Origin of the sequence: Variovorax sp. JS1663 (assembly GCF_002157355.1) — a bacterium.
In the GTDB taxonomy this organism is placed as follows: Bacteria; Pseudomonadota; Gammaproteobacteria; order Burkholderiales; family Burkholderiaceae_C; genus Variovorax.
Genome location: NZ_LYMK01000003.1, coordinates 169,411 through 225,350, shown reverse-complemented (window position 1 = coordinate 225,350; position 55,940 = coordinate 169,411). Strand labels below are relative to the sequence as shown.

53 protein-coding genes and 1 pseudogene (2 of these 54 only partly in view) are annotated in these 55,940 nt (G+C 66.5%); 29 read left to right on the top strand and 25 right to left on the bottom strand.

What is annotated here, in order from left to right:
- Together A8M77_RS04765 and A8M77_RS04760 are read right to left on the bottom strand one after the other, a co-directional pair.
- Window positions 1-307, bottom strand: the 5' portion of a protein-coding gene (locus A8M77_RS04765; protein ID WP_086920396.1) for a response regulator. The gene continues 365 nt to the left of window position 1, outside the view; the window shows 307 of its 672 coding nt (coding positions 1-307); it begins with the start codon at window positions 305-307; its stop codon lies beyond the left edge, outside the window.
- A gap of 63 nt (window positions 308-370) precedes the next feature.
- Complete coding sequence (locus A8M77_RS04760) at window positions 371-856, bottom strand: MarR family winged helix-turn-helix transcriptional regulator (RefSeq protein WP_086920395.1); 486 nt, start codon at window positions 854-856, stop codon at window positions 371-373.
- Window positions 857-1,004: 148 nt separating this feature from the next.
- Here A8M77_RS04760 and recA point away from each other — a divergent pair, with 148 nt between their 5' ends.
- Window positions 1,005-2,072 (top strand): recombinase RecA, encoded by a 1,068-nt coding sequence (gene recA / locus A8M77_RS04755; protein WP_086920394.1) that lies wholly within the window; start codon window positions 1,005-1,007, stop codon window positions 2,070-2,072.
- Window positions 2,073-2,082: 10 nt separating this feature from the next.
- Complete coding sequence (gene recX, locus A8M77_RS04750) at window positions 2,083-2,532, top strand: recombination regulator RecX (RefSeq protein ID WP_086920393.1); 450 nt, start codon at window positions 2,083-2,085, stop codon at window positions 2,530-2,532.
- A gap of 2 nt (window positions 2,533-2,534) precedes the next feature.
- Here recX and argC read toward each other — a convergent pair whose 3' ends face one another.
- Window positions 2,535-3,458, bottom strand: coding sequence for an N-acetyl-gamma-glutamyl-phosphate reductase (gene argC, locus A8M77_RS04745; protein WP_086920392.1), 924 nt, complete (start codon window positions 3,456-3,458; stop codon window positions 2,535-2,537).
- A gap of 192 nt (window positions 3,459-3,650) precedes the next feature.
- Here argC and sucC point away from each other — a divergent pair, with 192 nt between their 5' ends.
- The 14 genes and pseudogenes from sucC to A8M77_RS04675 all read left to right on the top strand — a co-directional run bounded on the left by sucC (window position 3,651) and on the right by A8M77_RS04675 (window position 16,991).
- Entirely contained in the window at window positions 3,651-4,817 is a 1,167-nt protein-coding gene (gene sucC / locus A8M77_RS04740) for an ADP-forming succinate--CoA ligase subunit beta (RefSeq protein ID WP_086920391.1), read from the top strand.
- A gap of 11 nt (window positions 4,818-4,828) precedes the next feature.
- Window positions 4,829-5,722, top strand: a complete 894-nt coding sequence (sucD, locus tag A8M77_RS04735; protein ID WP_086920390.1) for a succinate--CoA ligase subunit alpha — start codon at window positions 4,829-4,831, stop codon at window positions 5,720-5,722.
- Window positions 5,723-5,811: 89 nt separating this feature from the next.
- Window positions 5,812-6,497, top strand: a pseudogene (locus A8M77_RS04730) (TerC family protein).
- A gap of 32 nt (window positions 6,498-6,529) precedes the next feature.
- Window positions 6,530-7,339, top strand: a complete 810-nt coding sequence (locus A8M77_RS04725; protein WP_086920389.1) for a Stp1/IreP family PP2C-type Ser/Thr phosphatase — start codon at window positions 6,530-6,532, stop codon at window positions 7,337-7,339.
- Between the two features lie 66 nt (window positions 7,340-7,405).
- A complete protein-coding gene (locus A8M77_RS04720) occupies window positions 7,406-8,056 on the top strand; it encodes an FHA domain-containing protein (protein WP_086920388.1) in 651 nt (216 codons plus the stop codon).
- A 35-nt stretch (window positions 8,057-8,091) separates the two neighbouring features.
- Window positions 8,092-10,362 carry a CHASE2 domain-containing protein gene (locus A8M77_RS04715; protein WP_086920387.1) on the top strand — a complete coding sequence of 757 codons (2,271 nt, stop codon included), beginning with the start codon at window positions 8,092-8,094 and terminating at the stop codon, window positions 10,360-10,362.
- A 27-nt stretch (window positions 10,363-10,389) separates the two neighbouring features.
- Window positions 10,390-11,196: an MBL fold metallo-hydrolase gene (locus A8M77_RS04710; RefSeq protein ID WP_086920386.1), complete on the top strand. Its 807-nt coding sequence runs from the start codon at window positions 10,390-10,392 to the stop codon at window positions 11,194-11,196.
- A 203-nt stretch (window positions 11,197-11,399) separates the two neighbouring features.
- Window positions 11,400-11,909 (top strand): pilin, encoded by a 510-nt coding sequence (locus A8M77_RS04705; RefSeq protein WP_086920385.1) that lies wholly within the window; start codon window positions 11,400-11,402, stop codon window positions 11,907-11,909.
- A gap of 76 nt (window positions 11,910-11,985) precedes the next feature.
- Complete coding sequence (locus A8M77_RS04700; protein WP_086920384.1) at window positions 11,986-12,210, top strand: acyl carrier protein; 225 nt, start codon at window positions 11,986-11,988, stop codon at window positions 12,208-12,210.
- 126 nt (window positions 12,211-12,336) lie between these two features.
- A complete protein-coding gene (locus A8M77_RS04695) occupies window positions 12,337-13,254 on the top strand; it encodes a ketoacyl-ACP synthase III (protein WP_238136712.1) in 918 nt (305 codons plus the stop codon).
- Between the two features lie 4 nt (window positions 13,255-13,258).
- On the top strand, window positions 13,259-14,017 hold the full coding sequence (locus A8M77_RS04690; RefSeq protein ID WP_086920382.1) for an SDR family NAD(P)-dependent oxidoreductase: 759 nt from the start codon (window positions 13,259-13,261) through the stop codon (window positions 14,015-14,017).
- Window positions 14,017-14,670 carry an acetyltransferase gene (locus tag A8M77_RS04685; RefSeq protein WP_238136711.1) on the top strand — a complete coding sequence of 218 codons (654 nt, stop codon included), beginning with the start codon at window positions 14,017-14,019 and terminating at the stop codon, window positions 14,668-14,670. Before A8M77_RS04690 ends, A8M77_RS04685 begins: the two co-directional genes overlap by 1 nt.
- Before the next feature lie 27 nt (window positions 14,671-14,697).
- The gene (locus tag A8M77_RS04680) at window positions 14,698-15,855 is read left to right on the top strand and encodes an FkbM family methyltransferase (RefSeq protein ID WP_202820603.1); all 1,158 of its coding nucleotides are present in this window, start codon (window positions 14,698-14,700) and stop codon (window positions 15,853-15,855) included.
- Window positions 15,855-16,991: an aromatic ring-hydroxylating oxygenase subunit alpha gene (locus tag A8M77_RS04675; RefSeq protein WP_086920381.1), complete on the top strand. Its 1,137-nt coding sequence runs from the start codon at window positions 15,855-15,857 to the stop codon at window positions 16,989-16,991. The genes A8M77_RS04680 and A8M77_RS04675 overlap by 1 nt, the downstream gene beginning before the upstream one ends.
- Before the next feature lie 47 nt (window positions 16,992-17,038).
- Here the strand turns inward: A8M77_RS04675 and A8M77_RS04670 are convergent, their stop codons facing one another.
- The 9 genes from A8M77_RS04670 to A8M77_RS04630 form a co-directional block, all read right to left on the bottom strand.
- Complete coding sequence (locus tag A8M77_RS04670) at window positions 17,039-18,145, bottom strand: DegT/DnrJ/EryC1/StrS family aminotransferase (protein WP_086920380.1); 1,107 nt, start codon at window positions 18,143-18,145, stop codon at window positions 17,039-17,041.
- On the bottom strand, window positions 18,142-20,121 hold the full coding sequence (locus tag A8M77_RS04665; RefSeq protein ID WP_086920379.1) for an O-linked N-acetylglucosamine transferase, SPINDLY family protein: 1,980 nt from the start codon (window positions 20,119-20,121) through the stop codon (window positions 18,142-18,144). The genes A8M77_RS04670 and A8M77_RS04665 overlap by 4 nt, the downstream gene beginning before the upstream one ends.
- A gap of 7 nt (window positions 20,122-20,128) precedes the next feature.
- Entirely contained in the window at window positions 20,129-20,440 is a 312-nt protein-coding gene (locus A8M77_RS04660) for a hypothetical protein (protein WP_086920378.1), read from the bottom strand.
- Window positions 20,441-20,569: 129 nt separating this feature from the next.
- Window positions 20,570-24,748: a PilC/PilY family type IV pilus protein gene (locus tag A8M77_RS04655; protein WP_086920377.1), complete on the bottom strand. Its 4,179-nt coding sequence runs from the start codon at window positions 24,746-24,748 to the stop codon at window positions 20,570-20,572.
- Between the two features lie 17 nt (window positions 24,749-24,765).
- On the bottom strand, window positions 24,766-25,380 hold the full coding sequence (locus A8M77_RS04650; protein WP_143694547.1) for a hypothetical protein: 615 nt from the start codon (window positions 25,378-25,380) through the stop codon (window positions 24,766-24,768).
- Between the two features lie 2 nt (window positions 25,381-25,382).
- On the bottom strand, window positions 25,383-26,588 hold the full coding sequence (locus tag A8M77_RS04645) for a PilW family protein (protein ID WP_158100886.1): 1,206 nt from the start codon (window positions 26,586-26,588) through the stop codon (window positions 25,383-25,385).
- Entirely contained in the window at window positions 26,585-26,995 is a 411-nt protein-coding gene (gene pilV, locus A8M77_RS04640; protein ID WP_086920374.1) for a type IV pilus modification protein PilV, read from the bottom strand. Before pilV ends, A8M77_RS04645 begins: the two co-directional genes overlap by 4 nt.
- Window positions 26,996-26,997: 2 nt before the next feature.
- On the bottom strand, window positions 26,998-27,600 hold the full coding sequence (locus A8M77_RS04635) for a pilus assembly FimT family protein (protein ID WP_086920373.1): 603 nt from the start codon (window positions 27,598-27,600) through the stop codon (window positions 26,998-27,000).
- Complete coding sequence (locus A8M77_RS04630; RefSeq protein WP_272947422.1) at window positions 27,594-28,049, bottom strand: type IV pilin protein; 456 nt, start codon at window positions 28,047-28,049, stop codon at window positions 27,594-27,596. Before A8M77_RS04630 ends, A8M77_RS04635 begins: the two co-directional genes overlap by 7 nt.
- Window positions 28,050-28,090: 41 nt before the next feature.
- On the opposite strand from A8M77_RS04630, the gene A8M77_RS04625 reads away from it, so the two are divergent.
- The gene (locus A8M77_RS04625; RefSeq protein ID WP_337590006.1) at window positions 28,091-29,875 is read left to right on the top strand and encodes a PglL family O-oligosaccharyltransferase; all 1,785 of its coding nucleotides are present in this window, start codon (window positions 28,091-28,093) and stop codon (window positions 29,873-29,875) included.
- Window positions 29,876-29,883: 8 nt separating this feature from the next.
- On the opposite strand, the gene moaC is transcribed toward A8M77_RS04625, so the two are convergent.
- Window positions 29,884-30,384, bottom strand: a complete 501-nt coding sequence (gene moaC / locus A8M77_RS04620) for a cyclic pyranopterin monophosphate synthase MoaC (RefSeq protein ID WP_086920371.1) — start codon at window positions 30,382-30,384, stop codon at window positions 29,884-29,886.
- 56 nt (window positions 30,385-30,440) lie between these two features.
- Here moaC and A8M77_RS04615 point away from each other — a divergent pair, with 56 nt between their 5' ends.
- Complete coding sequence (locus A8M77_RS04615; RefSeq protein ID WP_086920440.1) at window positions 30,441-32,000, top strand: M48 family metalloprotease; 1,560 nt, start codon at window positions 30,441-30,443, stop codon at window positions 31,998-32,000.
- Window positions 32,001-32,012: 12 nt separating this feature from the next.
- On the opposite strand, the gene A8M77_RS04610 is transcribed toward A8M77_RS04615, so the two are convergent.
- From A8M77_RS04610 to A8M77_RS04600, 3 genes are read right to left on the bottom strand one after another with little or no spacing between them, the layout of a single operon-like run.
- Window positions 32,013-32,366: a phage holin family protein gene (locus tag A8M77_RS04610; protein ID WP_086920370.1), complete on the bottom strand. Its 354-nt coding sequence runs from the start codon at window positions 32,364-32,366 to the stop codon at window positions 32,013-32,015.
- Window positions 32,367-32,390: 24 nt separating this feature from the next.
- Window positions 32,391-32,855 carry a hypothetical protein gene (locus A8M77_RS04605; RefSeq protein ID WP_086920369.1) on the bottom strand — a complete coding sequence of 155 codons (465 nt, stop codon included), beginning with the start codon at window positions 32,853-32,855 and terminating at the stop codon, window positions 32,391-32,393.
- Window positions 32,856-32,905: 50 nt separating this feature from the next.
- Window positions 32,906-33,643 (bottom strand): TerC family protein, encoded by a 738-nt coding sequence (locus A8M77_RS04600; RefSeq protein ID WP_086920368.1) that lies wholly within the window; start codon window positions 33,641-33,643, stop codon window positions 32,906-32,908.
- A 417-nt stretch (window positions 33,644-34,060) separates the two neighbouring features.
- Between A8M77_RS04600 and A8M77_RS04595 the strand changes: the two genes are divergently transcribed.
- Window positions 34,061-34,525 (top strand): DUF3717 domain-containing protein, encoded by a 465-nt coding sequence (locus A8M77_RS04595; protein ID WP_086920367.1) that lies wholly within the window; start codon window positions 34,061-34,063, stop codon window positions 34,523-34,525.
- 13 nt (window positions 34,526-34,538) lie between these two features.
- Window positions 34,539-34,847, top strand: a complete 309-nt coding sequence (locus A8M77_RS04590) for a putative signal transducing protein (protein ID WP_086920366.1) — start codon at window positions 34,539-34,541, stop codon at window positions 34,845-34,847.
- 14 nt (window positions 34,848-34,861) lie between these two features.
- On the opposite strand, the gene A8M77_RS04585 is transcribed toward A8M77_RS04590, so the two are convergent.
- Genes A8M77_RS04585 through A8M77_RS04570 form a run of 4 tightly spaced genes read right to left on the bottom strand, consistent with a single transcriptional unit; the run spans window position 34,862 to window position 39,145 of the window.
- Window positions 34,862-35,422 carry a YaeQ family protein gene (locus A8M77_RS04585; RefSeq protein ID WP_086920365.1) on the bottom strand — a complete coding sequence of 187 codons (561 nt, stop codon included), beginning with the start codon at window positions 35,420-35,422 and terminating at the stop codon, window positions 34,862-34,864.
- A 47-nt stretch (window positions 35,423-35,469) separates the two neighbouring features.
- Complete coding sequence (gene purB / locus A8M77_RS04580) at window positions 35,470-36,858, bottom strand: adenylosuccinate lyase (protein ID WP_086920364.1); 1,389 nt, start codon at window positions 36,856-36,858, stop codon at window positions 35,470-35,472.
- A gap of 36 nt (window positions 36,859-36,894) precedes the next feature.
- Complete coding sequence (locus A8M77_RS04575; RefSeq protein WP_086920363.1) at window positions 36,895-37,953, bottom strand: M48 family metallopeptidase; 1,059 nt, start codon at window positions 37,951-37,953, stop codon at window positions 36,895-36,897.
- A gap of 31 nt (window positions 37,954-37,984) precedes the next feature.
- Window positions 37,985-39,145, bottom strand: a complete 1,161-nt coding sequence (locus A8M77_RS04570) for a YjgN family protein (protein WP_158100884.1) — start codon at window positions 39,143-39,145, stop codon at window positions 37,985-37,987.
- Window positions 39,146-39,252: 107 nt separating this feature from the next.
- On the opposite strand from A8M77_RS04570, the gene A8M77_RS04565 reads away from it, so the two are divergent.
- Complete coding sequence (locus tag A8M77_RS04565; RefSeq protein ID WP_086920361.1) at window positions 39,253-39,864, top strand: glutathione S-transferase N-terminal domain-containing protein; 612 nt, start codon at window positions 39,253-39,255, stop codon at window positions 39,862-39,864.
- Between the two features lie 262 nt (window positions 39,865-40,126).
- On the opposite strand, the gene A8M77_RS04560 is transcribed toward A8M77_RS04565, so the two are convergent.
- Window positions 40,127-40,723, bottom strand: a complete 597-nt coding sequence (locus tag A8M77_RS04560) for a glutathione peroxidase (RefSeq protein ID WP_086920360.1) — start codon at window positions 40,721-40,723, stop codon at window positions 40,127-40,129.
- 129 nt (window positions 40,724-40,852) lie between these two features.
- Here A8M77_RS04560 and A8M77_RS04555 point away from each other — a divergent pair, with 129 nt between their 5' ends.
- Window positions 40,853-41,710: a ferritin gene (locus A8M77_RS04555; protein WP_086920359.1), complete on the top strand. Its 858-nt coding sequence runs from the start codon at window positions 40,853-40,855 to the stop codon at window positions 41,708-41,710.
- A gap of 52 nt (window positions 41,711-41,762) precedes the next feature.
- On the top strand, window positions 41,763-42,704 hold the full coding sequence (locus tag A8M77_RS04550) for an RNA polymerase sigma-70 factor (RefSeq protein WP_086920358.1): 942 nt from the start codon (window positions 41,763-41,765) through the stop codon (window positions 42,702-42,704).
- A gap of 6 nt (window positions 42,705-42,710) precedes the next feature.
- Here A8M77_RS04550 and A8M77_RS04545 read toward each other — a convergent pair whose 3' ends face one another.
- On the bottom strand, window positions 42,711-43,787 hold the full coding sequence (locus A8M77_RS04545) for a septal ring lytic transglycosylase RlpA family protein (RefSeq protein WP_086920357.1): 1,077 nt from the start codon (window positions 43,785-43,787) through the stop codon (window positions 42,711-42,713).
- Entirely contained in the window at window positions 43,780-46,566 is a 2,787-nt protein-coding gene (glnE, locus tag A8M77_RS04540) for a bifunctional [glutamate--ammonia ligase]-adenylyl-L-tyrosine phosphorylase/[glutamate--ammonia-ligase] adenylyltransferase (RefSeq protein ID WP_086920356.1), read from the bottom strand. The genes A8M77_RS04545 and glnE overlap by 8 nt, the downstream gene beginning before the upstream one ends.
- A gap of 25 nt (window positions 46,567-46,591) precedes the next feature.
- On the opposite strand from glnE, the gene A8M77_RS04535 reads away from it, so the two are divergent.
- From A8M77_RS04535 to A8M77_RS04515, 5 genes are all read left to right on the top strand, one after another.
- Window positions 46,592-50,716 carry a YhdP family protein gene (locus A8M77_RS04535; protein WP_086920355.1) on the top strand — a complete coding sequence of 1,375 codons (4,125 nt, stop codon included), beginning with the start codon at window positions 46,592-46,594 and terminating at the stop codon, window positions 50,714-50,716.
- 34 nt (window positions 50,717-50,750) lie between these two features.
- A complete protein-coding gene (locus tag A8M77_RS04530; protein ID WP_086920354.1) occupies window positions 50,751-51,566 on the top strand; it encodes a carbon-nitrogen hydrolase family protein in 816 nt (271 codons plus the stop codon).
- A gap of 71 nt (window positions 51,567-51,637) precedes the next feature.
- Entirely contained in the window at window positions 51,638-53,644 is a 2,007-nt protein-coding gene (locus A8M77_RS04525) for a two-component system sensor histidine kinase NtrB (RefSeq protein WP_443270259.1), read from the top strand.
- A 164-nt stretch (window positions 53,645-53,808) separates the two neighbouring features.
- Window positions 53,809-54,435 (top strand): response regulator transcription factor, encoded by a 627-nt coding sequence (locus A8M77_RS04520; protein ID WP_086920353.1) that lies wholly within the window; start codon window positions 53,809-53,811, stop codon window positions 54,433-54,435.
- Window positions 54,436-54,471: 36 nt separating this feature from the next.
- A complete protein-coding gene (locus A8M77_RS04515; RefSeq protein WP_143694546.1) occupies window positions 54,472-54,858 on the top strand; it encodes a hypothetical protein in 387 nt (128 codons plus the stop codon).
- Here A8M77_RS04515 and A8M77_RS04510 read toward each other — a convergent pair.
- Both A8M77_RS04510 and A8M77_RS36400 read right to left on the bottom strand, forming a co-directional pair.
- Entirely contained in the window at window positions 54,831-55,484 is a 654-nt protein-coding gene (locus A8M77_RS04510) for an OmpA family protein (RefSeq protein WP_086920351.1), read from the bottom strand. The genes A8M77_RS04515 and A8M77_RS04510 overlap by 28 nt on opposite strands.
- 40 nt (window positions 55,485-55,524) lie before the next feature.
- Window positions 55,525-55,680 carry a hypothetical protein gene (locus A8M77_RS36400; protein WP_192871546.1) on the bottom strand — a complete coding sequence of 52 codons (156 nt, stop codon included), beginning with the start codon at window positions 55,678-55,680 and terminating at the stop codon, window positions 55,525-55,527.
- Between A8M77_RS36400 and mltA the strand changes: the two genes are divergently transcribed.
- Window positions 55,679-55,940, top strand: the 5' end (the start) of a protein-coding gene (gene mltA / locus A8M77_RS04505; RefSeq protein WP_086920350.1) for a murein transglycosylase A. It continues 881 nt past the right edge of the window; 262 of the gene's 1,143 nt are visible here — the first part of the coding sequence; its start codon is at window positions 55,679-55,681; its stop codon lies off the right edge, out of view. The genes A8M77_RS36400 and mltA overlap by 2 nt on opposite strands.

Genomic DNA, 55,940 nt, shown 5'->3' with positions numbered 1-55,940 from the left:
GCTTGGCCATGTAGTCGTCGGCGCCGTAGTCCAGGCCTTTGACCCGCTCCTCCACGCTGTCGGCCGCGGTCAGCACCAGCACCGGCAGCTGCGAGCCGCGGGCGCGCAGACGCTTGAGGATCTCCAGGCCGTGCATGTTGGGCAGGCCCAGGTCGAGGATCAGGAGGTCGAACTCGCTGTTGGTCATCAGTGCGGCGTCGGCCTGCGAACCGGTGGCCACATGGTCCACCGCCGAGCCCGAGGTGCGCAGGCTGCGCAGCAGCGCATCGGCCAGCACCTGGTCGTCTTCCGCTATCAGTATTCGCATGCCGCGTCTCCAGACATGGCGGGCTTGCGCGGGCCGCCGGGCCGTCTCCCTCAATCGACGATTCTAGGCCGCCGCATAGGCTTCGAGCCCGATGGAAACCACGGTGGCGACCTCGTCGCCGACGCTGGCGCGGAACTCGCGCTCGGCCTGCGCTACCGCCTTGCGGAAGGCCTCCAGCCAGGCCAGGCCGTCGGCGGTGAACATCACCTGCCGGGCGCGGGCGTCGCGGTCATCGGGGCCGCGCGTCACCAGGCCCCAGGCCTCGCACTGGTCGACCAGCTTGCCCATGGCCTGCTTGGTCATGCCGGCGCGCTCGGCCAGCTCGGTCAGGCGCGAACCCTGGCGCGAGAGGTGGCGGGTGATGTGGATGTGGGCGGCGCTGACCTGCGCGCGCGCAGCGAGGTTGGACAGCGCCAGCGGCACGTCGGCATCGTGCGCCATCAGCTGCAGCACGCGCTCGTCGAAGCGGCGCATGGCATGGCCCAGCAGGCGGCCCAGATGGGTCTGGCGCCAGGCGTCGGGGTCGATCGGAAAAGCGGTGTCACTCATCCTTCTAAATAGTAAGCCAAGCTGATCAAAAAATGAGTCTATGGGATTGAATCAACCCCTACACTACTGTTCAAGCATCCAGGCTGTTGTTAAAAGCAGGCCAGATGAAATCCTCAACAACCCATTGATCTTCAAGGAGATTTCCACAATGGACGCAGTCGTCAAGGGCTCCAGCATCGCCGGCGCCAACACCGAAAAGGCCAAAGCCCTGCAGGCCGCCCTGGCCCAGATCGAGAAGCAGTTCGGCAAGGGCACGATCATGCGGCTGGGGGAGGGCGAGGCGCTGGAGGACATCCAGGTGGTTTCCACCGGCTCGCTGGGTCTGGACATCGCCCTCGGCGTCGGTGGCCTGCCGCGCGGCCGCGTGATCGAGATCTACGGTCCTGAATCCTCGGGCAAGACCACGCTCACGCTGCAGGTCATCGCCGAGATGCAGCGCCAGGCCGGCACCTGCGCCTTCGTCGATGCCGAGCACGCGCTGGACGTGCAGTACGCCCAGAAGCTGGGCGTGAACCTGTCCGACCTGCTGATCAGCCAGCCCGACACCGGCGAGCAGGCCCTGGAAATCGTCGATTCGCTGGTTCGCTCCGGCGCGGTCGACCTGATCGTGGTCGACTCGGTCGCCGCGCTCACGCCCAAGGCCGAAATCGAGGGCGAGATGGGCGATTCGCTGCCCGGCCTGCAGGCCCGCCTGATGAGCCAGGCGCTGCGCAAGCTCACCGCCACCATCAAGAAGACCAACTGCATGGTCATCTTCATCAACCAGATCCGCATGAAGATCGGCGTGATGTTCGGCTCGCCCGAGACCACCACCGGCGGCAACGCGCTGAAGTTCTACGCCTCGGTGCGCCTGGACATCCGCCGCATCGGCACCATCAAGAAGGGCGACGAGGCGATCGGCAACGAGACCAAGGTCAAGGTGGTGAAGAACAAGGTCTCTCCGCCCTTCAAGACGGCCGAGTTCGACATCCTGTTCGGCGAGGGCATCAGCCGCGAGGGCGAGATCATCGACATGGGCGTGAACGCCAAGATCCTCGACAAGTCGGGCGCCTGGTATGCCTACAACGGCGAGAAGATCGGACAGGGCCGGGACAACGCGCGCGAGTTCCTGCGCGAGAACACGGCGCTGGCGCGCGAGATCGAGAACAAGGTGCGCGAGTCGCTGGGCATTCCGACGTTGCCCGAGGCGGGCGAGGCGGCCGCCGCCGAGAAGTGATCTGTGGGCGATGGTCTCCGGCGCGCCTTCACTGAAGGGCCGGGCCCTGCGCCTGCTCAGCCAGCGCGAGCACTCGCGCAGCGAGCTCGAGCGCAAGCTGGCCCGCTACGAGGAAGAGCCCGGCAGCCTGGCTCGCGCACTTGACGAACTGGCCGCCAAGAACTTCATCAGCGAGGCGAGGGTGGTGCAATCGGTGCTGCACCAGCGCGCGGCGCGCCATGGCGCGGCGCGGGTACGGCAGGAGCTGTTGCACAAGGGCATCGCGCCCGAACGCGTGGCCGAGGCCGTGGCCAGTCTGGCGGCGAGCGAACTCGAGCGGGCGCGTGAAGTCTGGCGCCGGCGCTTCGGCACGCCGCCACAGGACGCGGGAGAGCGGGCGAAACAGGTGCGCTTCATGCTGGCGCGTGGCTTCGCCAGCAACGTCGTCGCCCGGGTGCTGCGCGACGACGTCGATGAATGAGCCTACAGGCCCAGCATCAGCTTCAGGTTCTGCACCGCCGCGCCGCTGGCGCCCTTGCCCAGGTTGTCCAGGCGGGCGATGACCACCGCGTGGCGATGGTCCTCGTTCGGGAACACGCGGATCTCGAGGTTGTTGGTGTCGTTGAGGGCGAGGGCATCGAGCTTGCCGTCCTCGGTGGGCGGCAGCACCTTCACGAACTGCTCCGGCGTATTGCTCTTCGCGTAGTGCACCGCCAGTGCTTCCTGCAGGTCGCGGGCCCCGGGGCGGCCGGGCAGGTCGTCCAGGTGCAGCGGCAACTGCACCAGCATGCCCTGCTTGAAGTTGCCCACTGAAGGGATGAACACGGGCCGGCGGGTGAGGCCGGTGTACTTCATGATCTCGGGGATGTGCTTGTGCTTCAGGCCCAGGGCGTAGGTCTCGAACAGCGGCGCCTGACCGCTCTCGTAGGCCTCGATCATGGTGCGGCCGCCGCCCGAGTAGCCGCTGACGGAGGGCAGGGCGATGGGATGGTCGGCCGGCAGCAGCCCGGCGTCGATCAGCGGGCGGACGATGGCGATGGCGCCGGTGGCATAGCAGCCGGGATTGGCCACCCGCGCGGCCTTGGCGACGGCGTCCTTCTGGCCGGCGACCAGCTCGGGGAAGCCGAACACCCAGCCATCGGCCGTGCGATGGGCCGTCGAGGCGTCGATGATCTTGGGGCGGTGGCCTTCGAGCTGGTCGATCAGCGCCACCGATTCGCGCGCCGCATCGTCGTGCAGGCAGAGCACCACCAGGTCGACCCCGGCCATCAATTCGCGCTTGGCGTTCACGTCCTTTCGCAGCTCGGGGTCGATGCTCACGAGTTCGACCTGCGGCATCTTCTGCAGCCGTTCGCGAATCTGGAGACCAGTGGTGCCGGCTTCGCCGTCGATGAAAACCTTGGGCATGGTGGGCGCCTCGGATTGCCGGGGGAGGGCGTTAAGTAGAAACTACGTAGTGGCCGCAGGAACGGGTTACCGTTGGTGCGGCGCACCATGATACAGTTCCCGGCTGTCCTCCGCCCGGCCCGTCCGAGCGCCGTGGCCCGAGGACAACACGAAATCTCCCGTTTCCAACCTCGTTCCCCGAGAGACACCCTCATGAAGATTCACGAGTACCAAGGCAAGGAAATTCTTGCCAAGTTCGGTGTGCCTGTGCCGCGAGGCATCCCGGCATACACGGTTCAGGAGGCGGTCGAGGCCGCCCAGAAACTCGGCGGCCCCGTGTGGGTGGTCAAGGCGCAGATCCACGCGGGCGGCCGCGGCAAGGGTGGCGGCGTGAAGGTCGCCAAGAGCATCGACGACGTCAAGAAGCTGGCCGGCGAGATCCTCGGCATGCAGCTCAAGACGCACCAGACCGGCCCCGAGGGCCAGAAGGTCCGCCGCCTCTACATCGAGGACGGCGCCGACATCCAGAAGGAATACTACGTCTCGGCCGTGACCGACCGCGCGACGCAGAAGGTGGCCTTCATCGCCTCCAGCGAAGGCGGCATGGACATCGAGGAAGTGGCGCACAAGACGCCCGAGAAGATCATCACCGTCTACGCCGATCCCAAGGATGGGCTGACCGACGCCCAGGCCAAGCAGATCGCCGATGGCATCGGCATCCCGGCCGATTCGACCGCCCAGGCGGTGGACGTCTTCAAGAAGATCTACGCCTGCTACATGGAGACCGATGCGTCCCTGGTGGAGATCAACCCGCTCAACCGCGACGGCAAGGGCAACATCATCGCCCTGGACGCCAAGTTCAATTTCGATTCGAACGCGCTGTACCGCCATCCCGAGATCGTGGCCCTGCGCGACCTCGACGAGGAAGATCCGGCGGAAATCGAGGCCAGCAAGTTCGACCTGGCCTACATCAGCCTCGACGGCGACATCGGCTGCCTGGTGAACGGCGCCGGCCTCGCGATGGCCACAATGGACACGATCAAGCTGTTCGGCGGCGAGCCGGCCAACTTTCTCGACGTGGGCGGCGGCGCCACCCCCGAGAAGGTGACCGAGGCCTTCAAGATCATGCTGAAGAACAAGAACGTGAAGGCCATCCTGGTCAACATCTTCGGCGGCATCATGAAGTGCGACACCATCGCGACCGGCGTGATCGCGGCCTGCAAGGCGGTCAATTTGCAGGTCCCGCTGGTGGTGCGCATGAAGGGCACCAACGAAGCCGAGGGCAAGAAGCTGCTGGCCGAATCCGGCCTGCCGATCATCAGCGCGGACACCATGGCGGAGGCGGCCCAGAAGGTCGTCGCGGCAGTGAAGAAAGCCTAAGGAACATCGTCATGTCGATCTACATCAACAAAGACACCAAAGTCATCACGCAGGGCATCACCGGCAAGACCGGGCAGTTCCACACCGAGAAGTGCCAGGAATACGCGAACGGCAAGAACTGTTTCGTGGCCGGCGTGAACCCGAAGAAGGCCGGCGAGTCGATCTTCAACATCCCGATCTTCGGCTCCGTGAAGGAAGCCGCCCAGCAGACCGGCGCCACCGTCTCCGTGATCTACGTGCCGCCGGCCGGCGCTGCGGCCGCCATCTGGGAAGCCGCCGAGGCCGACTTGGACATGGCGATCTGCATCACCGAGGGCATCCCGGTGCGGGACATGCTCGAGGTGCGCAACAAGATGAAGGCCAAGGTCGCCGCCGGCGGCAAGGAAACGCTGCTGCTCGGCCCCAACTGCCCCGGCTTGATCACGCCCGACGAGATCAAGATCGGCATCATGCCCGGCCACATCCACCGCAAGGGTCGCATCGGCGTGGTCAGCCGCTCCGGCACGCTGACCTATGAAGCCGTGGCTCAGCTCACCGAGATCGGCCTGGGCCAGTCGAGCGCCGTGGGCATCGGCGGCGACCCGATCAACGGGCTGAAGCACATCGACGTGATGAAGGCCTTCAACGACGACCCCGACACCGATGCCGTGATCATGATCGGCGAGATCGGCGGCCCGGACGAAGCCGACGCCGCGCGCTGGTGCAAGACGAACATGAAGAAGCCGGTGGTCGGCTTCATCGCCGGCGTGACGGCGCCTCCCGGCAAGCGCATGGGCCACGCGGGCGCGCTGATCTCCGGCGGCGCCGACACGGCTGAAGCCAAGCTCGCCATCATGGAAGAGTGCGGCTTCAAGATCACGCGCAACTTCTCGGAGCTCGGCAAACTGCTGAAGGCGCAGATCTAGGCCGTCCTCCTCGCAAGCCACACAAGAAGAAAAGCGCTCGCAATTCACGTTGCGGGCGCTTTTTCAATACATAACAGTGGAAGAGAGACATCGATTATTTGCAAACTGCCGATTTCTGGATCGGGCTCGTCAAGATTGTCTGGATCAACATCATTCTTTCCGGGGGCAACGCGGTGGTGATCGCGATGGCTGCCCGGTCGCTGCCGCCGGAGCAGCAGAAGACGGCCGTGCTGCTCGGCTCGGGCGCCGCCGTGGTGTTGCGGATCGTGCTGACCGTCGTCGCCGCCAAGCTGCTGGCCTTGCCCTACACCTGCAGATCCTGGGCGGTGCGCTGCTGCTGTGGATCGGCGTGCAACTGCTCGGTGAGGAAGAGGACGACGACGGCGAGGACAAGCAGTACGGCAGCATGCTCGCCGCCGTGCGCACCATTCTGCTGGCCGACCTGGTGATGAGCCTGGACAATGTGATTGCGGTCGCCGCCGCGGCGCAGGGCAGCATGGTGCTGCTGGTCCTGGGCCTGGCCATCAGCATTCCACTGGTGATTTTCGGCAGCACCCTGATGATCAAGCTCATGGAGCGCTTCCCCATCATCGTCATGCTCGGCGCCGCCCTGATCGGCTGGGTCGGCGGCGAGACCATCGTCAGCGATGTCGGCCTGCGCGACGCGCTGGCCGCCATGCCCTGGCTGCACTATGCCGGCGCCGCGGCCGGTGCTGCCTTGGTTGTCGCCGTCGGCAAGTGGCAGCAGAGGCGGGCTGCCGCGGCCGTGCAATGATCGCGGCCGCTGATTCTCAACTGAACTGATTCATGTCCCACCCAGGCGCCCCCGTCCTCCCTGATACCGGCTCGCTCACCTGGGATTTCGCCGCGCTGACCGATCCTGGCCGGGTGCGCGCCAACAACGAGGACACCATTTCCTACGACCCGGCACTGGGCCTGGTGCTGCTGGCCGACGGCATGGGTGGCTACAACGGCGGCGAGGTGGCCAGCGGCATGGCCATCGCACTGCTGCAGGCCAGCTTCGGCCGCTGGCTTGCCCATGCGGGGCCGGCGGCCAACCCGCGTGCCGTGCGCCGCGCTCTCCAGGCCGGTACTGACGAGGCCAACGCCGCCATCCTGGAGGCAGGTGTGGCCAACCTGCAACTGCAGGGCATGGGCACCACGCTTGTGCTGGCCGCCTTCGGACCGCAACGTGTGATCGTGGGCCATATCGGCGATTCCCGCTGCTACCGGTTGCGCCAGGACAAGCTGGAACTGCTCACGCGGGACCACTCCCTCCTGCAGGAACAACTGGACGCCGGTGCCATCACGCCCGAGCAGGCCAGCCTGTCGCCGCATCGCAACTTGGTGACCCGGGCGCTGGGGATCGAGCGGCATGTCGAACTCGAAATGCACGAGCACGGCGTGAAGACAGGCGACCTTTTCCTGCTATGTTCCGATGGCCTGAGCGAAATGGTGCCCGACGGGCAGCTTTTCACGATATTGTTACAAGATACGGGGCTATCTGAAAAAGCAACACTTTTGGTTGCAGCTGCGAACGAGAATGGCGGTAAGGACAATATTTCGGTTGTCCTTGCCCGTGCCGGCTCGAGCGACGCGCCACAGGCTTCCGGATAGCCGGCTCGGGCAAGCATCGGTGGAGGTGACCGCCGTGACACAACAAATGAGATCCAGGAGTCGGCCATGCCGAAAATGATCGTTTCGATCGACGGTGTCGTCATCAAGGAAGTGGCCCTCGCCAAGGACCGCACGACGCTGGGCCGGCGGCCGTACAACGACATCGTGATCGACAATCTCGCGATCAGTGGCGAGCACGCCGTGTTGCACATGATCGGCGGCGATGTCTACCTGGAAGACCTCAACAGCACCAACGGCACCTACGTCAACGGGCGCGCCGTCAAGAAGCAGGCCCTCGAGCACAACGACGTCATCGAAGTCGGCAAGTACAAGATCCGCTATCTGGTGGGAGGCGCCCAGGCAGAAGGCGCCGGCCCGGTTGCCGTCGTCGCGTCGGCGCCTTCGGGGCCGATTCCGCTGTCTTCCGCGCCCACCGTTCACACGCCGTTGGGCGGCAATGCCGGTGTGGCTGTCATCCGCGTGCTTTCCGGCAGCGGCGCGGGGCGCGAGCTCTCCCTGCAGAAAGTCGTCACCACCATCGGCAAGCCCGGCGTCGCCGTGGCGGCCGTCACCCGGCGCCTGCATGGCTACGTGGTGGCGCCGATCGACGGCGGCACCGCCCTCAATGGCGAGCCGCTGGGCAATGAAGCCGTCGCCTTGCAGGACGGCGACGTGCTCGAACTCGGCGGCACCCGGATGCAGTTCGTCGCCAACTGAGTGGCTGCAGCAGGACGACGCACCTGCCGGCCGGGATGAACGGACTGCGGCGGCACGGCGCTCGCATCGCCATCACCTTGCTACCGGTGCTTTTCGCGCTGTTGCATGCGGCGGACGTCTGGCGCTCGCCCCTGCTGGTCCGGCTGGACCAGTTCATTTACGACGCCCGGCTGCGTGCGACCATGCCCGGTACCCTCGATCCCCGCATCGTGATCGTCGACATCGACGAGGCCAGTCTGCAGCAGTTCGGCCAGTGGCCCTGGAGCCGCGACAAGCTGGCGCGCCTGACGGACGAGCTGATGGGCCGGCAACAGGCTTCGGTGCTGGGCTTCGATGTGCTGTTCGCGGAGGCCGACAGCAGTTCCGGACTCCCTGTACTTCGCCAGTTGGCCGCCGGCCCGTGGCATGACGATCCGAAGTTCGGCGCGGAGGTCGAGCGCCTCGCGCCGAGCCTGGACCACGATGCCCTGTTCGCGAAGGCGCTCGACGGGCGGCGCGTGGCGCTCGGCTACTACTTCACGCAGACGGACGAGCCGCGCGCCAAGGGTGTTCTCCCGAAGCCGGTGCTGCCGCTGCAGGCGTTGCCGGCCGGGCACGATCTGGCGACGCGGTGGAACGGTTTTGGCGCCAACATCCCGCAGCTGGCGGCGGCCGCGCCCGAAGCCGGTTTCTTCAATGTCGTCCTCGCTCCGAGCGAGGATGGCGTGGTGCGTTCCGTGCCACTGATCGCGCGCTACGAGGGTGGTGCGGCGCAGCCGGGCTACTACGAATCGCTGGCATTGGTGGCGCACCGGCTCATCGAAGGCGCGGCGCCTTCCCTGGTGCCGGTGCTCGCGCCAGCTGGGTCGCAAGGAGATCCAGGCGTGCTGGAGGCACTGGTGCTTGGTGGAACCAACACCAGCCTGCGGGTGCGCGTCGACCCGAGTGGCAGCATGCCGGTGCCCTTTCGCGGCCCGGGCGGTCCGCTCGGCGGCTCCTTTCGTTATGTGTCGGCGGGCCGGGTGCTCGATGGCGCACTGGGGCCCGGCGAACTCCGGGGTAAGGTCGTGCTGATCGGGGCCACGGCGCCCGGCCTGCAGGATCTGCGCGCCACGCCTGTGGGTGCCGTCTTTCCTGGCGTGGAAGTGCACGCCAACATCATCTCCGGCCTGCTGGACCGGCGCTTGCTCGCAATGCCCGACTATGCGGCAGGCTACGAGTGCGTCACGGTGGGGGTTGCCGGTCTGCTGCTCGCCTTCGGCCTCTCACTGCTGTCGGCGCCCCGCGCCGCATTGCTCGCGGTGTTGACGGGGGGCGGGTTGGTCGCCTTGAACACCTGGCTCTACCTCGCTGCCGGTCTGGTGCTGCCGCTGGCGACCGCGCTGGCGTCGGTCCTGCTCGCCTTTGCCTTCAACATGAGCTGGGGCTACTTCATCGAGGCGCGCGCCAGCCGCAACCTGGCCAGTCTCTTCGGCACCTACGTGCCGCCGCAACTGGTCGACGAGATGCGCGCCGACCCCCGCCGCTACAGCATGCGCGCCCAGAGCAAGGAACTCACCGTGATGTTCTGCGACATGCGTGGCTTCACACGGATGTCGGAGCAGATGGCGCCTGCCGAGCTGCAAGCCTTCCTGAACGCCGTCTTCAGCCGCCTGACCGGGATCATCAGCGAGCACCGCGGCACCGTCGACAAGTACATGGGCGACTGCGTGATGGCCTTCTGGGGTGCCCCGGTCGACATTGCCGACCATGCGGCGCTGGCGGTCGAAGCGGCGCTGCAGATGGCCGCGGCCGTGCACGAGATCAACGAGACCCACCGGGCCAGCGGCAGGCCGGAGATCAGCGTGGGCATCGGCCTCAACACGGGCCTCATGAGCGTGGGCGACATGGGCTCCGCCGTGCGCCGCAGCTATACCGTGGTCGGCGACGCGGTCAATCTCGCCTCCCGGCTGGAGGGCCTGAGTGGGCACTATGGTGTCGAGATTGTTGCCAGCGTTACCACCCGCGCTGCCGCGCCGGGTTACGTCTGGCAGGAACTGGACCTGGTCCGGGTCAAGGGCAAGGCGCTCGCGGTGCGCATCTTCACCCCGCTCCTGCGCGCGCGCGACGCGGTTCAGGCGCCGGACGAGGCGCTCGAGCGCTGGGGCCTTACACTCGCGGCCTACCGGGCGCAGGACTGGCGGCAAGCGCAGGACCTGCTCGCGCCGCTGTTGGCTGTGGATGCCAAAAAAGTCCTTTACCGTCTATATGCCGAACGTTTAGCCTCGCTGTCGTTGCAGCCCAAGACACCCGACTGGGACGGCGCAACCCAATTCGAAAGCAAATAGCACTCACACAGACAAGGGCTCACGCAAATGCAGGTGCGCGTGTTGGGGTGCTCGGGCGCCATCGCAAAGGACTGCCGAACGACATCGTTCCTGGTCGACAGCGACCTGCTGGTCGATGCGGGCACCGGCGTCGGCGATCTGAGCCTGGACGAGATGAGCGCCATCGACGATGTGCTACTCACCCATTCCCACCTGGACCACGTCGCCGCGCTGCCCCTGATGCTGGACGCGGTGGCCAGCCGGCGCGACAGGCCGCTGCGGGTGCATGCGCTGCGGGCCACGATCGAGGCGCTGCGGGCGCATGTGTTCAACAACGTGATCTGGCCCGACTTCGCGAGCATTCCGAGCCTGGAGGCGCCCTTCGTGACCTTTCACGACATCGTGATCGGGCAGGAGTTGCAACTGGGCACGCGGGCGCTGAAGCACATCGAGGTTCTGCCGGCCGTTCACACCGTACCCGCCTGCGGCTTCGCCGTCCGTTGCGCCCAGGGCGGGCCGCATTGGGTTTTCAGCGGGGATACGGAGAGGAATCCAGCGTTCTGGCAGCGAGTGAATGAGCTCGACGTGGCGATGCTGGTGATCGAGACGGCCTTCAGCAACCGGGAACAGAGCCTGGCCCGGCGCAGCTTGCATCTGTCGCCGGCGACCTTGGCGGATGAACTGGCGCATATCGCGCCGGCTAGGGAATACCCGATCTACATCACCCATACCAAGCCTGCCGAAACAGAAGAGATCATGAGCCAGATCGCCGCGCTGGCGGATGGGCTGCAGATGCAGGGGGGGAGGGCGTGGGATATCCGGTGGATGGAGGCGGCGGGAGTGCTACGGGTCTGACTCAGAGTGCCTGCGGTTGACAAATTTGTCAGCGCATCGGTCGGGCTCGCAACCAGCAATGTCACCCGCTGTAACTGGTTCGTGAACTTTTGGGCAGGTTTCCGGCGTGACGGGCAGCAGGCACGGGATGGCACAGATGCTGCGGATGATTGAGCGCACCGGGGGCCTTCCTCGGGCCCTCTTCAACCAACCGGAGTCTTTGAATGAACCGTCGTTCCATCGCACGTAACGTGCAAAAGGGTTTCACTCTTATCGAACTGATGATCGTTGTGGCGATCATCGGCATTCTGGCCGCTGTGGCGTTGCCGGCGTATCAGGACTATGTTGTGCGCTCGCGTGTGACCGAGGGTCTTGCGCTTGCGAGCGGTGCAAAGACTGCTGTTGCGGAAAATGCTGCGCAGGGCGCAGGTCTTGCAAATGGCTACGTCCTTCCTACGGCCACCCCCAACGTTTCGAGCCTGGCTGTAAATGAGACAACCGGTGCTATTACCATCACGTACACAGCTGCTGCTGGTAATGGCACGGTCACGCTGACGCCTACTTCGGGCGGCGCTGCTTTGTCCGGCACTGCCGGCACTGCGCCCACGACGGCCACTCCTGGCTCGGGCGGTTCTTCGGTTGTTCCGACCGGTGGTTCTATCACTTGGCAGTGCCGTCCTGGTGCTACCAGCCCGATGCCTGTGAAGTTCCTGCCGGCATCTTGCCGCCCGTAAGCTTCGGGAGTGAGCATGTAAGCCGCCCGCAAGGGCGGCTTTGTTTTTGAGTCCAGATGCACAACGATTCGAGTCTATGAAAACCATTGCGCAATTCATCGACGATTTTCTGATAGCTGTCGATTTCCAGGAGCCTGTGAAAGTCACACCTGATACTGAACTGCGCAGCCTGCCGGAGTGGGATTCTCTGGCGGCTCTTGGCGTGATCGTCATGTTCGATGTCGACTACGGCAAAACCATTGTCGGTGACGACATCAAGAATTGCGTCACCATCACCGACCTCTACAAGCTGCTGGGATAGCTCGCCATGGGTCTCTCGACGCTCCGGAACGTCCGCTTCGCAGGCATGAGCACCTGCATGCCCAAGCGGGTTCTCTCGAATCTGGAAGATTGTCCACCCAGCAAGCGTTCGGAACGCGAGCGGTTGGTGCGGAACATTGGAATCCAGAATCGGCGGATCTCTCCCGCTTGGCAATGCTTTTCGGACCTTGCCTTCGACGCCACCGAAAAGCTGCTGGCCGATCTCGAGTGGAGCCGTGACGAGATCGATGCACTGGTCGTCGTCACCCAATCGCCTGACTACCTCATTCCCTCCACGGCCATCATCCTGCAGGACCGGTTGAAGCTCTCGCAGGCCACCATCGCCTACGACGTGAACCTGGGTTGCTCGGGCTACCCCTTCGGCATTCACCTGCTCGGAAGCATGATCGCCGCAGGCACCATCAAGAAGGCCCTGCTGCTGGTGGGTGACAAGTCAGCCAGCGACAACGACCCGCTGTTTTCCGATGCGGGCACCGCGACAGCCCTGGAATACGATCCGAACGCCACGCCGATGTATTTCGATCTGAACAGCGACGGCAGCGGATACAAAGCCATCATCAAGCCCGTGGGAGGGCATCGCGAGCCCTACGCCTTCCACCACAGCATCCCCACGAAGGACGCCGACGGCGATCTGCACTGGCCGGATGGGCTGATCCTGGACGGCCCCGCTGTCCTGAGCTTCTCGACCCAACGCGTTCCGCCATCGGTCACCCGCGCGCTCGAATACGCCGGCCTCGACAGGGAACAGGTCGATCACTTCGTTTTCCACCAGGCCAACCGGATGATCAACGAGACCATCCGCAAGAAGCTGGGCCTGCCGCCGGAAAAAGTACCTTCGACGCTGCAGGACTTCGGCAACACCAGCGGCGCTTCCTTGCCCGTCACCATGACGGTGTGCCTCAGTGAGAAGCTGTCCGGCGGCAGGAGCAAGGTGCTTCTCAGCGGCTTCGGCATCGGCCTCTCGTGGGGCGTCTGCATCCTCGACATCGAGAATGCAAGATTTCCGGCGCTGATCGAATCCTGATTCCATGGATGCCCCCACTCCGTTTTCTCTGACCGACCGGCGCATTCTTGTCACGGGCGCCACATCCGGCCTCGGGCACGCCATCGCGCTGGCCTGCGCCCGCATGGGCGCGGAAGTCATTGGCGCAGGGCGTGACGAAGAGCGCCTGCAGCGAACGCTGAAAGAGCTTGAGCAGGTATCGTCCAGGCCGCACCGCATGGTGCGTACCGACCTGACGCAGGCCGCGGATCGCGATGCATTGGTCGCCTCGCTGGGCGCACCCGTTCACGGCGTGGTCCACAGCGCGGGCATTTCCCGGCTGTCGCCGGTTCGCATGCTGACCCAGCAGCACCTTCAGGAGGTGCAGGCCATCAATGTCGATGCGCCGATGCTCCTCACCCAGTCGCTGCTCAAACGCAACCTGGTCGCGCCCGATGGCTCGATCGTTTTCATCGCCTCGATAGCGGCGCACATCGGCGTCGCAGGCGTTGCCGCCTATTCCGGCACCAAGGCGGCGCTCATCGCGATGATGCGTTGCCTGGCGATGGAGGTGGTGAAGCGCCGCATCCGTGCCAACTGCCTCTCGCCAGCTCTGGTCGAGACCCCCTTGCTGGACGCGACCGCGACGATGGTCGGGTCCATGGAAGACGAGCGGAAGAACTACCCGCTGGGATTCGGCAAGCCCGAAGATGTGGCCAACGCGGCCGTGTTCCTGTTGTCCGACGCCAGCCGCTGGATCACCGGAACGACCATCGTCATGGATGGCGGGTTGACGATCAGCTGATGGCCCTCATGGAAGACGCACGCCGCCAACTCCTGATCGTCGGTGCCGGCGGCTTCGGGCGCGAGGTGCTCAGCTACATCGAGGACGACAACCCGCTCTTTCGCGTCAAGGGTTTTCTCGACAGCCGGGCCGGTGCGCTCGACGCGACGCCACGCAGCGTGGGCATCGTGGGCGACCCCCTCACCTATCAACCGCTCGAAGACGAAGTTTTCATGGCCGCCCTGGGTGAACCCCAGATGCGCTTCAAGTACACGGCGGTCCTGCGCGACGAGCATCACGCCGACTTCGCGACCGTCGTGCATCCGCGCGCCAACGTCAGCCGGCATGCGAACCTTCGGCATGGCTGCATCATCGGGCCCAGCGTCGGCATCTCGGTGGATACCTACATCGGCGAGTTCAGCTGCATCCAGGAATACACGGTGATCGGGCACGACGCACGCGTCGGGAACTGGTGCCAGATCAACAGCCATTGCACGATCTCCGGCGGTGCGCGCATCGGCGACTTCGTGACCATCCATCCCAACTGTGTCGTCACCAGCCGGGCCGTGATTGGCGAAGGCGCGGTCGTCGGCCCCGGCAGCGTGGTGATGGGGCGGATTCCGCCAGGGATCACGGTGCTGGGCAACCCTGCGCGACGCTTCAGCTTTCGATGAAGCCGGCATTTCTCTGGAACGATCTCCATGACTCTCCGCACATCCTTGCTGAACTCGTTCGGACGAAAACAGGCACCGGCTGAGCCGGCGCAGCTGCGCGACCGTTCATTGATCGCGTTTGCGCCCCGATCTACGCTCGGCCTCATGCATCTGCAGAATCTCGTCGCGCAGGGCGCAAGGTTCGTGCTTGCCGTGGACGACTATTGCCGCGATCAAACCATCGAAGGCATTCCCGTCGCGACCGCAGCGGAGTTCCTTCGGTGCAAGAATCAATACGCCGACGCCGCTGCCGTCGACTTTTCTCAGACGCCATACACCCAGGCGTACTACGCGCAGCTGGCCAGATCGGCTGGATGCGAGTTTCGCGATCTGCTCCAGGTGCTGGCCTGCTTCGATGCCCCATCCGTCTACCAGTCGATGGCCCTCTATCGCGAGCGGACGCATGCGCGCGCGGACGACTGGTTGAAGCTGGCGGATCGGCTTGCGGACGATCAGAGCCGCGAAACCTTGTACGGCGTGCTGCTTCAGCGCCTGGAACAGGACCGCCGCTGGATCAGCGATGTGCGGATCGGCGGGCGGGACGAGTATTTCGGCGTGGCGTCGGAGACCGGTACTTTCAGCATGGGGCAGCGTGAGCACTTCGTGGATTGCGGCGCCCATCGTGGAACCGTCATCCAGAAGCTGCTGGCCGTGACCGGGTGGCAGTACGGCAGCATCCACGCCTTCGAGCCGGACATCGAGAACTTCGCGGCCCTCGAGACCCTGACACCTTGGCCGTTGGCAAATTTTCGGGCGCACCAACGTGCCGTGTCCGATCGGCCGGAAACCTTGCGCTTTCACCAGACCGGCACGATGGGCAGTTGCATCTCCGAAGCCGGAACGTCCACCACTCACTGTGTGAAGCTCGATGACGTGGTTGAAAAGGCCAGTTTCATCAAGCTCGATGTCGAAGGCTACGAGGCGCGGGCGCTGCGTGGCGCCAGCCGGTTGTTGCGCGAGCAAAGGCCTCGGCTGGCAGTTGCGTCATACCACTACGCGGAGGATCTGCTGGATATCGCTCAGGTCATTGACGAACACGCGCCGGACTACAGTTTCTATCTGCGCCATCACTTCGGCTACTTCTACGACACCATCCTCTATGCGACGCCGCGTCGGGATTGGCGGCCGCTGGCTGAGGCCTCCTGATGGTCTCTGTCAGCGTGCATGCGGATGCGGCGACCGGGCTGATCGCGCCTTCGCAATATGTCGATCCAGGCCACCATGCTGCAGAGCTCGATGGACTTTTCGCGCGGACCTGGGTGTTCGTTGGCCTGCGACTGGAACTGCAAGGCATTTCTCACCGCGGCGTCAATGTCGGCAACAAGAAACTGCTGGTGCAATGCGACGGCGAGGGGCGGCCACGCGCGTTCCTGAACGTGTGCTCTCACCGGCAGGCACAACTGTGTGAGCCGGGCACGCACAGTGGGCCCGTCCGCTGTCCGTACCATGGTTGGGTGTACGACCGTGAGGGTGTGCCGGTAGGCATTCCTCAGAAGCAAGCGTTTCCTCAGGTGGTGGCTGCGCCTCAGCGGTTCAGGCTGACCGAGTACGCCTGCGAGACCGCAGGGCAGTTCATCTTCGTTCGCCTTGCAGCGCAAGGCCCCAACCTGGCCGAGTACTTGGGCAGCCAGTTCGATTTTCTTGTGCGAGCAAGCGAAGGCATGGCCAGCATCCAGGATGAATTCCGGCAAGATGTCCCGGCCAATTGGAAGGTGGCCATTGAAAACTCCCTGGAGGGATACCACGTTCCCGCGGTCCATTCGCGCACCTTCATGCAGACCGATGGCATGGACCGTGCCGAAGCTGCGCCTCGGTTCTTCTTCGAGGATCGCTTGCACAGCCACCTGGAGCATGCGGCTGCGCCGGACTGGATCACCCGTTTCGCGCGCATGGAGTCGAAGATCGGAAAGTGGCCGTGGCGCTTCGAGCACTACACCCATCACCTCATCTTTCCCAACCTGACGGTGACCTCCTTCATGGGCTACAGCTTCCACATCCAGTGCTTCGAGCCCACCGTGGTAGACCGCACCACCGTGCATTCACGCACTGTCGGCGTCGAGTTCGTCGGGGCCACTCCCGCGGGCGTGAAGATGATGGAACACATCTACGGCGACGGCCACGCCTTTACTCGCAAGGTCTTCGAAGAGGACGGCGAGATCTGCCGCAAAGTGCAGGCCGGATTGCAATGCGCCGTGCGTCCGGGGGTACTCGCGCAGGGGCTCGAGGATCGTGTCAAACACTTCCAGCAAGCCTATGCACGGGCGGTGCACGCGTTGCAGTGAGAACCGCGACAGAACTGCGGCGCAGCGCGGGCTGAAGCGGACTACTCCTACACGTCTCGCACGACGTCGACGATGCGGCGCTGATCGTCGAGCGTGAGGGTCGGGTAGATCGGCAGACACAGGACGCGCTGCGCAGCCAGCTTGGCGGCCGGCAGGTTGTCTGCGCGAGCCGAGGTCATCTCCCGATACATGGGGAAGTCCGCAATCAGCGGATAGAAGTAGCGACGGGCATAGATGCCCTCGTTGCGGAACTTCTGATAGAGCATGTCGCGGCTGATCGGGTAGTCCGGCTCCACCAGAATAGGAAAGTAGGCGCAGTTGACCGTGTGGTCCGGCTGTCCTTCCAGACAACGGATCCCCGCGATGTCACGCAACTCGCTCCTGTAGAACCCATCGACGCGCCGACGCTCGGTGAGTGCCTGCTCGATGTGGCGAAGCTGAAGCATCCCGAACGCTGCGTTGATCTCGCTCATCTTGCCGTTGATGCCCGGCGCGACGACCGTTGTCTCGTCGACGAACCCGAAGTTCTTCAGGTGATCGATGTGCTGCTTGGTTCGCGCATCGGGACACACAATCGCGCCACCCTCGAAGGTCGTGAAGACCTTGGTGGCATGAAAGCTCAGGACGGACAGATCGCCATGTCGCAGCACGCTGCCGAAAGCGTCCCGCACACCGAAGGCATGCGCCGCGTCGTAGATCACCTTGAGGTTGTACTTGTCGGCGATCTCCTGTATGGCTTCCACATCGCATGGATGGCCGTAGCAATGCACTGGCATGATGGCCGTCGTGCGCGAGGTGATGGCTGCCTCGATCTTGCGGGGGTCGAGGTTCAGCGTTCGTGCGTCGATGTCGACGAAGACGGGCTGGATCCGGTTCCAGAGCAGCGAGTGAGCGGTTGCAACGAAGGAATAGGGTGTGGTGATGACTTCGCCGTCGATGCGAAGTGCCTGCAGCGCCGTCACCAAGCCAAGGGTGCCATTCGAGAACAGCGACAGATGCTTGACACCCAGGTACTCGCACAGCGCTTGTTCAAACTGCTGGTGGAAGGCACCGCCGTTCGTCAGGATCCGGCTCGACCAGATTTCCTCCAGGTAGGGGATGAATTCCTCCAGAGGTGGAAGCTGGGGCCGGGTGACAAAAATCGAATCGCTCATGGGCCCGCCAATCGGTGCTGCGGCAGGGCCACTGACGGGCCATCGCAATAGTCTGCCCAGCATTGCCGCAAGCCTTGTTCCAGTGCCAGGGTCACGTCCCGTGCGAGGTTGTTCGTCAAGACCTCGACCCTTTGCCGCAGCGAGGTACGAACGGAGCTCAGTGCGTCGGCCTCGCCGGAGAAGCGAATGGCCTTGGCCACGTATTCATCGACCGTCGATGCACAAAACGCGTCCAATCCCAAGCCGCGCATGACCGAAGCTCCGACATTCGACAAAGCCGTATCGCCTTGGACGGCCAGCACCGGTACACCCATCCACACGGAGTGAAAGGTGGTCGTGCCGCCGTTGTACGGAAAGGTGTCCAGCGCGAGATCGATCTGGTGATGAAGCGAAAGGTAATCCCGCAAGCAAACCTTGGGTTGAAACACGATCCTCGATTCGCCGATGCCGTGCGCGTCGAACTTTGCAAGCAGTGCTTCGCGAAGCGCCAGGCTCGCATGGCCGACCATCAGCCGCGACGCGGGTGCCGTCCGGAGAATCTCGGCCCACGCTTCAATCACCGGATCGGCAATCTTGGAAGGATTGTTGAGGCAACCGAAGGTGAATGGATACCCTTCCAATGCGGGCTGTCCACCGACGTCCGGGCTGTTCGGCGCCGGGCTGAAGGTGCCGCTCGAAGGAAGGCGCAGAAGCTTCTCGGAATGAAATGCCTCGCTGCTGCCGGTCGGATCCAGGGATTCCTCGGTGATCCTGAAATCAATGGCGCTCAGCCCCGTCGTGGCTTGATAGCCCAACCAAGTCATCTGGATGGGGGCAGGTCTTCGTGCGAACGCGAGTAGGCGATTGTGGCCGGTATGTCCAGAGAGATCGATGAGTATGTCGATCGCGTCCGAGCGAATCCTGTCGGCCAACTCGTCATCTGAAAGGGTACTGCAGGGAACCCATCGATCAGACAGGCGCCTGATCCGCTCGCTAACTTCGTCCTGCACAGGGTACGTGTAGTAGCAATGGATCTCGAATCCAGAGCGATCGTGGCTTCTAAGGATGGGCTCAATGAAGTACGCGAGCGAGTGGTTGCGAAAGTCCCCTGAAACGTAGCCGACTCTCAATCTTCTGCTCTTGTCGAAATCGTTCTCATGTGCGCGCCAATGCTGCTTGAGAGGCGCTTCGAAACGTCTCGAAAATTCGAGATGCGCTTCGAACTTTTCCACTCTGGAGACGTTTGGGCTGTACTGCGTACTCAGAAGGTAGTTGCTCAGGAATTGCGGAACGTCCGGGGCCAATTCCACCGCCCGCTTGGCCATCTCCAGCGAACGATCGATGTGCCCGACCTGCCGCAGGGAATTGCCGAGGTTCGACAGCAGATGAGGAGATCCCAAACCGAGCGAAAGTGCTTGTTCGTAAGCCGGAATGGATTCGCTGTAGAGACCTTTCTCGGCTAGCACGTTGCCCAGGAAGAAGTGAAGGTCGGCATTCTGTGGATGCTTAAAGATGCCTTGCTCGATGACCGTTTGCGCACGCTCGATCTTTCCCGAGTTGAACAACAGCAGACAGAAGTCCAGAAAAATCTCTTCTGGTTGAGCGGTGACGCTGATTCCTTTGCCCCAAGTCCTCTCTGCTTCGTCGCCCCGCTGGAGCTCCGCGTACGCTTTTCCGAGCATGTACAAGCCGTCGCCGTGCTCGGGATCGAGGGACACGGCGACCTTCAGGGCATCGATGGCCAAAGGAAGCTCTCCAAGCTGAAGACGGGCGTATCCGAGGCCGATATGCGCTGACAGGCTGTCCGGCTGGATCTCCGCGGCCTGCCGATAAAAACCGGCTGCCTTGGCGAAGTCTTGTTCACCGACGGCCGCATTTCCCTTTGCGAGCAAGTCGGCAGGGCGCCCCGCAGCCGCAGGAGATGATCGTTGGACAGGCGTCGCAGTGACAGTCGCAGCCTGCTTCTTGTGCAGGAACCTGGTTATCGCGCGAAACATGGCGCTACTACTTGCACTTGAGCAAAAGCCACGTTGTCGTTCTTTCGGAGAACTCCTCGTCGTAGCCGTTGTCCAAAAGCGTGAACTTGAAGGCGCTTCCGAGTTGCGCCTTGGTGTACATGTTCAACCGGTGCGTTTTCTTGAATTCTTCGAGCTTCTTTTCTATCAGGTTGAAAGCGGCTTCATGCTTCTTCTCCGCCTTCTTGATGGACTTGCCTCCTGAACTCGAGCCATCAACCGGCGCTCGCTCCCTCAGCAGAAGCGCCATGTCGGTTCCAAATTTCTTTGCCTCGGTCGCGTCAAACCATTTGCTGAACATCGCTTTTCGTGAGTTGGTTGAGAAGGTCGGGCCCGCGCGCGTCGCCGGGCGTCGGCCATCTCCTGCCCGCTCGCGCCGAAAACCGGTTCGAAGAGCGAAGGATGCCAGATTGAGTGGCCGAAGTCGCGATCAATCCACCGTCGGCACTTCTCTCCAGTTCAGCAGCCTGACCGAGGTACCTCCTCCGGTTTGCACCCCAACGTTCCTCAGCGCCCCCTGCACATCCCCCGCGACCAGCCTAACCCTGCCGTCGACGCTCAGAAACTTCAGATCCGTGATTGCAGCCGAGTTGGACACATAGCTCACCGTCCCGACTGGCGTCAGCACCGATTTACCGGTCCCGAAGTTCACCCCATAGATCCGGCTCTGACCTGATGGACTGCACGCATTGCCGGTCGTCAAGAGCGATGCGAATGACACGATCCCGTTGAACGAAGTTGCATTCGCCACCGAGCGCCAGCCGATGCTGGAGGTGGTGCCCAGGTCGAGATACCAGCCTACCTTGTTGGCGAAGTCGTTGGCCGTTCCGCTGATGAGGCTGGTGTCGCTCAGCGCCGTGAGATTGGCGCGGACCAAGGGGTACGAAACGCCGCTGGGCAGCCCGGCTGAGGTACCGAATGCGGTCGCGGTACCGTCGATGATTGCGTAGAACGACTGCGCAGCCGACGAATTGATATCAATCGTATCCAGCAGCTTGCCAGTGCCGAACATCACATAGCGCTTGCGGCTGACCGGGTCGATCTCGACCAACGGCTGTTGCGTGATGGGCTGCGCGGTGCCACCCGCATCAGCCACGGTGGCCAGCCGCAGCGGAGCCGGATACGAACCCGTGCTGCCTCGTGCCGCAGTCACGTCGAAGCGCCATACCTGCCCGTTCAGGTCACCGGCGTAGATGGCATCTACCGTGCCGTCGGTGAAGTCGCGGATATAGGCCGTCGCCTGTGCGAGGCCATCAGAGGCCAATCCGGTACGAACCTTCTCCAGCAGTTGGCCGTTGCGCGGGTTGACGAAGTAGATGTAGCCATAGCCGTCGCTGTTGTTGTAGCCGGACGTGAAGACCACGACCCAGCCGTACTTGGGCGTCTTGACCATGAGCGGTGCACCGAAGCTGAAGCCCATGGTGGTGTCCGTGAATTCCCACAGTACCTTCGTCTTGACGATCGCCTCGGTCGTCATGCCGGCTGGATTCGTCACGTCGATGGCATAGAAGCTCTTGCCGCCCTTGCCCAAGCCGCCGATGACGACCGTGCGCCAGTCGGACGTGGCAGTGCTGGTGCTGGTGAACGTGCCGCCTGCGTTGTTGAAGTCGATATCGAAAGCCAACGGCGTCGCGTCGACGTAGTAGCGATGTTCATAGTTGGGATTGCCCAACTGCGTGAGGCCGTCCAGGTTGGACGTGGCTGGTGTGCTCGGCCCCGAAAACAGCGCGCTCGGCACATAGGCAAATTGCTCTGTGCCCGCCTCCGTTCCCGAAAGCGCGCCATTGAAGGCGTGCATCATCCCGTCGTTCGCGCCGACGTACACCATGGTCGGCCGGCTGGCCCAGGTCGTCTTGAAGCTGGCGTAGCCGGGATTCACCGCCTCGGAGAAACGCATCGAAGGCGGTGCGACGGGGGTCACCTTCGCGTTGACGATGTCGCCGAGCAGCGCCAGGCGCTGGCGGTAGGGGCGGGTGCTGATAGACGCAGTCTTCTCGTTGCTTCGATCGCCACGCAGGTAGTTCACGAAGTTGGTGCTGTCGTCGAGGTTGGGCGTGTCCCATGGCGTGTTGAGCGCCAGGAGCTGAGCCGTCGTCAGGTCACCCGCCCTGAACGGCACGCCGGTGGTCCCATTCCAGGTCACGACCCGGCGGCCGGTATTCCAGCCAGTGCCGGCCAGTTGCGTTTCGAGTGTGGTGGCTGTGCTCCATACCGACGTCGACGTCGGCGTGCCGTCGGTCGCGAAGGTGATGCGATTTCCGGTCAGCACGCCGGTCCAACCGTTGGAGTCGTACTGCGAGGCATAGGAGGCAGCGCCCGACGACGACACCTGCACGGTGGACAGCGAGAAGGAGGTTGTGAACGCCTTGATGGCGTTGGCGATGCTAGCGAAAGCCCGGGTCAGGCCATCGACCATGGTGTCCGGACGGCCTGCAGTGAAATAGTTGTCGGGCCGGTTCTGGACGGTGTTGGTTCGCGTGTCGGTCAGCGTCTCTCCGCTGGTGGACCACCACGTCAACGGGATGGTGCCGGTGAAGGTATAGGGGTCGAAATCGTTGGGTACCTTCAGGCCGCCGTACTTGGCGGCCAGATAGAACTGGTTGTTGGCCTGGAACGATTGCTCCAGCACGTCGACCCAATAGGTCTGAACGGTCTGCTTGCCGATGGTCTGCGTCTGGCCGGCGACGTCCGGTCGGATGTCGCGCGTGTTCGAGTCGTAGGCCAAACCGGCAATGTAGGCCGAGTTGTTGCGTCCACTGTAGTCGTTGGTGCTGCCGATGTCGCCCAGGCCCTGCAAGGCGCCGACCTTGTTGGTGGCCGTCACCGCGTTGACCGAATCGGTACTGAAGCCCGCGGGGATCGCCGGTTCCCGCGTGCGGTAGTCCGTATTGCCGGGCACGTTCTTGTCCACGTGGGTATAGATGTCGCCGATGCCGAGGATGAAGTTGCGCTGGCACGAGTATTGGATCGGGTCGTCCCAACTGGTGATCACAGGAAATCCATCCAACCTCCGGGTCTTGGTGGCAGTGTCGTTCGTCCCGAGGTCACTCCACGCCGAGATGTTGCCAAGGTTCTTGTAATAGCGGAGCACGGCGTAGTACATCTCGCTCACCGGGTCGTAGTCCTTGTAGTTGCCCGGGAGCAATTGGCCAAACTTGTTCAGGTAGTTAATTACCCCACTGTCGCTGATCGTGATGCCCGTCGCGGTGGTCGTCGTGGCGGCATCGGTGGCGTTGGGATTGCGGATGAAAATGCCTGTCGTCTCGCTCCATTCCTTCTCGAGGTTGGTGACGTCCGGCAGACCCGGCGCGGGAGACATTGGCCCGACGAACTTCTGACGGGCGCGCATCACGCCACCATCGCGCTGGTCGCTGCCGTCGTTCAGGTAGCCGAACGCGCTGAAACGCATGCGCTTGGAGTACTGTTGGATCAGGCCCTCGGGCTTCCAGTTGACGCCGTACTGCTTGCAGTTGCTTTCCACCCCGCCAGGCGCGTTCGGGTCGCACACCTTGTTGCGCATGGTGTAGTTGTTGGCCACGTTGGAGCTCACGTCGCTGGTGAACACCGCGAAGCTGCTGGCCGAGGGCCGGCGCCAGGCGAAGCGCATGACGGCGCCTCCACCGTTCTCGTAATACTCGATCCGCACATCGAACGGCTGCCCGGCGGTCATGTTGACGGACACCTCGTAGTCCGTAGGGCCCTGGTCGATCCACCTGTCGATGGTGCCCAGGGTCGAGCCGGCAGAGGTGACCCAGAGGCGGACACCATCGTCGGCCGTCACGCGGAACCTGTAGGTGCCGGTTTCTGGCGCCACGTAGCTGCCGGTAAAGCGCGCGGAGAAATTGTCGGCGTTCACCGCGGGTGCCGGGCTGCCGCTGCCCCAATCGTGGTCGACGTTGTCGTTGTTGTCCGTGTAGACCACGCTCCCCGACACCGTCTTGTTGTTGAAGTACTCTCCGCGCATCGTTCCGCCGCCTGTCGTGGACACGCGCATGGCGAAACCCCGGCCGTTGACCGACACGTTCAGTCGCGTCGCATTATTGAACGGCGTTGCGCCGGCGATTTCCGAAACGGTCAGGTCACGATCGTTGAAGAGGCCCTGACCCGAATGCCAGCCCTTTTCCAGGATGGTCGTGGTTTCGGTGTCCACCACGCGTTTGCCGCCGGTCATCGCCCAGCGGAAGGGATCGATCGTCGCGGTGGCCGCCCAGTTGAGGAAGTTGCCGCTCCACATCGCATCGTTGGCACCCGTGCATTGGCGCGAGGTGGCAACGCCGGTCGGGTTGAAGTAACTCGAGTCCCCCTTCGTGCCATCGTTGCCGGGAATCAGCGGGTTGGCAGTGGTATCGGATACATAGGTGTAGCACTTGTTGGGATCGAAGTACCCCAAGTAGGAGCTGGCACTGGTGTAGCTCGACGTGTGAGCCGTTCTGGAAGCCGTCGGCCATTCCACCGAGAGCGCCAAGGCGAGGTTGCCTGGCACGTTGGAAGTCGCGAAGACCGGCTGGTCGGCCAGGGTGGTTGCAGCGCCGGCGCCCCCCTGTAAGCCGAGTCCGAGACCGAGCATCGCCACGGCGGCCGCCAGGCGAAACAGCATGGATGTTTTCATGAGAGCGCTCGCGCTTTTCATAGATCGGGCTTGGTGAAGGATGCCTGCAGGAAGACCTGCGTGTCGCGTGGGCCATCGACGCGGACGGTGAGTCGATAGATGAGGGTGGAGGGCGGGGGCAGGTCTTCCTTCGCGCGCTGGCTGCTTCCGCCGGTGACCTGCGTCGTCAAGGGCGCATAGACGCAGCCCTTGGGGCCCAGCGACGAGGGCGTTCCCGCAGCATTGCACATCCTGTCGATGAGGTAGCGCACCGTGATCCGGTCAGCGGTGTTCTCGATTTTCTTGTCGGCGATGGCGTCGTAGGCGGTATTGGTGAGAAGAGCAGTCGGAATGCCCCGGGCGTTCGTAGCCAGCTGGATCGCGCTGTAGTTCTCGGCCTTGACGTTGGCGATGTCCGCCGAGGCGCCTGATAGCGCGCCGGTCTTGAACAGGGTCATCACATCCGCCGCGGCCAATTCGCCACGGTTGACCAGGTCGCGCTTGAAAGCCAGGTTGCCGGCGCTGAAGAGCGAGGCATTCATCGACCGCATCACGGCCACCCCACCGGCCAAGAGCACGACGAGGATGATCAAGCACAGCAGAAGCACAACGCCTTGCTGGTGCCGCGGGATGGAAGGGGGGATCTTTGACATGCTCATGTCGTAGGCAGCAGCAGGATATTGCGCAGGGGGACGGTGAACTCGACCACGCGATGGCGATAGTTCTGCTGGTCCGCACTCAAGGCGTAACTGGCGCTTGCGGACGCACCGTTGATGTCAGTGAGGCCACTGAACAGCGTGAAGGCAGATGGAGCAACCTTGTTGTTGTTGATGTCCGGCTTCTCGGCGAGATTGGTCCGCAACACGAGGGCGACGCGGACGGCCGCAACGCTGCGCGCGGTCAGCGGCGTGGTCATGACGGTATTGATGGCATAGGTGCCGTTCGGCTTCACCCAGCCGCGAAACGCCCCCGTGCTGGTGTTGACGACGCCGTAGAGCGCCTTCATATAGACAACGCCTTCCACCATGGCCTGAGCTACGTCCGTGCCCGTGCCACGCAGCAGGTCGTAGCTGAAGAGCGTCTGGTTGGCTCCTACGCCATAGAGCTGGAACAGTACGTCGCCGGTCGTCGCATTGCCGAGGGGCGTGAAGTACGCGGTGCCGGCGGTCGCCATGGTTTGCAGGGCTCCGCTCGCGGCGTTGTAGTAAGTGCTGCCCAGAGGCAATGTTTCGTTGTTGGCGCTGTCTGCCCAAGCGGTCTCGAAGACCTGCTCGAAGAGGCAGTCCGTCGTGCCGACTTGGCTCACCAGCCCCAGGTCGTTGTTGACCAGAGAGATGGTGTTGTCGAGCCGGAGAATGTTGGCTGACGCGCCGCTCGAGCGAATCGCGCGCGGCACGGCACCGGCCGCGCCGTTGCCTCCCATGACGGCGATAACGTCGGACAGGCCATCCAGACCCTGGCCCTCGCCGATCAGGATGGGCGACATGCGCAGGTTGGCGCTGCCAGCTGCACCACCCAGAAAATTGGCGAAGGGTGCCGGGAAGGCTGTGGCGCGCGGAAGAATGGCGGCGCCGCCGCGCGCAACGCTCAGCTTGCAGCCGAAGATGCCCAGGTCCCACGACTGCGTGAACCCGGAGCCGGCGCTGCGCAGTGCGCGATCCAGCACGTAGGCCGCATAGGCACCTGACTGGCCCATGTCGTTGACGGAGGTGGTGCTGCGCTTCTGCGATTCGCTGAAGATCACGGCGCTGGTGACGGCCAGTGTGACAAGCAAGCCGATGGTGACGGCGACCATCAGCTCGACAAGCGTCATGCCTTGCTGGCGCAGGCGATACGGAAATCGATGGCGCGGAGTGTTCATGGCATCACCATTCGTGTGACGAAGCGGCTGTCGCCCGATGCGCGCGAGGGTGGACGCCATGTAATGACGATCTCGGCGACGCCGGCCGTCACCGTCACGGTACCTGCGCCGTTGGGAAGGCCGCCGGCGGACGGCGTGCTGACGCGGGTCTGCCAATTGGAGAGCGCCGTCGCGTCCACCGTGACCGAATTGCCCAGCCACATGACGGTCGAAAGCTCATTGGCCAGCATGGCCGCCCGATTTCGGTCCTCTGCGTCTGTGGAGAACGACACAGCGCGGGCCTGCAGGCCGATCAGGCCGAGTAGCCCGAGGGAAAAGATCAGGATCGACACAAGCACTTCGATGAGGGCGATGCCTCGTTCCGTGTGCGCGCGTGGCTTGAGGCGTGGAATTCGAAAGCGATGCATGGTCAGGGGCATCCGTCGGGGTACGAACTGAGGGCTCTGGCGGGATCACACAGGCGGACCTGTCCGCCAAGCGCCACCGTCACGCGCAAAGGGCGGTCGGTGCCGGTGACGGGCGTCGTGTAGCTGATGTTGTAGGGCTGGACCGGTGGCGTGGACGTCGGCAGTGCGCAGGTGCCTGCATTCGTGCCCGGATCGGGGTTGGCGACCATGCGTCCGATCGAGTTGAAGCAGACGGAGGCCGGGCCGGTGATCTGGATGTCCGAACTCAACTCGGCGATCACGCCGACTTCGATCAGCGCTGCGGTCTCGGAGGATCCAGTCAGCGGAATGGTCTTGATCACCCAATTCTTGCCGTTGGTCCTGGCGGTGTAGGCCGTGGTTGTCGGTTTGTCGTCAGTCAGCGAAAACACGACCTGGCGGCTTCTGCGAAGTGCTTCGGCCTGTGCCGTACGAAGCCCGTCCTGCAAAGAATCGCTGGCCGCCCTCAACCGGCTGTTGCGCAACCACCCTGTCATGGACGGCATCGCCAACGTCAGCAGGATCGCCAGGATGACGATGGTGACCAGCAACTCGACAAGGGTGAAGCCGCGCTGGCGCATCAGCATGTGTCACCCTTTTTCATGATCCATGACGTGGTGCATGTGATCCATCCCGAATTGGTCGGCACACCGGTCGTCGCGCGGACGTTGGCGTTGTTGACGGTATAGACCAGGCCATTCAGCGGTCCGCTGCCCGTTGCAAGTAGCGTGTAGGCAGTGGCGGTGGGATCCGGACTGCAGCTAAGGACAAATTTGCCGACGGTGCGCTGCGCCAGCGTTGCGGTGCACGGCGTGGCGGAAACATAGGTGCGATTGTCCTGATAGAACCGCTCCATGTCGGTACGCATGGCCGCCAAGGCATTCGTGCCCTCCACGACCTGACCGCGGCGGATGTAGTCCGTGTAGGCGGGAATGCCCACCGCGGCAAGAATGCCGATGATCGCCACCACGATCATGACTTCGATGAGCGTGAAGCCGGCCAAGCGCCGCGGGCGGGATTGGGAAAAGTTGGTCACGTCAGACAACCTTCAAATACAGGAATGGAACGTGACAAATTGTGAACAGCAATTCAGATTTGGATTCAACCGTTTGTCTGCACCGTCCTTCCTTTCGTCGCCTTCAAGTAATTCGTTTGTGTACTTTTTCTCAAGTATGCCCACTCGCCAATGACGGCCTCTGCGACGGCTCGCGCCGACTCGGCTGCGCATCAGGCGGGCGGGTGTTCGTCTGTGCGGCGCTGGTCGCGCTGCCCTTCCTGTTTCCGGTCGCAGCCGGCCCCTCGGCCAATGTTTGGCAGCAAGTCGCGTCGTGGATCTGCATGGGCTTGCTGCTTCTGATCACGCCCGCTGCGCGACCTTCGCATGGAGTCTTGGCTTGGCTGGCGGTGGCGGGCTCGCTGATCCTGCTGCGCAGTGCACCGAACCCACCGCTGGCCGCAGCCGCGGCGACGACGATGGTTGCGGCGGCGGCCATGGCCTGTGCTGGTGCTGGTGGCGCGCTTTCGTTCGGCGCGCTGCCGTCCGTCTTGGCCTGGGGTCTGGTGGGGGCCGGGCTGCTCAGCACCGTCCTTGCCATGCTCCAGTACTTCGGTTTCGCGGAGGCACTCTTCCCATGGATGAACGCTCCCGAGCCAGGGCACGCATATGGAGGCCTCCGTCAGCGGAACCAGTTGGCCACGCTCCTCAGCATGGGGCTGGTCGCGACGTTATGGTTGCAGCTGGGAGCACGCGGCGGCTTGTATCGCGCTGCGTGGGGGCTGGTGGCGGCATTGCTGATCTTCGCGATCGCTGCCTCGACTTCCCGTACCGGGTTGCTGCAACTGCTGTTGATCAGCGGCGTATCGTCCTGGCTTGCGTGGCGCGAGCGGTTGATGTCACGTGCCGGTCGACTTCCTTCGCCGTTGGTCCCGTTGACTTGGATTCCAGTCTATTTTCTTGCCGCATGGCTGCTGCCGCTATTGGCCGGCGGTGGCGTGGAAACCATGGGGCAGCGCCTGCGCGAAGGCGCCCCTCTCGCACACAGCCGCCTGATCCTGTGGCACAACGTCCTGGGCCTCATTGCTCAGCGCCCTTGGCAGGGTTGGGGCTGGGGCGAACTTGCTTTCGCGCACTACAGTACCCTCCACGACGGCCTAAGGTTCGCCGAATTGCTCGACAACGCGCACAACCTCCCCTTGCACCTCGCCGTCGAACTGGGCATTCCCGCAGCGCTTCTAATCTGCACTGGCTTCGGCTGGCTCGCGCTGTCGGCGCGTCCCTGGCGCGAAACCGATCCCGCGCGGTTGATGGTCTGGGGTCTGCTCGGCTTGATCGTGCTGCACAGCCTGCTCGAGTACCCGCTCTGGTATGGACCTTTCCAGCTCGTCTTCGGTCTTTGCCTGGGTTTTCTGTGGCCTTCGCCGGCCTTCGAGTTGCAGCATCGTCGGACCGCCTTGGTGCGCCCGCTCGCCGCGCTGGCGCTGATGTCGGCCGTGGGCTATGCAGCCTGGGACTACACCCGTATCAGCCAGCTCTACCTGGCCCGCGAAGACCGCCTGCCGGCTTGGCGCGATGACACGCTGGCCAAGGTGCAGGACTCCTGGCTGTTCGCCAACCAGGTGAAGTTCGCAGAACTGGCGCTCATGCCGGTGAACGCGGGCAACGCAGCAGAGACCCATGCACTGGCGCAGCGTCTTCTGCATTTTTCGCCGGAGCCGCGCGTCATCGCCAAACTGATCGACGGCGCCCAATTGTTGGGCCTCCACGATGAAGCACTGGCCCAAGCCGCACGCTTCAGAGTCGCCTTCCCGCGCGAATATGCCCGCTGGCTCGAGAATGAACCGATCGATGATCCTGCGGAGTAAGGTGGGGTTCAGCCTTCGGCGGGCGTCCCGGCCACATAGCTCCCCGACTTCCCCCCATGCTTCTCCAGCACCCGCACCCCGCTGATCGTCATCCCTCGATCCACCGCCTTGCACATGTCGTAGATGGTCAACAGCGCCACCTGCACAGCCGTCAGGGCTTCCATCTCCACGCCAGTTGGCCCGACGGTCTCGACGGTGGCGGTGCAGCGCACCTGCGGCGTGTCGGCTGCGGGAACGGCGAAATCCACCGCCACCCGCGTCAACGCCAGCGGATGGCACAGCGGGATCAGATCGCTGGTCTTCTTCGCCGCCTGGATCCCCGCGATGCGCGCAACGCCCAGTACATCGCCCTTCTTCGCGCTGCCCGACTCGATCAGCGCCAGCGTCGCCGCTTGCATCTCGATACAACCGGTCGCTACCGCCACGCGCCGCGTCGCCGGCTTGTCGGCCACGTCGACCATGTGGGCCTGGCCCTGAGCGTCGAAATGGGTAAGTGAAGAAGAGCTCATGCTTGAACGTTCCGCAGACTGACGCATCATACGAGGCCCCCTTGTCGCCTTCCGTCATGCCGCGCCGGACCTCCTTCCCAGAAACGACCCGCCGACCCAGGCCCCTGCTGCGCACCCTCTGCGCGGCCCTCCTGATCGCCAGCCAGCTCGCCATGCCGCCCCTGGCCCGAGCCCAGCTGCTGCCCGGCATGGGCGATGGCGGCGAAATGACCGCCAGCGCCGAGCGCCGCCTCGGCGACCAGATCGCCCGCGAGCTGTACCGCGACCCCGACTACATCGACGATCCGGTGCTGGGCGAGTACGTGCAGGACATCTGGCAGCGCCTGCTCGCGGCCGCGCGCCTGCGCGGGGACCTCACGCCCGAGCTGGACGAGCGCTTCGCCTGGATCGTGATGCTGGGGCGCGACCGCAGCATCAACGCCTTCGCGCTGCCGGGCGGCTACCTGGGCCTGCACCTGGGGCTGATCTCCGTCACCGGCAGCCGCGACGAGCTCGCCACCGTGCTCGGGCACGAGCTCTCGCACGTCACGCAGCGTCACATCTCGCGCATCATGGCCAAGCAGAGCCGGCAGATGCCGCTGCTGCTGGCCGGCATGATCCTCGGCATGATCGCCGCCGGAAAGAGCCGCAACGCGGACGCCGGGCAGGCGGTGCTGATGGGCAGCCAGGCCGCGTTCATGCAGAGCCAGCTCAGCTTCTCGCGCGACATGGAGCGCGAGGCCGACCGCATCGGCTTCGGCGTGATGACGCAGGCCGGCTTCGCGCCGCAGGGCGCAGCCGCGATGTTCGAGAAGCTGCAGTACGCCTCGCGCCTCAACGACAACGGCTCCTATCCCTACCTGCGCAGCCACCCGCTCAACAGCGAGCGGATTTCCGACATGCAGGGCCGCTTCCAGTTCAAGCCGGGCAGCAGCGCGGCGATGCCCCTGGTGATGGACCACGCCATGATCGCCGCCCGTGCCCGCGTGCTGGTGCGGCCCGGCGTGGACGTGCTGCGCCTGTACATCGACGCCGCGGGCAGCGGCGAGTTCGCCCGCAGCACGCCGGCCCAGCAGGCCGGCACGCTCTACGCGGCGGCCCTCTCGTCCAACGAGTTGCGCGACTACAAGTCGGCCCGTGCGTTCGCGCAGCGGTTGACGGCGCGCACTTCGGAAGACCCGGCGGCTGCGCGGCTGGCGCGCCTGCTCGCGGCCGAGATCGAGCTCACGGCCGGCGATGCGCCCAAGGCCTCGGCGCTGCTCGATCCCAAGGCCAAGGACCGTCCCGAGATGATGCTGGCAGCCCAGGCTGCTGTCGCCACCCGCCAGCCCGGGCCCATGGTGGCGCCCGTGCGCGACTGGGTGGCTACGCATCCGCGCGATGCCAGCGCCTGGCGCACCCTCGGCAACCTCTACACGGCCCAGAACGACACGCTGCGCGCCATCCGTGCCGATGCCGAGGCCAACGTGGCATTGCTCGACTATCCGGGGGCGCGCGATCGCTTCAAGGCGGCGCAGGAATTCATGCGCAAAGGCACAGCGCCCATTGACCACTACGAGGCCTCGATCGTCGACACGCGTGCGCGTGCCATCGAGGTGCTGGTCAAGGAGCAGGCGGCGGAGCCGCCGCTCAAATAGGAAAAAAAGCCCTCAGCGCTTGGCGAACAGGCCGCCCAGCGCCGCCTCGATGACGAGGCCCAGCAGCGAATAGATCAGCGAGCCGATCAGCGCCGCGACGAAGCCGTTGACGTGGAAGCCCGACAGCAGCCCCGAGGCCGCCCAGAAGAGGAGGGCGTTGATGATGAACAGGAACAGGCCCAGCGTGACGATGGTGACCGGCAGCGTGAGCACCACCAGCACCGGCCGCACCACCATGTTCAGCAGGCCGATCACGGCCGCGGCGATCAGGGCCGAGGTGAAGTTCGGCACCTGCACGCCGCTGTAGACGTAGGTGACCGCCAGCAGCGCCAGCGCGCTCAGCAGCCACTTGAGGAGCAGGCGCATGCGTCGGATGGGGGCGTCGCCGCCTTACTCCGACAGCTCGTTGGCGAGGACGAGCAGCGCGCCCATGCCCAGCACCGCGCCCGGCAGCGCCCAGCCGGACTGGCCGGGCGGCTCCACGTCGGGCGCCACCGGCTCGAGGTCGACGCCGATCTTCGGCCTGCGCGCATCGATCACGCGTCCGGTGCCGTGCTCCATCTTCAGCCGCTGCGTCAGTTCGGTGAGCGGCCCCTTGGCCAGCACCGGGGTGACGCGGCTGTCTTCCAGTCGCAGCAGCGGGAGCAGCTGCTCCTGCGTCTTGGCGAACCACTTGCTGCGCCAGTTCTCGCGCGCGCTGTGGCTGACCCACTTGCTGATGCGGTGCGTCATGCGCGGCGCACAGGCCACCAGCACCCAATGGCGGGCACCCGTGCCGACCGCTTCCGGCGTGAGCCGCGACAGAAGCTCGCGCGCGTAGGCCGCATCGTCGACATACAGAATGATCTTTTCCACAGGGTGCTCCTTCTTGCGTCGTTGGAGTGCCAGAGGCATCGTTGCAGGGATCAGGCAGCGGCGGTGTCCTGCTGCTTCGGCCGGCGCATCACCACCCACTTGCCGATCGCGAGCACCAGCAGCGCGCCGCCGATACCGGCAATGTAGCGCACCGTATCGGTCTGCGGCAGCTTCGGCACCCACGTCCAGGCCGCGGGGTTGACCACCGCAGGGTCGCTCACCGCCATCGTGCCGGCGATCCAGCCCAGCAGCATGCCACCCAGCGTGATGATGATCGGGAAGCGGTCCATCAGCTTGATGACCAGCTGGCTGCCCCAGACGATGATCGGGATGCTCACCAGCAGGCCGAAGATCACCAGCGGCATCTGGTGGCCGTCGCCCGCGCCCTGGGCGGCGCCCGCGATCGCGATCACGTTGTCCACGCTCATCACCAGGTCGGCCACGATCACGGTCTTCACGGCGGCCCACAGCTTGTCGCTGGCGGCGATGTTGCCGTGCGCGTCGTCATGCTCGGGCGCCAGCAGCTTGACGCCGATCCACACCAGCAGCAGCGCGCCGGCCAGCTTCAGGAAGGGAATGGCCAGCAGGGTGAGCGCGAAGAAGATCAGGATCACGCGCAGCAGGATCGCGCCGGCAGTGCCCCAGAGGATGCCCTTGGTGCGCTGCGCGGGCGGCAGCTTGCGGCAGGCCAGCGCGATGACGACGGCGTTGTCGCCGCCAAGGAGGATGTCGATCATGATGATCTGACCGACGGCGACCCAGAATTCTGGGGTCATGAACTGTTCCATAGAGTCCTCTGTTCGTATAGCTTCATCCCGGACGGGTCGGATCAAGCGGATGAATGAGGACCCACGGGGTCCCGAGACACGCAAACGCTTCGACCGAACCCCTGCGGGTTCCAATCGAAGGTCTTGCTCGGCAGCGTACGCTGCCCGACAGGCCGGAAGTGTTGTGCCTCGTATTGACGACCTGTCGAAGATCCGTCCTCGCGGAGGGCGGGTGGGAGCTACTCCCCTTCGAGGCTCGGATTAGAGCATCGAGGCTTCGCGCTGGCAACCGGATTTTTCTGAGGGTTTAAGAAAAATGAGCCCGGACACCGCACCATCAGGGATTCTGTTGCTATTCATTCGAGAGCGTCCCTCGGCCTGTGCTGTGCGCGGCACTCAGCCGGACTATGATGCCCACCCGATTTTTCCCGACCCTCCATGGCCGCCATCCACATCACAGACATCGAGGCCGCCATCAACTACTGGCGCGAGAAGAAGCCCTCGCCCGACGGCATCACGCTGGCCCCCGAGCTGCGAGCACTGGCCGAGGTCTACGCGCTGATGGTTTTCCATCACGAAGACGAGGCCGCCGAGGTGGGCTTCCCGCCCAAGGCCTGGGACGCTTGGTTGGCCTGGTACCAGGCCACGCCCGACACCCCCTGTATCGCCATCTGCTCCACCAGCCAGGGTGACGACGAGTGCAAGGGCTGCGGCCGCAGCTTCGACGAGGTCCAGCACTGGCCGTCGATGACGCCGGGCGAGAAGCGCGCCACCTGGCGCCGCATCACCATGCAGGACAAGGCTTGGCGCTTCAACCGCTACGCCGAGCGTGCGCGCGAGGCCGAGCCGGTCTGGCCCGACGAGGTGCCCGCGGATGGCGCATCCGCCGATCTGCCGGCCTGAAAAGGCTCCAACCATGCGCCGCCTCGCGCAGGCCCCCAATCTGGCGATCGCCACGCTCTGGGTCGATGCGCTGCGCGAGGAGGGCGTGGCCGCGTCGGTGCAGCGCGAGTACCTCGGCGCGGCCGCCGGCCAGTTGCCTCCCGACCAATGCCTGCCCGAGGTCTGGGTCGAGGACGAGGCGCAGTTCGAGCGCGCCGAGCAGTTGCTGCATGCGCTGCAGCACCGGCCGCAGCGGCGCTGGCAATGCCGATGCGGCGAACTGGTGGAGGGCGGCTTCGAGCAGTGCTGGCGCTGCGGCGCCATGATGCAGAACGGTGCCTGAACGGCCTGTTCGCGCTATTTCCAGCGCAGCGGCTCGATGTCGACGCTGCGCGTGCCGTCACCCAGCAACAGCGCGCCTTCCTGGATCGTCGCCTGCAACTGCATCGAGCGCTGCGCCAGCGCGGCCAGTTCCTGCGAGGCGGCGGTGGGCACGCGGTAGACGGCCAGGTTCTGCGGCCGCGTCAGCTTGTTCTCGATGCCGCGCCACCAGACTTCGGCGGCATGGTGGAAGACATAGACGATCACCTCGTCGGCCTTGCCGCACGCCTTGATGATGGGCTTGTCCTCGGGCTGGCCCACCTCGATCCACAGCCGCACCGCGCCTGTGAAGTCGCGCAGCCAGACGTCGGGCTCGTCGGGGTTCGACAGGCCTGCGCCGAAAGCCAGCGTGCCGTCGCCCTGGCAGACGTCCTGCAGCTTGTGCGCGTTCAGCGCCAGCGCCACCAGGCGGATCATCATCCGCTCGTCGGTCTCGCTCGGGTGGCGCGCCAGCGTCAGCGCGTGGTCGGCGTAGTAGCCGTGGTCGATGTCGGCCACCGCGAGGTTGGCCTTGAAGATGGTGGATTTGAGCGCCATGGGGTGGCGAGTGTAGGGCGCCCCCCGGGTTCACGTCGCGAAGTCGACTAGGACGCCTGCGCCCGGCGCGCGAGTTCGGCCGCCTTGCCGGTGTAGCTGCCCGGCGTCATCGCCAGCAGGCGCTCCTTCTCGGCTTCGGGAATCTCGAGCGAGCGGATCAGCTTGTGCAGCGCCTCGGCGGTCACCGTCTTGCCGCGCGTGACCTCCTTGAGCTGCTCGTAGGCGCCCTGCACGCCGAAGCGCCGCATCACGGTCTGGATCGGCTCGGCCAGCACTTCCCACGACGCATCGAGGTCCTCGGCCAACGCTTCCTCGTTGAGCTCCAGCTTGCCCAGGCCGGTCGCCATGCTGGCATAGGCCAGCACCGCATAGCCGAAGGCCACGCCGATGTTGCGCAGCACCGTGCTGTCGGTCAGGTCGCGCTGCCACCGGCTGATCGGCAGCTTTTCGCTGAGGTGGCGCAGCAGCGCGTTCGCCAGACCCAGGTTGCCCTCGGCGTTCTCGAAGTCGATCGGGTTGACCTTGTGCGGCATGGTGGAGGAGCCGATCTCGCCTTTCTTGAGCCGCTGCTTGAAGTAGCCCAGGCTGACGTAGCCCCAGACGTCGCGCGCGAAGTCGACCAGGATGGTGTTGGTCCGCGCGACGGCGTCGAACAGCTCGGCCATGTAGTCGTGCGGTTCGATCTGGATGCTGTACGGCTGGAAGGTGAGCCCGAGGCCCAGGGGCGCCGGCGTCTCCACCACCTTGCGGCTGAAGCCTTCCCAGTCGAACTCCGGCCAGGCCGCCATGTGCGCGTTGTAGTTGCCTACTGCGCCGTTCATCTTGCCCAGCAGCTGCACGCCGGCGATGTGCTCGCGCGCCTTGGCCAGGCGCACCGCCACGTTCGCGATTTCCTTGCCGACCGTGCTCGGGCTGGCGGTCTGCCCGTGCGTGCGCGAGAGCATCGGCACCTCGGCGAAGCTGCCGGCCATCTCGCGCAGGGTGGCGATCAGGCCGTCAATGGCGGGCAGCAGCACCTTCTCGCGCGCCGCCTGGATCTGGAGCGCGTGGCTGGTGTTGTTGATGTCCTCGCTGGTGCAGGCGAAATGCACGAACTCCGAGGCCGCCAGCAGCTCGGGCCGGGCCTCGAACTTGGACTTGATCCAGTACTCGACCGCCTTCACGTCGTGGTTGGTGGTCTTCTCGATCTGCTTGATCGCGGTGGCGTCGGCCTCGGAGAAGTTGTTGACCAGGCCCAGCAGGTACTTGCGCGCGCCGCCGGTGAGTGGCTTGAATTCTGGGAAGCCGCAGTCCGACAGCGCGATGAACCACGCGACCTCGACCTGCACCCGCCGGTGCATGTAGCCCTGTTCACTCATCAGCGGCCGCAGGGTCGAAAGCTTGGCCGCGTAACGGCCGTCGAGGGGGGAAAGGGCGGAGACGGTGGAGAAACTCATGCCCGAATTTTAGGCGGCGCCCCGGGCCCTTCAATTTCAGTTGGCCGTCGCCTCTCGGAAGAAGGCGATGCGCTCGGCTGTCGCCGGGTGCGAGGAAAAGGCCAGGCCGATGGCGTCGTCGTCCAGCCCGGCGCGCTTCTGCTCGGCGCGCCAGCGCTCGATGGCCTCGAAGAAGCCGATCATCACCCGCGGCGAAATGCCGGCCGCGCGCATCAGCCGCACGGACTCGGCGTCGGCCTCGCGCTCCGCGTCGCGCGAGTAGCCCAGCGTGCCCAGCAGCACCGGCGCGCTGCCGATCAGCGTGCCGTAGTCGCCGAAGGCCACCGACACCGCAAAGCCCAGCGCCGAGGCCTGCACCAGCTGCCGCATCGCGTGGCGCAGCCGGACGTGGCCGAGTTCGTGGCCCAGCACTCCGAGCACCGCTTCCTCGTCGCCCGGCATCAACTGCACCAGTTCGTCGGTGAGGATGATCGTGCCGCCCGGCAATGCCAGCGCATTCGGACCGAGCCGCCGGTCGCGGCCGCGCCGGAACTCCAGCTTCCAGGCCGGGGCATCGTCCGGATGGGCTGCCTTCACCATCCGCGTGAAGGCCTGGCGCAGCCGCTCCTGCTGCTGCGGCGGGAGCGCGCTGGGCAGCAGCAGGGACTGGTCGATCGATTCGAGCACCTCGGCGCCGATCAGCGCATCCACGCGCACCGGCACGGCCGCCGTCACGCCGCGTGCGGCCCAGGGCAGGCCCCACTGGTACAGGGCCGCCAGTGCGGCGATCAGCAGGACCACGGCCAGGCCGACGCCGCGCCAGTTCTGCTGGGCCCGCACCACCCAGCTCTCGGGGCGGCCGAGTTGCGCCACCCAGGCGTCCCAGGCCGGAACGTCGAGCGCCTGCACGCTCGCGCCGTCGGGCAACTGCAGCAGCCGGCCGCCATGGCGCGTGCGCTCCGGCCAGCGCAGTCCGGCCAGCGGCAGGCGCAGCGCCTCGAAGCCTTCGCCGGACGCCGGGGCGATCAGCAATTGGTCGCCCTGGGCATGCAGGCGCGCAGCCTGCGGCCGGGTGCTGCGGCCGTCGAAGAAGCGAACCTCCAGGGCGGAATTCATGGAAGCACTCCGCCTCCGGCAGCGAATGCGCTCACATCCCGATGTCCAACCCGAACAGATCGGCTGCCATGTCGCCGGCGGCGCCAGGATCCTCCTGCCGCGCGACCTGGCTGATCTGGTCCAGCCCGATGCGCGTGTGCAACTCGACCGCCTCGACCTGGGCGCGCCGCGTGTTCACCACCGCGAAGGGCCAGTAGAAGCCGAGCGTGAGGAAGATCAGGAGGTAGTTCTTGCACTGCAAGCCCAGGTAGCTGCCCAGCTTCAACTGGCTGTCGAAGCGCAGCACCTCGTTGCCGGTGGTCGACCACAGCAGGTTCTGCAGCCGCACTTGCAGGTAGGACTTGGGCAGGATGTTGACGAGCAGGATCGCAGCGAAGCCCGCCAGCACGGCCGTGATCACGAAGCCCGTGCCCATGCTGGTCTTGCGGCCGGCGAAGGCGAACAGGGCGATCGCCAGGACCAGGGCCACCACAGCCACGAAACTGATGCCGACCAGCTTGATGAAGATGCCGTAGAGCACCCCCAGGTCGGCCTTCAGCCGGGTCTGCAGCGGGCCGATGGCGTAGTGGTCGTGCTGGTAGCGCCGGATGCGCCACAGGAAATAGGGAATGCCCGCCATCAGGGCCAGCATGCACAGGCCGACCACGCCGCCCACCACCGGCGGCAGGGCCGGCGGGCCGCCCGCTTCCGCCGGCATGCCACCCATGGCGCCCGCCAGAGCCACCGGCAGCAGCGCCAGCGCCAGGGGCGGCAGCATGCAGGCATAGGCGCCGCGCATGTCGCCCGCGAAGTGGAAGCGCAGGCCGCGCCAACTGGTGTTGGCCAGCCGGAAGCGCATCGAGGCGCGGAAGAGCGCCGGCCACAGTGCCACGAAGGCCAGCGCCGCCACCAGTGCGGCCCAGCCGGAGAAGTTGCTGCCCACCGAGTAGGCGATCAGGAAACCGGCCGCAATCAGCGTGCCGCGCAGCATCTTCGCCGGCTCGCCGTGAAAGTCCAGCGCGTCGCCGCCGACCCAGGTGTTGCTGTAGAAATACTTGAGCTTGCGCACCTTCGCCCAGGGCAGATAAATCCCCAAGGTGACGACAATCAGCAGCAGGTTGACGATCCAGATGCGAAAGTATTCGCTGCCGCTGGCCGTGAACTCGATCGGATGGCGCTCTGGCGCACTGGAACCGGACGCTTCTGTGTCCATTTCTCCACCTTCTCCCTCGTTTGGCATGGAGCACGGATTCTGCACCGTGCGCCTTCCCCTAGAATCAAAACGCTACAACGACGACCCCTAGGGGGGAGAGAGCCCGCATGAAACTGATCGGATCCGCTGCCAGCCCTTATGTGCGCAAGGTGCGCGTGGTCATGGCCGAGAAGCGGCTCGACTACCAGTTCATCATCGAGGACGTGTGGTCCGACGACACGACCATCGCCAGCTCCAACCCGCTGGGCAAGGTGCCTTGCCTGATCATGGATGGCAGCGAGGCGATGTTCGATTCGCGCGTGATCGTCGAATACCTGGACACGCTGTCGCCGGTCGGCAAGCTGATCCCCCAGCAGGGCCGCGAGCGCGCCGAGGTCAAGACCTGGGAGGCCCTGGCCGATGGCGTGATGGATGCCGGCGTGCTCTGGCGCCTCGAAGCCAACTGGGCCAAGCGCGCGGACGGCGAGCGCAGCCAGGCATGGATGGATCGTCAGCGCGCCAAGGTCGAGGCCGGCATCCGCGCCATGGCGAAGGGCCTGGGTGACAAGCCCTTCTGCAGCGGCATCCACCTCAGCCTGTCGGACATCGCGGTCGGCTGTGCGCTCGGCTGGCTCGGCCACCGCTTCCCGGACATCGACTGGCGCGGCGAGCACCCGAGCCTCGGCAAGCTCTACGACAAGCTGATGCTGCGTCCGAGCTTCGCCGACACGGCCCCTTGAGCCAAGGCTCTCCTCGAACAAAAGCCCCGCATTGCGGGGCTTTTTGCTGGGGAAAATAAAAATGCTGCGAGGCGCCCTGAGACGAAGGAGGGAGGGAGGGAGGAGGAGAAGAATCGCCTCAGGATTTCGACCGGACGTCAGGCGTCCAGAAGGCCTCGCAACATGAAAACTGGCCGGGTCTTTTCACCCTCGAATCGGTATGAGCCCCGTCCCCGCGACCCGGTTCCCCGGCCAGTGGTAAGCGTTTGTGACCAGCGTGGATCTACTGCGGCCCCAGCTGCTTCTCCACGTCGCGCACGAAGCCGCGGTCGTCCGGGGAGGTCATGCTGGAATAGGACTCCACCACCTTGCCGTCGCGGCCGATCAGGTACTTGTAGAAGTTCCACTTGGGCGTGGTGCCCGAGGCCTGGGCCAGCTCCTTGAACAGCGGGTTGGCGTCCGCGCCGCGCACGGAGGACTTGGCGAACATCGGGAATTTCACCCCGAAGGTGCTTTCGCAGAAATCGGCGATTTCCTTGTTCGTGCCCGTTTCCTGCGAGAAGTCGTTGGATGGAAAGCCCAGCACCACCAGCCCGCGCGAGCGGTACTTGCTGTCCAGCGCCTCCAGGCCCTTGTACTGGGGTGTGAAGCCGCAGAAGCTCGCGGTGTTCACCACCAACACCACCTTGCCGGTGTACTGGCACAGCGCTTGGGGTTTCTCGTCTTGCAGGCGAGGGAAGGTGTGCTGCAGGATGGGCGGGCAGCCTGCGGCACCGGGGTTGCCGGTCGGGGCGGCATTCTGGGCCACGGCCACAGCCGGAAGCAGGCAGGCCAGGGCCGCGGCGAGAAGAGAAACGGGCTGCAGGAGGGGGTGTCGCATGGCGTTGTCCAGGGGTGAAAATGGCGGCCGGGCCGGGCGATGGCGCGAGCGTCTATACCGCATCATCGCGCGCTTGTCACGGCCGCGCCAAGGTCGGCGTCTAAAATCGCCCGGTTCAGAAAGTCATTGATGCTCTACCCGGAACTTTTCAGACAGCTCGAATCCGTCCGCTGGGACATGGACAAGGACATTCCTTGGCAGTCCTTCGATGCGAGCCGCCTGTCCGAAGAACAGGCGCAGACCATCAAGATGAACGCCATCACCGAGTGGGCCGCCCTGCCGGCCACCGAGATGTTCCTGCGTGACAATCGCCATGACAGCGACTTCTCCGCCTTCATGTCGATCTGGTTCTTCGAGGAGCAGAAGCATTCGCTGGTGCTGATGGAGTACCTCAAGCGCTTCAGTCCCCAGCACGCTCCCACCGAGCAGGAACTGCACGAGGTCCGCTTCGACTTCGACCCGGCCCCGCCGCTCGAGACCCTGATGCTGCATTTCTGCGGCGAGATCCGCCTCAATCACTGGTACCGCCGGGCCGCCGAGTGGCACACCGAGCCGGTCATCAAGCACATCTACACCACGCTGAGCCAGGACGAGGCCCGTCACGGCGGCGCCTACCTGCGCTACATGAAGCGGGCGCTGGAGAAGTTCGGCGACGAGGCGCGCGCCGCCTTCACCAAGGTCGGCGTGCTGATGGCCAGCGCCCGCCGTACCGCGCAGGCGCTGCATCCGACCAACCTTCACGTCAACAAGGCCCTGTTCCCGAACGACACCATCCAGAGCCGCGTGCCCGATCCGAACTGGCTGGAGCACTGGCTGGACAAACAGATCAAGTTCGACTCGGTCTGGGAAAACAAGGTCGGCGACCGCATCCTGCACAACCTGAGCCTGCTGATGAACCGCAGCTTCAAAACCGTGCAGGAACTCAACCGCTACCGCAAGGAACTGTCGGCCTCGCTGGGGCCGAAACCCGAATACCAGGGCGCCTGAGTCTTTTGCGGGATTCCCGTCACAGGAGGGGCAGCCCGCTCGTCTTGTGGATATGGACGCTTCCACCCGCAGCTTCGATCTTCACCGCAAGCGCCTGCTGGGCATCGCCTACCGCATGCTCGGGTCCACCGCGGACGCGGAGGACGTGGTCCAGGACGCCTGGCTGCGCTGGAACGACGCCACGGTCGAGGCCCTGAACAACCCGGAGGCCTGGCTGGTCACGGTGGTCACGCGCCTGTCCATCGACAGGCTGCGCGCCGCCAAGATCCAACGCGAGCACTACGAAGGCCCGTGGCTGCCCGAGCCGCTGCTGACCGAGGCGCCGGCCTCGCCCGAGCAGATGCTGGAGCGCGCCGACGACGTCTCGGTCGCCTTCCTGGCCGTCCTGGAGCGCCTCGCCCCCGAGGCCCGTGCGGCCTTCCTGCTGCGCGAGGTCTTCGATGCCGACTACGGCGATCTGGCGCGCACCCTGGGCAAGAGCGAGGCCGCCTGCCGCCAGCTGGTGCACCGCGCCAAGACCCAGATCCAGGACGAGCGCCCGCGCTTCACGGTGGAACGCGACGTCCACTGGCGCTTGATGCAGGGCTTCGCGCAGGCGGCCGCCAGCGGCGACATGCGGCGCCTGAAGGCCCTGCTGGCCGAGGACGCCGAGCTGGTGGGCGACAGCGGCGGCAAGGTGCCGGCCTTCCGCAAGATGCTGCGCGGCGCCCAGCGCATCGCGCAGTACTACTTCTCCGTCCCCCGCCTGCTGGGCGGCGGCCTGCGGCTGGAAGTCGTCGAGATCAACGGCGAGCCGGGGCTGCTGCGCTTCTTCAACGGCGCGCTGGAGTCGGTGCAGACCATCGAGACCGATGGCGAACGCATCCTGCGCATCCGCACCCAGCGCAATCCCGAGAAGCTGACGCACATCGCCGCGCACTTCGCGGCACGTGTCGTCACGCGGGCGGAGCTGGAGGCGTTGCGCACGCCCTCGCCTGGCGATGGCGCGGCCTGAGCGTGCTCAGCGGCGCTCGACGATCATCGGCGCGATCTGCAACCCGCTGCGCACCTGCTCGGCCATGTCGCGCGCCACGTCGCGCGAGGCATAGGGCCCGGCCTGCAGCCGGTAGGTGCCGCGTTCCGCGAACACGTTGAGCGCGCCGGCCAGCGCGGGCAGGCCGCGTGCCACCTGCTGCTGGAAGCGCTCCACGCCCTCGCGCTGGCTGAAGGCGCCGAGCTGGACCCAGAAGCCGGCCGCGGCGGCCGCGGGCTGTTGCGGCCCGGTGTCCGGCGGCGCGGGCGGTGACGCGGCCGGCGGTGCCGCTTCCGGGCCGAGCGGCGCCAACGTTCCCAGATCGCGCACTTCCGTGCGCGGCACGGCCACCACCGGCGACGTGAGGGCGGCCGGTACGGCGACGCTGTCGGTCGCGGGCGGGGAACCCGCGGCCAAGGTCTGTGCCGGTGCGGCGGGCGCGGCCGGCGCCAAGGGCGACACAGCCGCCTGCGCCAGTGCCGTATCGCCCCGCCGCCAGGTGCCGGCGCGGATGTCCGCGTTCGTGATCCGCTCGATCTCCACCGGTGCCACGCCGCGCAGCAGGTCCAGCCTGTAGGCCGCGGTGTAGCTCAGGTCGATGATGCGGTCGTCGTGGAAGGGCCCGCGGTCGTTCACCCGCACGATCACCTCGCGGCCGTTCGCGGGGTTGCGCACCCGCACGTAGCTCGGCAGCGGCAGCGTCTTGTGCGCGGCCGTCATGGCGTACATGTCGTAGGGCTCGCCGCTGGCGGTGGACTGCGCGTGGAACTTGCGCCCGTACCAGGAGGCGAGGCCGGTCTCGCGCCAGGGCCGATCGTCCGTGATCGGCACGTAGGAACGGCCCAGCACCACGTAGGCCTTGCTGGTGCCGCCGCTGCTGCGGATCGGCTCGACGCGCGGCTCGGCATCCGGCACCTGGCCGAGGCCCGAGGGCGGATTGGCATCCGGACCGTCGCGCCCGATACCCGAACCGCCGCTGCGCGGCCCGCTGGCGCAGCCGGCCAGGAGCAGCAGCACCGCGCCGGCCACGAGCGCGAGACCGCGTGTCTGCGCCGCCCTAGCCAAACACCGCCTCCCAAAGGGCGAGCATCGCTTCGCGCTCGGCCACCAGCGAGCTCATCGGCACCTGCGTCGGCTCTTCGTTGAGCCGCGCCCGGTGCTGCACGCGCCGCAGCTCCCGGTAGGCGGCCGCAGCGTTGCGGCCCACGCCCTCGGGCAGCAGGCCGGCTTCCTCCGCGCGGATCAGCAGGGCGATGTTGCCCACGTTCGGCACCAGCTCCGGATGCGCCTTCGCCTCCGACAGCACCAGGAACTGCACCGCGAACTCGGCATCCACCATGCCGCCCGGACTGTGCTTGACGTCGAAGCGGTCGGCCTTGACCGGCCGCGCGGCACGCACCTTCTCGCGCATCGCCACGATCTCGGCCTTGAGGGCATCGCGGTCGCGCGGCGCGGTGATCACCGCCTCGCGGATGCGGTCGAAGCGCTCGCACAGCGAGCATTCGCCGCCCTCGGGCTCGGCGGCCATGTCCACGAAGCGTGCGCGCGTCATGGCCTGGTGCTCCCAGGTCCATGCCGTGTTGCTGCCGCGCCCCAACTGGTACTTCTCGTAGGCGTCGAAGCTGGTGGTGAGCAGGCCCGAGTTGCCGTTGGGCCGCAGCGCCGTGTCGATCTCGAACAGGTCGCCCTCGCGCGTCTTCACCGTCAGCCAGTTGATCAGCTTGCGCACGAAGCTCGCGTACACCTCTCCGGCACGCTCGTCGTCGTCGTCGTAGACGAACACGATGTCCAGGTCGCTGCCGTAGCCGAGCTCCTTGCCGCCCAGTTTTCCGTAGCCGATGATCGCGAAGCGCGGCGCCTCGCGGTGCGGGTTGCGCACCTGCGGCCAGCACCAGCGTGCGGTCACGCGCAGCACCGTGTCGGCCAGCAGGCTCAGGTCGTCCGCCACCTGCTCCACCGTGATACGGCCCTCCACGTCGCGCGCCAGCGTGCGGAACAGCTCCGCGTGGTACGCGTGGCGCAGCAGGTTGAGCAGGCGCTCCTCGTCGTCCTCGCCGGTCTGGCGCAGCGAGAGGTGGCGCGCTTCCAGCTCGCGCTCGAACTCGGCGGCCGAGAAGCGCCCGGCCAGCATCTCGGGGCTGGCCAGCTCGTCGATCACGCCCGGGTGCTGCATCAGGTATCGCGCCGGCCAGCGCGCCGCGCCCAGCAGGCGCAGCAGCCGCTCCTGCACCGCCGGCCGCTCGACCAGCAGCGCGATGTAGTTTTCGCGGCGCATCAGCGGCTCGATCCAGTCGGCCCATCGCAGCGCGCCCTGTACGTGGTCGGCGATCTGGCCCGGCGCCCCGCCGTCGGGCTCGCGCAGCCACTGGGCGGTGCGCTGCACCAGCTGGCGCAGGCGTACCCGGGTCTCGTCGCGCAGGGCCTGCACGCGTGGGCTGTCGCACCAGGCCTGAATGCGCTCGGCAAAGGCCGGCGGCAGTTCCTCCACCAGGTCGCTCAGGTCGCCCGATGCCGCCGCGCCCGCGGACTTGCCGTTGCAGCGGGTGCAGGGCTGCTTCTTGCCGCCCAGCAGCTTGTCGAATTCCTGGGCCACGAACTCGCGGTGCGCATCCAGTTGCGCCAGGAAGGGGCAGCAGTCGGCGTAGCCCAGGGTCTGCGCGATCCAGCGCAGGTCCTCGTCCTGCACCGGCAGCACGTGCGTCTGCTGGTCGTCCAGGTACTGGATGCGGTGCTCCACCCGGCGCAGGAACTCGTAGGCCGCGGCCAGCGCATCGGCCGTCTCCTGCGGCATCAGGCTGGCGCGCGCCAGCCGCTGCAGCGCATCGAGCGTGGGCCGGGTGCGCAGCTCGGGGAATTGCCCGCCGCGCACCACCTGCAGCAATTGCACGATGAACTCGATCTCGCGGATGCCGCCGCGCGAGAGCTTCACGTCGTTGGCCCGCTCGGGCCGTCCGGCGCTGCGGCGCGCGGCCTGCTCGCGGATCTGCCGGTGCAGCGTGCGCAGCGAGTCGAACACGCTGTAGTCCAGGTAGCGCCGGAACACGAAGGGCAGCACCACGCCGCGCAGGGCCTGGGCCGAGCAGTCGGCGATCACGCTGGCCGGCGCCACCACGCGGCTCTTGAGCCAGGCGAAGCGCTCCCATTCGCGGCCCTGCACCTGGAAATACTCTTCCAGCGCATCGAGCGAGACCACGCTGGGCCCCGAGTTGCCGTTGGGCCGCAGCGCCAGGTCGACCCGGAACACGAAGCCGTGCTCGGTCGTGTCGCCCACCAGGGCGTAGATGCGCTTCACCGCGCGCGAGAAGAACTCCTGGTTCGCCAGCCGCCCGCGCCCCTGCGCGTCGCCGGCGGTCTCGCCGTCGTCGTCGTAGAGGTAGATCAGGTCGATGTCGCTGGAGACATTGAGCTCGCGCGCACCCAGCTTGCCCATGCCCACCACCCACAGCTGGGCCGGCCGGCCCTCGGGCCCGAGCGGCGCGCCGTGCTGGGCCTCGAGTTCGGCGCAGGCTTCGCGGCAGGCGGTGTCGAGTGCGAATTCGGCCAACTGGGTGACGGCGGTGGTGACCACGGCCAGCGGCGCCTGCTGCTCGCAGTCCAGCGCGATCAGGCGCTCCATCACCAATTGGCGCACGATGCGCAGCGCGTCGGCCACGCCGTCGCCGCGCCCGCGCAGCGCCGCATAGGCCTGCGCCATGTGGGGGCGCTGGGGCTCGCCGGGCGGCAGCAGCGCCAGTTCGCCGGCATAGCGGCGGCGCAGGCGCTGCACGAAGCGCGAGTGGGCCGCGAGCGGCGGCGCCGATTCCGGCGCGGATCCGGTGGAACCGGGGAGGGGGCTCGCAGTCATAATTCCCTTCACAGCGCGATCCTCAATGAACGACACGACGTCTTCCCCTTCACGTCTGCTCAAGATCACCGCTGTTGCGGCGCGCTGGTTGCTGGGTTTGCTGATCGCTGCATGGCTGCTGCTTGCGCTGTCAGTCTTAGTCCTACACGCGTGGATTGTGCCGCGAATCGGCGAATACCGTCCGGCGCTGGAGGCGCAGGCCAGCAAGGCCATCGGGGTACCGGTGCGCATCGGGTCGATCACCGCCAGCAGCGCTACCCTGTTTCCGAGCTTCGAGCTGCGCGAGGTGGTCTTGCACGACGACGCCCAGCGCGAGGCCCTGCGCCTGGCGCGCGTGGTGGCCAGCGTCTCGCCGCGCTCGCTCTGGCGCCTGAATTTCGAGCAGCTCTACATCGAGGGCCCTGAACTGGAGGTGCGCAGGGATGCCGCCGGCAAGCTGCACGTGGCCGGCCTCCATATGGCCACCGACACCAGCGGCGAGGGCCGCGGCGCCGACTGGTTCTTCGCCCAGCGCGAGTTCGTGATCCAGGGCGGTACCGTGCGCTGGATCGACGACAGCCGCGGCGCGCCGCCGCTGCTGTTGTCCGACGTGCAGTTCATCGCCCGCAACGGCCCGCGCAGCCACACGCTGCGGCTCGACGCCACGCCGCCGCCCGAATGGGGCGAGCGCCTGACCCTGCGCGGCCAGTTCCGGCAGCCCCTGCTGTCGGTGCGCAGCGGCAACTGGCAGAGCTGGGACGGCGTGGCCTATGCCGAGCTGCCGCGCATCGACATCCGGCTGCTGGGCCGCTACGTGACGCTCGATGCCCGCGTGCGCGAGGGCGCCGGCGCGCTGCGGGTCTGGGCCGACGTCGACGACGGCCGCATCACCGGCGGCACCGCCGACCTGGCGTTGCTTCGTGTGGATGCCTCGCTGGGCAAGGATCTGCAGCCGCTGGTGCTGCGCGACGTCACCGGCCGGCTGGCGGGCCGGATGACCGAGGAGGCGGTCGAATTCTCCACCGCCGAGCTGCAGTTCCAGACCGCCGACGGCATGCGCTGGCCGGGCGGCAACCTGTGGTTCCAGCAGATTCCGGCCAAGGGCCGCCAGGCCGAGCGCGGCGCGCTGCGCGCCGACCGGCTCGACCTCGCGGCGTTGGCCATGATCGGCGACCGCATCCCGCTGCCCGAGGCCACCCGCAAGTTGGTGGACGACCTGGCCCCGCGCGGCCTGGTCGAGCGCATCGATGCCAGTTGGCAGGGCCCGGCCGGCGCGCCCGAGAAATACCAGGCGCGCGGCCGGGTGAGCAATCTCGCGATCGCCTCGCAGGCGGCCGAGCCGCCTGCGCCCACGCCGCCGCCGGCCGCGACCCGCCGTTCCGGCCCGGTGGCCCCGGCGCCGAATGCCGAGCCGCCACCGCCTCACGCCGGCGCGCCCGGCATCCGCGGCGCCACGATCGACTTCGATGCCACCCAGGCCGGCGGCAATGCCGCGCTGAGCATCGCCGCCGGCACGCTGGACTTCCCGGGCGTGTTCGAGGAGCCGGTGATCGCGGTCGACCGTCTCTCCGCCCAGCTGGCATGGAAGGTGGACGGCGACAGGACCCAACTGCAGGTGACGGGCCTGAAGTTCGCCAACGCCGATGCCGAGGGCGAGGCCACGGCGAGCTGGCGCACCAGCGACCCCGCCACCTCCAGCAGCCACTCGCGCTTTCCCGGCGTGCTCGACCTGCAAGGCAAGCTGACGCGAGCCGACGGCGCGCGCGTGTTCCGCTACCTGCCGCAGCACATTCCGAAGCACACGCGCGACTACGTGCGCGACGCGGTGCAGAAGGGCAGTGCCAGCGGGGTCGACTTCAAGGTCCGGGGCGACCTGTGGGACATGCCCTTCAACGATCCGAAGCAGGGCGATTTCCGCATCGCCGCGCGGGTGCAGGACGTGAGCTTCGCCTACGTGCCGCCGTCCCAGGGCGACAGCCGGCCCTGGCCCGCGCTGCAGGGCCTGTCGGGCGAACTGGTCTTCGAGCGCGCCGGCATGCTGGTGCGCAACGCACGCGGGCGCATCGTGGGCGCGCCCGGCGTCGAGGTGAGCAAGGCCGAGGCGCAGATCGCCGACATGGGGCACCACGCGCCGCTGCTCAAGGTCGATGCCCAGGCCAAGGGCCCGCTGGGCGAGCTGCTGCGCGCCGGCGGGCCGTTGACCGGCGATGCGGCCCCCACCCTGGCGCGTGCGCGGGCCACCGGCAACGCCGACTACAAGCTGCGCCTGGAACTGCCGCTCGCGGCCATGGAGAAATCCAAGGTGCAGGCCAGCATCGCCCTCGCCGACAACGAGCTCCAGATCCTGCCCGAGGCGCCCTCTCTGACGCAGGCACGCGGCACGCTGAACTTCACCGAGACCGGCTTCTCATTGGCCGGCGTGCAGGCGCGCGCGCTCGGCGGCGCCTTCCGCCTCGAGGGCGCCGGCCGCTACGGCAGTGCCGCGACCGAACTGAGTTTTCGCGCCCAGGGCAGCGCCAGCGCCGAGGGCCTGCGCGCGGCGCGCGAGGTGGACTGGCTCGCGCGCCTGGCCAAGCACGCCAGCGGCAGCACAGCCTATACGGCCTCGTTCTCGATGCGCGATGGCGCCTCCGAGTTCTCGCTGGCCACCAGCCTGCAGGGCCTGGGGCTGCAGCTGCCCGTGCCGCTCGCCAAGCCGGCGGAGGAATCGATGCCGCTGGCCATCGAGAAGAAGATCGTGCTGCGCGAGGTGCGCGCCGGCGGCGATGCGCTGGTGCACGACCGGCTCTCGATCGAGCTGGGCCGCGTCGGCTCGGCCTCCTTCCTGCGCGACATTTCCGGCAACGAGCCGCGCGTGCTGCGCGGCGGCATCGGCGTCGGCCTGGCCGCGGGCGAATCCGCCGCCGCCCCCGAGCGCGGCGTGCTCGCCAACATCCAGCTCGCCCGCATCGACGTGCCGGCCTGGCAGGCCCTGTTCGGCGACACCACCGGCAAGCCGGCGGAGGTGACATCGAGCGAGGGGGCCGACGATGCGTCGGCCTACCTGCCCAGCATCCTCGCGGTGCGGGCGCAGGAGCTTGCAGTGGGCGGGCGCACCCTGCACAACGTGGTGCTGGGCGGCACGCGCGAGGGCCAGCTCTGGCGCGCCAACATCGACGCCACCGAGCTCAGCGGCTATGCCGAATACCGCAGCGCCCAGGCCGGGCGTCTCTATGCGCGGCTGGCGCGATTGAAGATCGCCCCGAGCACCGCCACGCAGGTCGAATCCCTGCTCGACGAGCAGCCTGGCACGCTGCCGGCGCTGGACATCGTGGTGGACGACTTCGAGCTGCTGGGCCGGCGCCTCGGCCGCGCCGAGATCGACGCGGTCAACCGCGGCGGCGCGGGGCGCGAATGGCGGCTCAACAAGCTGGCCTTCACCACCCCCGAGGCCAGCTTCACGGCGCAGGGCGCCTGGGCCGCAGCGCCCGGCGCCGCGCGCGGCCGCGCCGATCCGCGCCGCACCACCATGGACTTCAAGCTCGAGATCGCCGATGCCGGCGGCCTGCTCGGCCGATTCGGCATGAAGGACGTGGTGCGCGCCGGCCGCGGCCGCCTCGAGGGCGAGGTGCACTGGAGCGGCTCGCCCTTCGCGCTGGACTATCCCAGCCTCGGCGGCCAGTTGAAGATCGACGTGCAGTCCGGCCAGTTCCTCAAGGCCGAGCCCGGCATCGCCAAGCTGCTCGGCGTGCTCAGCCTGCAGGCGCTGCCGCGGCGCCTCACGCTCGACTTCCGCGACGTGTTCAGCCAGGGCTTCTCCTTCGACTTCCTGCGCGGCGACGCGAAGATCGAACAGGGCGTGGCCACCACCAACAACCTGCAGATGAAAGGCGTCAACGCCGCCGTGCTGATGGACGGCTCGGCCGACGTCGCGCGCGAGACGCAGAATCTGCGCGTGGTGGTGGTGCCCGAGATCAACGCCGGCACCGCCGCGCTGGTCGCCACCGCCATCAACCCGGCCATCGGCCTGGGCACATTCCTGGCCCAGATGGTGCTGAGCCGCCCGCTCATCGCCGCCACCACGCAGGAGTTCCAGATCGACGGCACCTGGACCGATCCGAAGATCGTCAAGATGCCGCGCCGCCTGCTGCCGGAGGCCCTGGGCGCGCCGCAGGCGCCCGTGCCGCGCTGAACTGGAAGCATGAACACGAAGACGGAGTCCATCCATGAAAGTCGCCGCCATCCAGATGGTCTCCGCCATCGCCCGCGAAGCCAACCTCGCGCGCGCGCATGCGCTGCTGCGCGAAGCCGCTGAGGACGGCGCCGAGCTGGCCGTGCTGCCCGAGTACTTCTGCATGATGGGCGCGCGCGACACCGACAAGCTGGGCCTGCGCGAGACCGACGGCGCCGGCACGGTGCAGGGCTTCCTGGCCGACGCCGCGCGCGAGTTCGGCCTGTGGATCGTCGGCGGCACCCTGCCGCTGGAGACCCCCGACGAGACCCACGTGTTCAACAGCTCCCTGGCCTATTCGCCGGACGGTGAACGCATCGCGCGCTACGACAAGATCCATCTCTTTTTCTACGACAACGGCCGCGAGCGCTACGACGAGCGCCGCGTGATCGCGCCCGGCACCGAGCCGGTCTGCTTCGACCTGCCCTCGCGCGACGGTCACCGCTGGCGCATCGGCATGAGCGTGTGCTATGACCTTCGCTTTCCCGAGCTCTATCGCGCGTTGGCGCGGCAAGGTGCCGAGCTGCTGCTGGTGCCCAGCGCCTTCACCCGCACCACCGGCTCGGCGCACTGGGAGGTGCTGCTTCGCGCGCGGGCCGTCGAGAACCTCTGCTGGGTGGTCGCGCCGGCCCAGGGCGGCACGCACGAGAACGGCCGCCAGACCTGGGGCCAGTCGATGGTGGTCGACCCCTGGGGCAGCGTGGTGGCGCAGCGCGCCACCGAGGAGGGCGTGGTCAGCTTCGAGCTCGACGCGCAACAGGTCGAGCGCGCGCGCACGCAGCTGCCGGCGCTGACGCACTGCGTGCTCTGAAGAAAGCGGTGTCCTCCACCACCCTGCCCATCGCCAGGACCGTACGCGGCGCCGTCTCGGGCCTGCGTTCGCTGCGCTCGCTGCATTCGCTGTGGCAGCGCTGGTTCCTGTGGGTGATCCTGGCGGTGCTGGTGGTCGCGCTGCTCGCCACCGTGGTCTGGCTGGCCGGGCGGCACGAGGTCGAGCAGGTCCAGACCGCGCTCGACCGCGACACGGCCGATGCCGTGTCCGATCTGCGCAGCGGCCTGCAGCGCAATGCCCAGAGCCTGCGCGCCTCGCAGGCCGGCGGCCTGGACCGCGAGCACTGGCCGATGGAGGCGACTGCGCTGCTGCGCGAGCACCGCGAATGGCTGCGCCTGGAATGGCGCGATCCCGCGCTGCGCACGCTGGCGGCGGTCGACACCCCGTACCGCCGGCGCGTGTTCGAGGACGCGGGCCGCGGGCCCGACCAGCCCGACGTCAGCCTGGCCTGCGCCGCCGCGCGCAAGGCGGGCGCGCCGGCCTACTCGTCGAGCCACTACGTGCCCTTCGTGCCCAGCGGCGGCCTCGAGGTCATGGAGCTGTGCCTGCCGGTGGAAGGCGGCGGCTTCCTTGTCGCCACCTATTCGCTGCGCGACACGCTGATCGAGCTGGTCGCGCCCACCCTGACGCGCGGGCAGGAGGTCGCCTTCACCGAGGTCGACGGTACCCGCCTGGTGGCGGTCGGCGCTTCGCGGCGCGTGGGCACGCGCGTGTTCACCGCGCAGCAACTGGTCGACCTGCCCGGCACCGCCCTGATGCTGCGCGTCGACGGCTGGCGCGCCGCGCCGGACCTGTTCCCCAACCTGCTGACCGGCCTGGTCACCGCGATCTCGATCGCGCTGGTGTCGGTGCTGGTGCTGCTGGCGCGCGACACGCGCCGGCGGCTGCGCGCCGAGCACGACCTGGCCGACGCCCTCGCCTTCCGCAAGGCGATGGAAGACTCGGTCATCACCGGCCTGCGCGCGCGGGACCTGCAGGGCCGCATCACCTACGTCAACCCGGCCTTCTGCGAGATGGTGGGCTTCAGCGCCGAGGAATTGATGGACCACGTCGGCGACGTGCCCTACTGGCCCACCGAGCTGGCGCAGGAATACCGTCAGCGCCAGGCCCATCGCATGGCCGGCGGCGTGCCGCCGCGCGAGGGCTTCGAATCGATCTTCATGCACAAGGATGGCCGCCGCTTCCCGGTGCTGATCTTCGAGGCGCCGCTGATCAACGCCCAGGGGGCGCAGACCGGCTGGATGAGCGCCTTCATCGACCTCAGCGAGCAGCGCCGCATCGAAGAACTCTCGCGCGCCAGCCAGGAACGGCTGCAGGCCAGCGCGCGGCTGGCCACGGTCGGCGAGATGGCCTCGCTGCTGAGCCACGAGCTCACCCAGCCGCTGGCGGCCATCGCCAGCTATGCGAGCGGCTCGCTCAACCTGCTGCGCAATGCAGGCAGTTCGACGGGCGACCACGGCGAGGTCGCGATGGCGGTGCGCCGCATCGCCGAGCAGGCCGACCGCGCCGGCCAGGTGATCCGCAGCGTGCACGACTTCGTGCGCCGGCGCGAGCGCATGCGCGAGGCGGTGGCGCCGCAGGCGCTGCTCGACGCGGTGCTGCCGCTGGTGCGGCTGCAGGCACGCAAGCTCGGCGTGCGGGTCGACGTGCATGTCGAGGAGCGTCTTCCGCGTGCGCTGTGCGACCGCACGCTGGTCGAGCAGGTGCTGCTGAACCTGGCGCGCAATGCGATGCAGGCGATGGACCTGCCGGACCTCAGCGACCGCGTGCTGCAACTGCGCGTGGTGCGCGCCCGCGCGGTCGGCGAAAGCGGCGCTGTCTCCGGCAAGGCCGACGTGCGCCGCTGGATCGAGTTCTCGGTGGCCGATCGCGGCGGCGGCATCAGCGAGGAGGTCGCGGCGCGCCTCTTCACCCCTTTCTTCACCACGCGGCCGGACGGCATGGGCCTGGGCCTGAGCCTGTGCCGCACGGTGGTCGAGCAGCATGGCGGCGCGCTGGCCTACGAGCCGAGCCGGCCGCGCGGCACCATCTTCCGCTTCACCCTGCCGGCGGCGTAGATGGTTCTCCCCCAGGCTCCGCGCACTTCGTGTCGCTCCTCCAGCCCCCTCACCGGGGGGCATACCAGCGGCCCGGCAAAGCCGGTTCCGCGGTGTTCCCCGAAGGTGTTGCGACGGTATCGTGGATCGCAGGTCCTGCGCGGTGCCGCAAGGAAAATCAAAGCATGCAACCCCTGATCGATGCCCTGATCTTCATCGTCGACGACGACGCCAGCGTGCGCGAGGCGCTGGCCTGGCTGCTGCGCTCGCGGCGGCTGGTGAGCGAGCAGTACGCGAGCGCCGAGGATTTCGAGCAGCGCCTGGCCGAGGGGCCGCTGGCCGACCAGCCGCACTGCCTGCTGCTGGACGTGCGCATGCCCGGCACCAGCGGCCTGGTGCTGTTCGACCGGCTGGCCGAGCGCGGTCTGCTGGAAGTCCTGCCGGTGATCTTCCTGACCGGTCATGCCGACGTGCCCACCGCCGTGGATGCGGTCAAGCGCGGCGCCTTCGACTTCTGTGAGAAGCCGTTTTCCGACAACGCCCTGGTCGATCGCATCGAGCATGCGCTCGGCGCCTCGCTGCGCGCGGTGGAGGCGCAGCGCGCGCGCCGCCTGCTGATGCGCCGCGTGGAGGAGCTGACCGAGCGCGAGCGCGAGGTGATGCGGCGCGTGGTCGAGGGCCTGCCCAACAAGCTGATCGCCGACCAGCTCTCGATCAGCGTGCGCACGGTGGAGGTTCACCGCGCGCGCGTGTTCGAGAAGATGGAAGTCAAGTCCGCGGTGGAGCTGGCGAACCTCCTGCGGGATATCTGACGCTGGGGCTCGTTGCGTCTGGATACGTGTGGCCGCTTGACGCTCGTCCAGGAGCGCGCAGAATCGATGCTGCATTGCAGCATGGAAACTCTGACCGAACATCTGCGAACAGGTCTCGAGGATCTTGCGGCGGACGTGGCCCACGCCCGCCGGCAGGAAGAGCTCGGGCGTCTGGCTTTGCTGTGCTTCTGCGAGATCCGGCCCTGGGCGCGCAGGGCGGAAGAAGAGTGCCTCGCGGCGAAGGCGAGCGCGATGTCGGCTCAATCGGTTCCGACCAGCCGCAATGCGTTCCTCAAGAGAATCGACGCATTGATCGCCGAGCTCGAGCAGACCTGTGAACGCGCGGGCCTCGGGGAGTCGGCCGCCAATCTCAGGCGTGCGCGCGCCGTCGAGCCTCAGCCCTGGGGCCGCTCACCCACGTAGATTTCCACGCGCCGGTTCTGCGCCCGGCCCGCGTCGCTGTTGTTGTCCGCGACCGGCTCGTGCGAGCCGCGGCCCTCGATGCGGAAGGCCTGCTGCGGCACGCCGCGGGCGATCAGGTAGTCGCGCGTGCTCGCCGCGCGCTCCACCGACAGCGGGTTGTTGATCGCATCGGTGCCGGTGCTGTCGGTGTGGCCGATGATGCGCACCTCGGCGTTCGGGTTGTTGCGCAGGCCGTTGGCGAACTGGTTCAGGATGGGCACGAAGTTCGGCTTGATCGTCGAGCGGCCGGTGTCGAAGGACACGTCGCTCGGGATCGCGAGCTTGAGCTCGTTGTTCTGCGTCTGCGTGACCGCGATGCCGGTGCCTTGCGTGGCGGCCTGCATCTCGCGCTTCTGCGCTTCCATGCGCTGCGACCACAGGTAGCCGCCGAGCGCGCCGGCTGCAGCGCCCACTGCGGCGCCGGTGCCGATGGCACGGCTGTTGCCGCCGGTGGCGGAGCCGATGGCCGCGCCGCCCAATGCGCCGATGCCGGCGCCGATGCCGGTGTTGCGCTGCGTGTCGCTCATGCCGGCACAGCCGGACAGCACCACGGCGAGGGCGGAGGTGGCCAGGACGAGTTTTTTCATGGAATCCCTTTCGTCAGTGAAACAGCGAAAGGCATTATGGTCAGCGGCCCGCGGGCGGCTCGTCGGACGAAGGCGCTTCTTCCGTCTCGTCGTCCCGGTGCAGTTCACCCCGGCTGCGGCCCGAGAACATGGTCCACCACACGATCAGCACCAGCAGGATTCCGGCGCCCAAGGCTTCAAGCAAAATCAAACCCATGAATAGAGGATTCCAGTGGCTGGTCGGGCTGTCGATCGTAGCAATGCTGGCCGCATGCTCGGTCGGGACCCTGCAGCCCGAGGGGCCGGCACCGGCCGTGCCCTCCAGCCCCTCCTCGCCGCGTGAGCTGGGGCCGCTGACCGGGTCGCTCACCCACCCGAAGAGCCGCTGGGTGCCGGTGGCCTGGTCTGAACTGCCCGGCTTCGACGACGATGCGCTGCACGAAGGCTGGAGCGCGCTGATCGCCAACTGCGCCCGCC

What these genes read in the sequence shown, in the direction of transcription:
- A8M77_RS04565 (WP_086920361.1), top strand. Translation starts at nt 39,253, where the DNA reads ATGAAACTGATCGGATCCGCTGCCAGCCCTTATGTGCGCAAGGTGCGC.
- A8M77_RS04575 (WP_086920363.1), bottom strand. Translation starts at nt 37,953, where the DNA reads ATGAATTCCGCCCTGGAGGTTCGCTTCTTCGACGGCCGCAGCACCCGG.
- A8M77_RS04710 (WP_086920386.1), top strand. Translation starts at nt 10,390, where the DNA reads ATGCAGGTGCGCGTGTTGGGGTGCTCGGGCGCCATCGCAAAGGACTGC.
- A8M77_RS04635 (WP_086920373.1), bottom strand. Translation starts at nt 27,600, where the DNA reads ATGCTGATGCGCCAGCGCGGCTTCACCCTTGTCGAGTTGCTGGTCACC.
- A8M77_RS04660 (WP_086920378.1), bottom strand. Translation starts at nt 20,440, where the DNA reads ATGTTCAGCAAATGGTTTGACGCGACCGAGGCAAAGAAATTTGGAACC.
- A8M77_RS04680 (WP_202820603.1), top strand. Translation starts at nt 14,698, where the DNA reads ATGACTCTCCGCACATCCTTGCTGAACTCGTTCGGACGAAAACAGGCA.
- A8M77_RS04685 (WP_238136711.1), top strand. Translation starts at nt 14,017, where the DNA reads ATGGCCCTCATGGAAGACGCACGCCGCCAACTCCTGATCGTCGGTGCC.
- A8M77_RS04530 (WP_086920354.1), top strand. Translation starts at nt 50,751, where the DNA reads ATGAAAGTCGCCGCCATCCAGATGGTCTCCGCCATCGCCCGCGAAGCC.
- A8M77_RS04670 (WP_086920380.1), bottom strand. Translation starts at nt 18,145, where the DNA reads ATGAGCGATTCGATTTTTGTCACCCGGCCCCAGCTTCCACCTCTGGAG.
- recA (WP_086920394.1), top strand. Translation starts at nt 1,005, where the DNA reads ATGGACGCAGTCGTCAAGGGCTCCAGCATCGCCGGCGCCAACACCGAA.
- A8M77_RS04700 (WP_086920384.1), top strand. Translation starts at nt 11,986, where the DNA reads ATGAAAACCATTGCGCAATTCATCGACGATTTTCTGATAGCTGTCGAT.
- moaC (WP_086920371.1), bottom strand. Translation starts at nt 30,384, where the DNA reads ATGAGCTCTTCTTCACTTACCCATTTCGACGCTCAGGGCCAGGCCCAC.
- A8M77_RS04600 (WP_086920368.1), bottom strand. Translation starts at nt 33,643, where the DNA reads ATGGAACAGTTCATGACCCCAGAATTCTGGGTCGCCGTCGGTCAGATC.
- argC (WP_086920392.1), bottom strand. Translation starts at nt 3,458, where the DNA reads ATGCCCAAGGTTTTCATCGACGGCGAAGCCGGCACCACTGGTCTCCAG.
- A8M77_RS36400 (WP_192871546.1), bottom strand. Translation starts at nt 55,680, where the DNA reads ATGGGTTTGATTTTGCTTGAAGCCTTGGGCGCCGGAATCCTGCTGGTG.
- sucD (WP_086920390.1), top strand. Translation starts at nt 4,829, where the DNA reads ATGTCGATCTACATCAACAAAGACACCAAAGTCATCACGCAGGGCATC.
- A8M77_RS04590 (WP_086920366.1), top strand. Translation starts at nt 34,539, where the DNA reads ATGCGCCGCCTCGCGCAGGCCCCCAATCTGGCGATCGCCACGCTCTGG.
- A8M77_RS04655 (WP_086920377.1), bottom strand. Translation starts at nt 24,748, where the DNA reads ATGAAAACATCCATGCTGTTTCGCCTGGCGGCCGCCGTGGCGATGCTC.
- A8M77_RS04550 (WP_086920358.1), top strand. Translation starts at nt 41,763, where the DNA reads ATGGACGCTTCCACCCGCAGCTTCGATCTTCACCGCAAGCGCCTGCTG.
- A8M77_RS04535 (WP_086920355.1), top strand. Translation starts at nt 46,592, where the DNA reads ATGAACGACACGACGTCTTCCCCTTCACGTCTGCTCAAGATCACCGCT.
- pilV (WP_086920374.1), bottom strand. Translation starts at nt 26,995, where the DNA reads ATGCATCGCTTTCGAATTCCACGCCTCAAGCCACGCGCGCACACGGAA.
- A8M77_RS04690 (WP_086920382.1), top strand. Translation starts at nt 13,259, where the DNA reads ATGGATGCCCCCACTCCGTTTTCTCTGACCGACCGGCGCATTCTTGTC.
- A8M77_RS04615 (WP_086920440.1), top strand. Translation starts at nt 30,441, where the DNA reads ATGCCGCGCCGGACCTCCTTCCCAGAAACGACCCGCCGACCCAGGCCC.
- sucC (WP_086920391.1), top strand. Translation starts at nt 3,651, where the DNA reads ATGAAGATTCACGAGTACCAAGGCAAGGAAATTCTTGCCAAGTTCGGT.
- A8M77_RS04725 (WP_086920389.1), top strand. Translation starts at nt 6,530, where the DNA reads ATGTCCCACCCAGGCGCCCCCGTCCTCCCTGATACCGGCTCGCTCACC.
- A8M77_RS04560 (WP_086920360.1), bottom strand. Translation starts at nt 40,723, where the DNA reads ATGCGACACCCCCTCCTGCAGCCCGTTTCTCTTCTCGCCGCGGCCCTG.
- A8M77_RS04510 (WP_086920351.1), bottom strand. Translation starts at nt 55,484, where the DNA reads ATGAAAAAACTCGTCCTGGCCACCTCCGCCCTCGCCGTGGTGCTGTCC.
- A8M77_RS04650 (WP_143694547.1), bottom strand. Translation starts at nt 25,380, where the DNA reads ATGTCAAAGATCCCCCCTTCCATCCCGCGGCACCAGCAAGGCGTTGTG.
- A8M77_RS04520 (WP_086920353.1), top strand. Translation starts at nt 53,809, where the DNA reads ATGCAACCCCTGATCGATGCCCTGATCTTCATCGTCGACGACGACGCC.
- A8M77_RS04720 (WP_086920388.1), top strand. Translation starts at nt 7,406, where the DNA reads ATGCCGAAAATGATCGTTTCGATCGACGGTGTCGTCATCAAGGAAGTG.
- recX (WP_086920393.1), top strand. Translation starts at nt 2,083, where the DNA reads ATGGTCTCCGGCGCGCCTTCACTGAAGGGCCGGGCCCTGCGCCTGCTC.
- A8M77_RS04760 (WP_086920395.1), bottom strand. Translation starts at nt 856, where the DNA reads ATGAGTGACACCGCTTTTCCGATCGACCCCGACGCCTGGCGCCAGACC.
- A8M77_RS04570 (WP_158100884.1), bottom strand. Translation starts at nt 39,145, where the DNA reads ATGGACACAGAAGCGTCCGGTTCCAGTGCGCCAGAGCGCCATCCGATC.
- A8M77_RS04555 (WP_086920359.1), top strand. Translation starts at nt 40,853, where the DNA reads ATGCTCTACCCGGAACTTTTCAGACAGCTCGAATCCGTCCGCTGGGAC.
- A8M77_RS04595 (WP_086920367.1), top strand. Translation starts at nt 34,061, where the DNA reads ATGGCCGCCATCCACATCACAGACATCGAGGCCGCCATCAACTACTGG.
- A8M77_RS04585 (WP_086920365.1), bottom strand. Translation starts at nt 35,422, where the DNA reads ATGGCGCTCAAATCCACCATCTTCAAGGCCAACCTCGCGGTGGCCGAC.
- A8M77_RS04610 (WP_086920370.1), bottom strand. Translation starts at nt 32,366, where the DNA reads ATGCGCCTGCTCCTCAAGTGGCTGCTGAGCGCGCTGGCGCTGCTGGCG.
- glnE (WP_086920356.1), bottom strand. Translation starts at nt 46,566, where the DNA reads ATGACTGCGAGCCCCCTCCCCGGTTCCACCGGATCCGCGCCGGAATCG.
- A8M77_RS04705 (WP_086920385.1), top strand. Translation starts at nt 11,400, where the DNA reads ATGAACCGTCGTTCCATCGCACGTAACGTGCAAAAGGGTTTCACTCTT.
- A8M77_RS04675 (WP_086920381.1), top strand. Translation starts at nt 15,855, where the DNA reads ATGGTCTCTGTCAGCGTGCATGCGGATGCGGCGACCGGGCTGATCGCG.
- A8M77_RS04715 (WP_086920387.1), top strand. Translation starts at nt 8,092, where the DNA reads ATGAACGGACTGCGGCGGCACGGCGCTCGCATCGCCATCACCTTGCTA.
- A8M77_RS04665 (WP_086920379.1), bottom strand. Translation starts at nt 20,121, where the DNA reads ATGTTTCGCGCGATAACCAGGTTCCTGCACAAGAAGCAGGCTGCGACT.
- A8M77_RS04645 (WP_158100886.1), bottom strand. Translation starts at nt 26,588, where the DNA reads ATGAACACTCCGCGCCATCGATTTCCGTATCGCCTGCGCCAGCAAGGC.
- purB (WP_086920364.1), bottom strand. Translation starts at nt 36,858, where the DNA reads ATGAGTTTCTCCACCGTCTCCGCCCTTTCCCCCCTCGACGGCCGTTAC.